The organism is Serratia sp. GW822-FHT06E05 (assembly GCF_058799445.1).
The window spans coordinates 56,777-112,445 of sequence record NZ_JBXALM010000013.1; the positions used below are offsets into that span (position 1 = coordinate 56,777).

Annotated in this window: 53 protein-coding genes (2 of these 53 cut by a window edge); 22 read left to right on the forward strand and 31 right to left on the reverse strand. The window is 56.4% G+C overall.

Features of this window, described 5'->3' with window-relative positions:
• The 4 genes in view from AC1RKC_RS22810 to rfaD are tightly spaced (at most 22 nt apart) and all read right to left on the reverse strand, a layout consistent with a single transcriptional unit that may run on beyond the window.
• Positions 1–1,155, reverse strand: partial view of a glycosyltransferase gene (locus AC1RKC_RS22810; protein WP_115060822.1) — the 5' portion only. The gene continues 9 nt to the left of window position 1, outside the view; only the first 1,155 of its 1,164 coding nucleotides appear in the window; its start codon is at positions 1,153–1,155; its stop codon lies beyond the left edge, outside the window.
• Positions 1,152–2,117: a lipopolysaccharide heptosyltransferase RfaC gene (gene rfaC, locus AC1RKC_RS22815; RefSeq protein WP_020837592.1), complete on the reverse strand. Its 966-nt coding sequence runs from the start codon at positions 2,115–2,117 to the stop codon at positions 1,152–1,154. The genes AC1RKC_RS22810 and rfaC overlap by 4 nt, the downstream gene beginning before the upstream one ends.
• A 2-nt stretch (positions 2,118–2,119) precedes the next feature.
• The gene (gene rfaF / locus AC1RKC_RS22820) at positions 2,120–3,166 is read right to left on the reverse strand and encodes an ADP-heptose--LPS heptosyltransferase RfaF (RefSeq protein WP_174574905.1); all 1,047 of its coding nucleotides are present in this window, start codon (positions 3,164–3,166) and stop codon (positions 2,120–2,122) included.
• A 22-nt stretch (positions 3,167–3,188) separates the two neighbouring features.
• The gene (rfaD, locus tag AC1RKC_RS22825; protein ID WP_020837590.1) at positions 3,189–4,118 is read right to left on the reverse strand and encodes an ADP-glyceromanno-heptose 6-epimerase; all 930 of its coding nucleotides are present in this window, start codon (positions 4,116–4,118) and stop codon (positions 3,189–3,191) included.
• Positions 4,119–4,358: 240 nt separating this feature from the next.
• Here rfaD and kbl point away from each other — a divergent pair, with 240 nt between their 5' ends.
• Both kbl and tdh read left to right on the forward strand, forming a co-directional pair.
• Positions 4,359–5,555: a glycine C-acetyltransferase gene (gene kbl / locus AC1RKC_RS22830; protein ID WP_046374879.1), complete on the forward strand. Its 1,197-nt coding sequence runs from the start codon at positions 4,359–4,361 to the stop codon at positions 5,553–5,555.
• Positions 5,556–5,564: 9 nt separating this feature from the next.
• Positions 5,565–6,590, forward strand: coding sequence for an L-threonine 3-dehydrogenase (gene tdh, locus AC1RKC_RS22835; protein WP_044554904.1), 1,026 nt, complete (start codon positions 5,565–5,567; stop codon positions 6,588–6,590).
• Positions 6,591–6,622: 32 nt separating this feature from the next.
• Here tdh and AC1RKC_RS22840 read toward each other — a convergent pair whose 3' ends face one another.
• From AC1RKC_RS22840 to gpmM, 3 genes are read right to left on the reverse strand one after another with little or no spacing between them, the layout of a single operon-like run.
• Complete coding sequence (locus AC1RKC_RS22840) at positions 6,623–7,588, reverse strand: divergent polysaccharide deacetylase family protein (protein ID WP_129983807.1); 966 nt, start codon at positions 7,586–7,588, stop codon at positions 6,623–6,625.
• 2 nt (positions 7,589–7,590) lie between these two features.
• Positions 7,591–8,925 carry a murein hydrolase activator EnvC gene (envC, locus tag AC1RKC_RS22845; protein ID WP_048762387.1) on the reverse strand — a complete coding sequence of 445 codons (1,335 nt, stop codon included), beginning with the start codon at positions 8,923–8,925 and terminating at the stop codon, positions 7,591–7,593.
• Between the two features lie 9 nt (positions 8,926–8,934).
• Positions 8,935–10,479, reverse strand: a complete 1,545-nt coding sequence (gene gpmM, locus AC1RKC_RS22850) for a 2,3-bisphosphoglycerate-independent phosphoglycerate mutase (protein ID WP_174574904.1) — start codon at positions 10,477–10,479, stop codon at positions 8,935–8,937.
• A 298-nt stretch (positions 10,480–10,777) separates the two neighbouring features.
• Between gpmM and AC1RKC_RS22855 the strand changes: the two genes are divergently transcribed.
• The 5 genes from AC1RKC_RS22855 to cysE all read left to right on the forward strand — a co-directional run bounded on the left by AC1RKC_RS22855 (position 10,778) and on the right by cysE (position 13,966).
• Positions 10,778–11,212: a rhodanese-like domain-containing protein gene (locus AC1RKC_RS22855; protein WP_020837580.1), complete on the forward strand. Its 435-nt coding sequence runs from the start codon at positions 10,778–10,780 to the stop codon at positions 11,210–11,212.
• 28 nt (positions 11,213–11,240) lie between these two features.
• A complete protein-coding gene (grxC, locus tag AC1RKC_RS22860; protein ID WP_012147490.1) occupies positions 11,241–11,489 on the forward strand; it encodes a glutaredoxin 3 in 249 nt (82 codons plus the stop codon).
• A gap of 59 nt (positions 11,490–11,548) precedes the next feature.
• Positions 11,549–12,019, forward strand: coding sequence for a protein-export chaperone SecB (gene secB, locus AC1RKC_RS22865; RefSeq protein ID WP_020837579.1), 471 nt, complete (start codon positions 11,549–11,551; stop codon positions 12,017–12,019).
• Positions 12,019–13,038, forward strand: a complete 1,020-nt coding sequence (gpsA, locus tag AC1RKC_RS22870; RefSeq protein ID WP_020837578.1) for an NAD(P)H-dependent glycerol-3-phosphate dehydrogenase — start codon at positions 12,019–12,021, stop codon at positions 13,036–13,038. Before secB ends, gpsA begins: the two co-directional genes overlap by 1 nt.
• Before the next feature lie 106 nt (positions 13,039–13,144).
• A complete protein-coding gene (cysE, locus tag AC1RKC_RS22875; protein WP_046374883.1) occupies positions 13,145–13,966 on the forward strand; it encodes a serine O-acetyltransferase in 822 nt (273 codons plus the stop codon).
• Between the two features lie 63 nt (positions 13,967–14,029).
• Here cysE and AC1RKC_RS22880 read toward each other — a convergent pair whose 3' ends face one another.
• The 5 genes from AC1RKC_RS22880 to cpxR all read right to left on the reverse strand — a co-directional run bounded on the left by AC1RKC_RS22880 (position 14,030) and on the right by cpxR (position 18,252).
• Positions 14,030–14,701: a DUF3313 domain-containing protein gene (locus tag AC1RKC_RS22880; RefSeq protein WP_020837576.1), complete on the reverse strand. Its 672-nt coding sequence runs from the start codon at positions 14,699–14,701 to the stop codon at positions 14,030–14,032.
• 133 nt (positions 14,702–14,834) lie between these two features.
• Positions 14,835–15,584 carry a CHAD domain-containing protein gene (locus AC1RKC_RS22885; RefSeq protein WP_115060816.1) on the reverse strand — a complete coding sequence of 250 codons (750 nt, stop codon included), beginning with the start codon at positions 15,582–15,584 and terminating at the stop codon, positions 14,835–14,837.
• A 62-nt stretch (positions 15,585–15,646) separates the two neighbouring features.
• A complete protein-coding gene (trmL, locus tag AC1RKC_RS22890) occupies positions 15,647–16,120 on the reverse strand; it encodes a tRNA (uridine(34)/cytosine(34)/5-carboxymethylaminomethyluridine(34)-2'-O)-methyltransferase TrmL (RefSeq protein ID WP_020837573.1) in 474 nt (157 codons plus the stop codon).
• 63 nt (positions 16,121–16,183) lie between these two features.
• On the reverse strand, positions 16,184–17,557 hold the full coding sequence (gene cpxA, locus AC1RKC_RS22895) for an envelope stress sensor histidine kinase CpxA (protein WP_020837572.1): 1,374 nt from the start codon (positions 17,555–17,557) through the stop codon (positions 16,184–16,186).
• Positions 17,554–18,252 carry an envelope stress response regulator transcription factor CpxR gene (gene cpxR / locus AC1RKC_RS22900; RefSeq protein ID WP_004953234.1) on the reverse strand — a complete coding sequence of 233 codons (699 nt, stop codon included), beginning with the start codon at positions 18,250–18,252 and terminating at the stop codon, positions 17,554–17,556. The genes cpxA and cpxR overlap by 4 nt, the downstream gene beginning before the upstream one ends.
• Positions 18,253–18,400: 148 nt before the next feature.
• On the opposite strand from cpxR, the gene cpxP reads away from it, so the two are divergent.
• The 4 genes from cpxP to AC1RKC_RS22920 all read left to right on the forward strand — a co-directional run bounded on the left by cpxP (position 18,401) and on the right by AC1RKC_RS22920 (position 22,462).
• Positions 18,401–18,895, forward strand: a complete 495-nt coding sequence (gene cpxP, locus AC1RKC_RS22905) for a cell-envelope stress modulator CpxP (RefSeq protein WP_115060815.1) — start codon at positions 18,401–18,403, stop codon at positions 18,893–18,895.
• A gap of 287 nt (positions 18,896–19,182) precedes the next feature.
• Positions 19,183–20,085 (forward strand): CDF family cation-efflux transporter FieF, encoded by a 903-nt coding sequence (fieF, locus tag AC1RKC_RS22910; RefSeq protein ID WP_020837568.1) that lies wholly within the window; start codon positions 19,183–19,185, stop codon positions 20,083–20,085.
• Between the two features lie 232 nt (positions 20,086–20,317).
• Entirely contained in the window at positions 20,318–21,280 is a 963-nt protein-coding gene (pfkA, locus tag AC1RKC_RS22915) for a 6-phosphofructokinase (protein ID WP_020837567.1), read from the forward strand.
• Positions 21,281–21,472: 192 nt separating this feature from the next.
• Positions 21,473–22,462, forward strand: a complete 990-nt coding sequence (locus AC1RKC_RS22920) for a sulfate ABC transporter substrate-binding protein (protein ID WP_493092754.1) — start codon at positions 21,473–21,475, stop codon at positions 22,460–22,462.
• 68 nt (positions 22,463–22,530) lie between these two features.
• On the opposite strand, the gene tpiA is transcribed toward AC1RKC_RS22920, so the two are convergent.
• Entirely contained in the window at positions 22,531–23,298 is a 768-nt protein-coding gene (gene tpiA, locus AC1RKC_RS22925; protein WP_041415104.1) for a triose-phosphate isomerase, read from the reverse strand.
• A 127-nt stretch (positions 23,299–23,425) separates the two neighbouring features.
• Complete coding sequence (locus AC1RKC_RS22930) at positions 23,426–24,016, reverse strand: DUF1454 family protein (RefSeq protein WP_020837562.1); 591 nt, start codon at positions 24,014–24,016, stop codon at positions 23,426–23,428.
• Positions 24,017–24,215: 199 nt separating this feature from the next.
• Between AC1RKC_RS22930 and AC1RKC_RS22935 the strand changes: the two genes are divergently transcribed.
• Positions 24,216–24,641: a DUF805 domain-containing protein gene (locus AC1RKC_RS22935; RefSeq protein WP_041415101.1), complete on the forward strand. Its 426-nt coding sequence runs from the start codon at positions 24,216–24,218 to the stop codon at positions 24,639–24,641.
• 16 nt (positions 24,642–24,657) lie between these two features.
• Here AC1RKC_RS22935 and fpr read toward each other — a convergent pair whose 3' ends face one another.
• Together fpr and AC1RKC_RS22945 are read right to left on the reverse strand one after the other, a co-directional pair.
• Positions 24,658–25,404 carry a ferredoxin--NADP(+) reductase gene (gene fpr / locus AC1RKC_RS22940; protein WP_261157797.1) on the reverse strand — a complete coding sequence of 249 codons (747 nt, stop codon included), beginning with the start codon at positions 25,402–25,404 and terminating at the stop codon, positions 24,658–24,660.
• Positions 25,405–25,407: 3 nt separating this feature from the next.
• Entirely contained in the window at positions 25,408–26,031 is a 624-nt protein-coding gene (locus tag AC1RKC_RS22945; protein ID WP_261440407.1) for a helix-turn-helix transcriptional regulator, read from the reverse strand.
• 296 nt (positions 26,032–26,327) lie between these two features.
• Here AC1RKC_RS22945 and emrD point away from each other — a divergent pair, with 296 nt between their 5' ends.
• The gene (gene emrD, locus AC1RKC_RS22950) at positions 26,328–27,512 is read left to right on the forward strand and encodes a multidrug efflux MFS transporter EmrD (protein WP_046374887.1); all 1,185 of its coding nucleotides are present in this window, start codon (positions 26,328–26,330) and stop codon (positions 27,510–27,512) included.
• Between the two features lie 238 nt (positions 27,513–27,750).
• Here the strand turns inward: emrD and glpX are convergent, their stop codons facing one another.
• From glpX to AC1RKC_RS22965, 3 genes are all read right to left on the reverse strand, one after another.
• The gene (gene glpX / locus AC1RKC_RS22955; RefSeq protein ID WP_261139945.1) at positions 27,751–28,761 is read right to left on the reverse strand and encodes a class II fructose-bisphosphatase; all 1,011 of its coding nucleotides are present in this window, start codon (positions 28,759–28,761) and stop codon (positions 27,751–27,753) included.
• A 131-nt stretch (positions 28,762–28,892) separates the two neighbouring features.
• Positions 28,893–30,401, reverse strand: a complete 1,509-nt coding sequence (glpK, locus tag AC1RKC_RS22960) for a glycerol kinase GlpK (protein WP_020837549.1) — start codon at positions 30,399–30,401, stop codon at positions 28,893–28,895.
• Positions 30,402–30,444: 43 nt separating this feature from the next.
• The gene (locus AC1RKC_RS22965; RefSeq protein WP_020837548.1) at positions 30,445–31,290 is read right to left on the reverse strand and encodes an MIP/aquaporin family protein; all 846 of its coding nucleotides are present in this window, start codon (positions 31,288–31,290) and stop codon (positions 30,445–30,447) included.
• A 539-nt stretch (positions 31,291–31,829) separates the two neighbouring features.
• Between AC1RKC_RS22965 and zapB the strand changes: the two genes are divergently transcribed.
• On the forward strand, positions 31,830–32,069 hold the full coding sequence (gene zapB / locus AC1RKC_RS22970) for a septal ring assembly protein ZapB (RefSeq protein WP_020837547.1): 240 nt from the start codon (positions 31,830–31,832) through the stop codon (positions 32,067–32,069).
• A gap of 56 nt (positions 32,070–32,125) precedes the next feature.
• On the opposite strand, the gene rraA is transcribed toward zapB, so the two are convergent.
• The 7 genes from rraA to priA form a co-directional block, all read right to left on the reverse strand.
• Positions 32,126–32,611, reverse strand: a complete 486-nt coding sequence (rraA, locus tag AC1RKC_RS22975; protein ID WP_020837546.1) for a ribonuclease E activity regulator RraA — start codon at positions 32,609–32,611, stop codon at positions 32,126–32,128.
• A gap of 80 nt (positions 32,612–32,691) precedes the next feature.
• Positions 32,692–33,609: a 1,4-dihydroxy-2-naphthoate polyprenyltransferase gene (locus tag AC1RKC_RS22980; RefSeq protein WP_020837544.1), complete on the reverse strand. Its 918-nt coding sequence runs from the start codon at positions 33,607–33,609 to the stop codon at positions 32,692–32,694.
• A gap of 91 nt (positions 33,610–33,700) precedes the next feature.
• On the reverse strand, positions 33,701–35,035 hold the full coding sequence (gene hslU / locus AC1RKC_RS22985; RefSeq protein ID WP_020837542.1) for an ATP-dependent protease ATPase subunit HslU: 1,335 nt from the start codon (positions 35,033–35,035) through the stop codon (positions 33,701–33,703).
• Between the two features lie 12 nt (positions 35,036–35,047).
• A complete protein-coding gene (gene hslV / locus AC1RKC_RS22990) occupies positions 35,048–35,578 on the reverse strand; it encodes an ATP-dependent protease subunit HslV (protein WP_012147466.1) in 531 nt (176 codons plus the stop codon).
• A 102-nt stretch (positions 35,579–35,680) separates the two neighbouring features.
• Complete coding sequence (gene ftsN / locus AC1RKC_RS22995) at positions 35,681–36,622, reverse strand: cell division protein FtsN (RefSeq protein ID WP_020837536.1); 942 nt, start codon at positions 36,620–36,622, stop codon at positions 35,681–35,683.
• Positions 36,623–36,687: 65 nt separating this feature from the next.
• Positions 36,688–37,716, reverse strand: a complete 1,029-nt coding sequence (gene cytR, locus AC1RKC_RS23000; protein WP_020837535.1) for a DNA-binding transcriptional regulator CytR — start codon at positions 37,714–37,716, stop codon at positions 36,688–36,690.
• Positions 37,717–38,004: 288 nt separating this feature from the next.
• Positions 38,005–40,200, reverse strand: coding sequence for a primosomal protein N' (gene priA / locus AC1RKC_RS23005; protein ID WP_020837534.1), 2,196 nt, complete (start codon positions 40,198–40,200; stop codon positions 38,005–38,007).
• A 199-nt stretch (positions 40,201–40,399) separates the two neighbouring features.
• Between priA and rpmE the strand changes: the two genes are divergently transcribed.
• The gene (gene rpmE / locus AC1RKC_RS23010) at positions 40,400–40,615 is read left to right on the forward strand and encodes a 50S ribosomal protein L31 (protein ID WP_012147462.1); all 216 of its coding nucleotides are present in this window, start codon (positions 40,400–40,402) and stop codon (positions 40,613–40,615) included.
• Between the two features lie 77 nt (positions 40,616–40,692).
• Here the strand turns inward: rpmE and metJ are convergent, their stop codons facing one another.
• Complete coding sequence (gene metJ / locus AC1RKC_RS23015) at positions 40,693–41,010, reverse strand: met regulon transcriptional regulator MetJ (protein WP_012147461.1); 318 nt, start codon at positions 41,008–41,010, stop codon at positions 40,693–40,695.
• Positions 41,011–41,327: 317 nt separating this feature from the next.
• On the opposite strand from metJ, the gene metB reads away from it, so the two are divergent.
• From metB to metF, 3 genes are all read left to right on the forward strand, one after another.
• The gene (metB, locus tag AC1RKC_RS23020; RefSeq protein WP_020837533.1) at positions 41,328–42,488 is read left to right on the forward strand and encodes a cystathionine gamma-synthase; all 1,161 of its coding nucleotides are present in this window, start codon (positions 41,328–41,330) and stop codon (positions 42,486–42,488) included.
• Positions 42,489–42,490: 2 nt separating this feature from the next.
• Complete coding sequence (locus AC1RKC_RS23025; RefSeq protein ID WP_020837532.1) at positions 42,491–44,926, forward strand: bifunctional aspartate kinase/homoserine dehydrogenase II; 2,436 nt, start codon at positions 42,491–42,493, stop codon at positions 44,924–44,926.
• Between the two features lie 226 nt (positions 44,927–45,152).
• Positions 45,153–46,046, forward strand: a complete 894-nt coding sequence (gene metF / locus AC1RKC_RS23030) for a methylenetetrahydrofolate reductase (protein ID WP_020837531.1) — start codon at positions 45,153–45,155, stop codon at positions 46,044–46,046.
• Between the two features lie 177 nt (positions 46,047–46,223).
• Here the strand turns inward: metF and ppc are convergent, their stop codons facing one another.
• Both ppc and argE read right to left on the reverse strand, forming a co-directional pair.
• Complete coding sequence (gene ppc / locus AC1RKC_RS23035) at positions 46,224–48,860, reverse strand: phosphoenolpyruvate carboxylase (RefSeq protein ID WP_046374890.1); 2,637 nt, start codon at positions 48,858–48,860, stop codon at positions 46,224–46,226.
• Between the two features lie 387 nt (positions 48,861–49,247).
• Positions 49,248–50,393: an acetylornithine deacetylase gene (gene argE / locus AC1RKC_RS23040; protein ID WP_020837529.1), complete on the reverse strand. Its 1,146-nt coding sequence runs from the start codon at positions 50,391–50,393 to the stop codon at positions 49,248–49,250.
• Between the two features lie 216 nt (positions 50,394–50,609).
• On the opposite strand from argE, the gene argC reads away from it, so the two are divergent.
• The 4 genes from argC (at position 50,610) to argH (ending at position 55,115) form a co-directional block, all read left to right on the forward strand.
• The gene (gene argC / locus AC1RKC_RS23045; RefSeq protein ID WP_427692580.1) at positions 50,610–51,614 is read left to right on the forward strand and encodes an N-acetyl-gamma-glutamyl-phosphate reductase; all 1,005 of its coding nucleotides are present in this window, start codon (positions 50,610–50,612) and stop codon (positions 51,612–51,614) included.
• Between the two features lie 29 nt (positions 51,615–51,643).
• Entirely contained in the window at positions 51,644–52,417 is a 774-nt protein-coding gene (gene argB / locus AC1RKC_RS23050; RefSeq protein ID WP_048762360.1) for an acetylglutamate kinase, read from the forward strand.
• A gap of 25 nt (positions 52,418–52,442) precedes the next feature.
• Entirely contained in the window at positions 52,443–53,663 is a 1,221-nt protein-coding gene (locus AC1RKC_RS23055; protein WP_020837526.1) for an argininosuccinate synthase, read from the forward strand.
• A gap of 78 nt (positions 53,664–53,741) precedes the next feature.
• Positions 53,742–55,115: an argininosuccinate lyase gene (gene argH, locus AC1RKC_RS23060; RefSeq protein WP_493092751.1), complete on the forward strand. Its 1,374-nt coding sequence runs from the start codon at positions 53,742–53,744 to the stop codon at positions 55,113–55,115.
• Between the two features lie 36 nt (positions 55,116–55,151).
• On the opposite strand, the gene AC1RKC_RS23065 is transcribed toward argH, so the two are convergent.
• Both AC1RKC_RS23065 and AC1RKC_RS23070 read right to left on the reverse strand, forming a co-directional pair.
• Entirely contained in the window at positions 55,152–55,478 is a 327-nt protein-coding gene (locus tag AC1RKC_RS23065; RefSeq protein ID WP_020837523.1) for a type II toxin-antitoxin system HicB family antitoxin, read from the reverse strand.
• On the reverse strand, positions 55,465–55,669 hold the 3' portion of the coding sequence (locus AC1RKC_RS23070; RefSeq protein WP_122080447.1) for a toxin HicA. The gene runs 56 nt beyond the window's last position; only the last 205 of its 261 coding nucleotides appear in the window; its start codon lies beyond the right edge, outside the window; the stop codon is at positions 55,465–55,467. Before AC1RKC_RS23070 ends, AC1RKC_RS23065 begins: the two co-directional genes overlap by 14 nt.

The following is a 55,669-nucleotide window of genomic DNA, read 5'->3' on the forward strand; positions in this document are numbered from 1 at the left end:
AAATGATTTCAGCGCGTCGTCAAATTCTGTTTTGAACATAGCGTAGCTGAAATGTTCAACCGGGTAACGCTGCGCATTTTGACTCATACTTTGATATGTTTCCGGCACTATCAGCTTTTCCACTGCATCTGCGCACTCAATATGTGACAGCAGTTTCGGCATGACCAAGGTATCGCTGAGCGGATCATAGACATCGTGAGGAAAATCCACCTTGATACCCGTTAGCCGTTGATGTTCTTCAATCGTTACCGAGGGGAGCAAGCCAATACCGCAGTGCCCATCTTTAATCACCTCAGGCTGGCCATCGACCTGCGGGAATATGACCGGCACGCCGAAATACAACGCTTCCATACAGGATAAGCCGAAGGGTTCGGTGATCGGCGTACTCATATAGATATGTGTGCGGTTGAAGAAATCCGCAACGTTATCCTGAAAACCGCTGAAGATGACCCGGTCGCCCAGCTCGAGCTTTTCCGCCAAGGCTTCAAATTCAGCCCTGTCGGGTCCCTTGCCTGCAATTTCCAGAGTGACATCATGCCCGCGGCGCAGCAGTTCCTGCATCATCAGTAACGACACGCTGATGCCTTTCAGGCTGACCAGGCGCGAGGCGGTGCCTATTCTGATCGGCTTGCTGAGTGGTTTCAGGCTATCGCTGATACCGGAGGGCGTTTTCAGTCGGTTGATCACCACGTGATTTGGGCAGGGCAAATTAAAGCGCAGTTCCATCACCCGTTTTGAGGCAAATGAGGCCGAGATCACCCCGTCCAGCATGGCGAGAAAACGCAAGGTTTTGTGATTCTTCGGGTAGCGCCATGAACAACCGTGATCGTAGTAAACCAGCTTACCGCGTTTCGGTTTGGCGGCCAGACCGGGTACCAGGTCCCAAACGATGACCACGTCGGCATTGGCCTTTTCGATTTTGCTTTTCAGCAGGTATTTGCGTAAAAACTGCGGGCAGCGCAGTGGCAAAGCGTTCACCAGCCGGTTGGCAAAGGTAACTTTTTGGTCAGGCATTTGCCGGCGGATCTCTTCACCGACCTCGCTACTGATGCAAATCACCTCGTTACTGCCGTCGGTAGTGTCGTTGATATACTGCAGGAACAGGCGTTCGACGCCACCCATCTTCCCTAAATTGATAACGTGCAGCTTTTTCATCCAATAACCTTTTGCAACTCGGCCCAGACTGAACCAGCGGAGAGCGTCGCCATGCTTTTTTCTGGGGAAATCAGAGAGTGTTGATTCTGACCGTAACCACCGATCAATCCTGGATCGGTGGGACCAAACAGCGTGATATTCGGCCTGTCTAGCGCGGCGGTCAGGTGGCTGAGGCCGGTATCAACCGAGACCACGCATTTCGCACCGGCCAGCACTTCGGCCACCTGCTGCAGACTGAGCTTGGGTAAAACCTCGACGTGCGGGAAACCTTCCGCCAGACGCAGTGCGCGTTGACGCTCGTGCTCTGCGCCCCACGGTAGTTTGATCTTCAAACCGGTTGGCTCAGTTAACGCAATCAGATCGCGCCAGTGTGTTTCCGGCCAGTGTTTCTCATCGCGCGTGGTAGCATGTAAAAACACCAGATACTGGCCGGCATCGGCCGGCAGATGGCTGAGAAAGCGGGCCGCAATGGCGTAATCGCCGACGCTGTCGGGTTTTTCATAGCCCAGGCTTTTGGCAAACAGCTCGCGCGTACGCTCAACGGCATGTTGCTGTTTGTCGATATCGTAGCGGTGGTTGTAGAACCAGCTGGCGAAGGGCTCACGGGCGCTTTTGCTGTCCTGACCGTGTTTGCTGCCTTTGGCGATGCGAGTGATCAGCGCGGCGCTTTTGATTAGCCCCTGGGCGTCGATCACCGCGTCGTAATTTCGCTCCTGCACCACGCGTTTAAAGTCGCAGCGTTGTTGGCGAGTTTCGCTGCCAAACCAGTTTTTACGCCAGCGGCGTATCGCCACTGGGATCACACGGTCTACCGCCGGATGCCAGGTGGGGATTTGGCTGAAGCTTTCCTCAACCACCCAATCAAAGCGAATACCGGGAATGGCCTGCATGGCGTCGGTGAGCGCAGGTAGCGTGTGGAGCACATCTCCCATGGAAGAGGTTTTTACAATCAACACCTGCATGCTTATTCCTCGCTGGCGGCAAGTAACGGCGTCAGCGCGTCCAACACCTGCTGTGGCTGAATATCGATCAGGCTCTGATGGTAACCCTGATCGGCATCGCCTTTGCGTATCTTATGGTAACCACTAATTAAGCGGATCACTTTGGCCTTGTCGGACAGCGGCGGCGTGAAGTCCGGGCTGCTCGGGCCGTACAAGGCTATCAGCGGTTTATTCAACGCCGCCGCAACGTGCATCAAACCTGAGTCGTTACTGACCACGGCCGAACAGGAGGCCAACAGGATCACCGCTTGCTCCAGCTGAGTTTCCCCAGCCAGGTTCATGCAAAAGCCGCGGGCGTCGTCATCCAGCGCAGCGCGGATCTGTTCGCCCGCCTCATTATCCTTGGCGGAACCGAACAGGGCGATTTGATAACCCTGATCGATCAGCTTCTGTGCCAGAGCGGCATAGTGATAATGCGGCCAGCGTTTGGCCGGACCGAACTCGGCGCCGGGGCAAAAGCCGATGATCGGCCGATGATCGGTCAGGTTGAAGGCGGCGGTAGTTTCGGCAATCTCTTCGTCGCTGACCTGCAGTTGCGGCCACAGTAGCGGCTGCGGCAGATCTTCTGCGCGTTGAATGCGTTGTTTGTCATAGGCTAGCGCGACATAACGCTGCACCATCAGCGGGAAGGCGACCTTGTCCAGTACGCGAATATCATTCAGCAGGCCATAGCGCATTTCCCCGCGCCAACCAACGCGCCGTGGCACCTGGGCAAAGAAGGGCACCAGCGCAGATTTGAAGGAGTTCGGCAGCACATAAGCGCGATCGTATCCGTTAGCGCGCAGGGCATGCCCGAGACGTCGACGCTCACCGAGTGCCAACGCGCCGTGGCCTAACGGCATCGACAGGGCCTGGTTGACCTCCGGCATACGCGCCAGCAATGGACGGCACCAGGCCGGCGCCATCACATCAATTTCTGCCGTCGGGTGCTCGGCCTTCAGGGTGCGGTAGAGACTTTGCGACATCATCATATCGCCAACCCATGAAGGGCCGATAACCAGTATTTTCATACCCTACGTTTGTTCCTTCAGCTTAGGCGGTGCGGTTCAACCAGGCCATGTACTCTTTCACGCCTTCGGCGACCGTTTTAAACGGTGCGTCATAGCCGGCGGCGCGCAGCTTGGTCAGGTCGGCCTGGGTAAACGCCTGATAACGACCTTTGAGTTTTTCCGGGAACGGGATGTTTTCCACTGCGCCTTTCTGATGGAAGTCGACTACCGCGTCGGCCACCGCCTGGAAGGTTTCCGCACGGCCGGTGCCGCAGTTGAAGATGCCGGAGACGCCGCTTTTCCAGAACCACAGGTTCACTGCCGCTACGTCGCCGACGTAGATGAAGTCACGCTTGAAGTTTTGGCTGCCGTCGAACAGTTTCGGGTTCTCGCCGCGGTTGATCTGGCTGTTCAGGTGGAATGCCACGCTGGCCATGCTGCCCTTGTGGCCTTCGCGCGGGCCGTAGACGTTGAAGTAACGGAAGCCGCAGATCTGCGAGTCTGCCTCCGGCAGAATTTCACGTACGTACTGGTCGAACAGGAATTTCGAGTAGCCGTAAACGTTCAGCGGCTCTTCAAACTGGCGCTCTTCGATAAACTCTTCACGACCGCCGTAGGTGGCTGCAGAAGAGGCGTACAGGAACGGAATTTCGCGATCCAGGCAGTAGTGCAGCAGATCTTTAGAGTACTGATAGTTGTTGTCCATCATGTACTTGCCGTCCCACTCGGTGGTGGACGAGCAGGCACCTTCGTGGAAAACCGCGTCGATTTCACCCAGATCGTCACCGGCCACGATATTGGCGATGAAATCTTCTTTGTCGATATAGTCGGCGATGTCGAGATCGACCAGGTTGGCGAATTTGGTGCCATCTTTCAGGTTATCTACCACCAGGATATCGCGATACCCTGTGTCATTCAGCGCTTTAATGATATTGCTGCCGATCATGCCGGCGCCACCAGTGACGATAATCATTGGGTTACCCCTGTTATTCTGCCCGGTGGGACACGGTGTCCCACGCTCAATGCCGCTTATAATAGCATTTCATGCCGCTGCAAACATCGGACGGGCTCTGAATATCCCGTGATGTCGAGCACTGCAGTACTTTGCCGTGATATCTGCTGCAATTTTCATATTCTCTCCCGCTGATTCTCGTCAGTTTGGTTACAAATCAGTAAAATATGTTGAAAACAGCCCAATCCTGGAGATAACCGAATGTCCGCGTCTTTTTATCAGCAGTTGGAACAACAACTTGAGACCACCCGTAGCGAGGGATTGTTCAAAGAAGAGCGCATTATTACTACCGCTCAGCAGGCTGATATCGCCGTAGCCGACGGCAGCCATGTGATCAATTTCTGCGCCAACAACTACCTGGGCCTGGCTAACCACCCGGCGATGATCGCGGCGGCCAAGGCCGGTATGGACAGCCATGGTTTCGGCATGGCGTCGGTGCGCTTTATTTGTGGCACCCAGGATAGCCATAAACAGCTGGAAAAAAAGCTGGCCGATTTCCTCGGGATGGAAGACGCCATCCTGTATTCCTCTTGTTTTGACGCCAACGGTGGTCTGTTCGAAACCCTGCTGGGTCCGGAAGACGCCATTATTTCTGATGCGTTGAACCATGCTTCGATCATCGACGGTGTCCGCTTGTGCAAGGCGAAGCGCTATCGCTACGCCAACAACGATATGACTGAATTGGCTGCACAGCTGAAGCAGGCCAAGGCTGATGGCGCACGGCACATCATGATCGCCACCGACGGCGTGTTCTCAATGGACGGCGTGATCGCCAACCTGAAAGGCGTGTGCGATCTGGCGGACCAATATCAGGCGTTGGTGATGGTGGATGACTCCCACGCGGTTGGTTTCGTTGGCGCCAACGGGCGTGGCACCCACGAGTATTGCGAAGTGATGGGGCGCGTCGACATCATTACCGGTACCTTAGGCAAGGCGTTGGGCGGCGCTTCCGGCGGCTATACCGCGGCGAAGAAAGAGGTGGTGGAGTGGCTGCGTCAGCGGTCGCGCCCTTATCTGTTCTCCAACTCGCTGGCGCCGGCGATTGTTGCCGCGTCGATCAAAGTATTGGAATTGCTGGAAGAGGGCGATGCACTGCGCGATCGCCTGTGGGCTAATGCGAGTCTGTTCCGTGAAAAAATGACTGCGGCGGGCTTTGAGCTGGCCGGGGCCGATCACGCCATCATCCCGGTGATGTTGGGTGAAGCAAAACTGGCGCAGGAATTCGCCAATGCGTTGCTCAAGGAAGGCATCTATGTAACAGGTTTCTTCTATCCGGTGGTGCCGAAAGGCCAGGCACGCATCCGTACCCAGATGTCTGCCGATCATACCCCGGAGCAAATTGAGCGTGCTGTTGCGGCGTTCATTCGTATCGGTAAAGATCTTGGCGTTATTGCATAAGGTAAAACCATGAAAGCATTGTCAAAACTGAAAGCGGAAGAAGGGATTTGGATGACCGATGTGCCTCAGCCGGAGCTGGGTCATAACGACATCATGATTAAAATCCGTAAAACCGCGATCTGCGGTACCGATGTTCATATCTATAACTGGGATGAATGGTCGCAGAAAACCATCCCGGTGCCTATGGTCGTCGGCCACGAATACGTGGGTGAAGTGGTTGCCATCGGCCAGGAAGTCAAAGGGTTCAACGTCGGCGACCGCGTTTCAGGCGAAGGTCATATCACCTGCGGCCATTGCCGCAACTGCCGGGGTGGCCGCACGCACCTGTGTCGCAATACCACCGGTGTGGGCGTGAACCGTCCAGGGTCGTTTGCTGAGTATCTGGTGATCCCGGCGTTCAATGCCTTCAAGATCCCGGACAATATCTCCGATGAACTGGCGTCAATCTTCGACCCGTTCGGCAATGCGGTGCACACCGCGCTGTCGTTTGATTTAGTGGGCGAAGACGTGCTGGTTTCCGGCGCCGGCCCGATTGGCATCATGGCCGCAGCGGTATGTAAGCACGTTGGCGCTCGCCATGTGGTGATTACCGACGTCAATGAATACCGTTTGGATCTGGCGCGTAAAATGGGCGTGACCCGTGCGGTGAACGTCAGCAAAGAAAACCTGAACGACGTGATGGCCGAGTTGGGCATGACCGAAGGGTTTGACGTTGGGCTGGAAATGTCCGGTGCGCCACCGGCGTTTCGTTCGTTGCTCAATGCGATGAACCACGGTGGGCGTATTGCCATGCTGGGTATTCCACCGTCGGATATGTCGATCGACTGGAATCAGGTGATCTTCAAAGGGCTGTTTATCAAAGGGATTTACGGTCGTGAGATGTTTGAAACCTGGTATAAGATGGCGGCGCTGATTCAGTCTGGTTTGGATCTGACGCCTATCATTACTCACCGTTTCTCGATCGACCAATTCCAGCAGGGCTTTGATGCCATGCGTTCCGGCCAGTCCGGGAAAGTGATTTTGAGCTGGGATTAACAGTAAAAAGGGCCGGAATTCCGGCCCTGATTTTATGCTTTAGGTTTGTCTGGCGTTGAGTCCGTCCAGCGTTGCCACTGACGTTTAATGAAGGTCACGGCCGGCGACTGGGTCACGCTTTCGCCGATCACACTCATGACCTTGCCCGCGTTGACTTTTTCCTTCGGCAACTTGACCTTACACTGCTTGATCCCGCCATTGAACGGGTTCTTCGGCTGCGGTTTCTGCGGTTTGACCGGTGGTGGAACATAGCTGCCGCCACTACCGCCGCCCTGTGGTTCGTTCAGCAGCGAGCTGGGTTTCACCAACACGATGTCGCTTGGCAGCGTAGGCAGCATCTGCTGCAGCACTTTCACCGTTGCCGGCCGCGGGTGGCCAATGGCAATAGCGGAACCGTTGCGCTGTGCCAATTCGACCGCCCGGTTGAACTGGCGGCGAATATCGGCTTCGCTGGCCGTATCGTCCAGGAACACCTTACGCTTGATCACCTTCACATGGGTGCCGGCCGCCGCTCGGGTGGCCTGGCTGTTGCCGATGGTCATGCTGTCGAGGAAATAGAGCTGATAGCTGTCGAGCGCCTGCATGACTTTCTGCATACCTGGCAGGCTGGAGGTCATGGCGCTGCCCATGTGGTTATTCATACCTACCGCATAGGGCACATTATTGACCGCATTGCGGATAATGCGCTGGATTTCTTCGCTGCTCATGGAAGGCTGCAGCGTGTCACGCTCCAGCGGTTGCTTACTGAGCGGCGCCATCGGCATATGGATCAGTACTTCCCGGCCCTGACTGTGGGCGCGGGTGGCCATTAAGCGGGCATGGGGGGCATTGGGCAGCACTGCAACGGAGATGGCCGTCGGCATTTGCAGCACCGCACCCTCTTCGTGCGGGCGATAACCCACGTCATCGATGACGATGGAGAGTTTCCCTGCCTGTGCGGCGCAGACCTGCAGCAGACAGCCAATCAAGACGGCAGTACGGATTTTGTTATAGCGCAAATCTATCTTCCCAACCACGGTAGTGGGTTAACGGCCTGACCCTGGCGACGAATTTCGAAATAGAGCGATGGCGTTCCCTGGCCTCCGCTGGTACCCACCAAGGCTATCGGTTGGCCGGCGCGCACCTGTGCCCCGACGTTAACCAGTGCACTTTGGTTGTAGCCGTACAGGCTCATGTCACCCTTACCGTGTTCGATGACGACAACCAGGCCATAGCCCTGCAGCCAGTCGGCCAGCAGCACGCGACCGTCGGCGATAGCTTTCACTTCGCTGCCTTCGGCGGCGGAGATCACCATGCCTTTCCAGCGTAGTTCACCTTGCAGCTGTTCACCGAAACCATGCAACGTGCGGCCGCGGACCGGCCATATTGCCTGCCCACCCGGTCTGCCAAGGCCGCCGGTACGGGCCATAAGTGAACGGTCGGCTTCGCTTGGCTTATAGCTGGTGCCGGTTTTCTTCGCCTGCTGTTCTTTGACGCGAACCTGCTCGCGAACCTTGGCGGCCTCACGCGCTTCGCGTTCCGCTCGGGCACGGGCTTCTCGTTCGGCCCGGGCAATCTTGTCGCGCATGCGGGTTTCGTTCTGGCGCAGTTCCACCAGACGCTGCTGATCTTTTTCCAGCGAGGCTTCCAGCGCGGTCAGCGTTTTCTTACGTGCACCGCGTGCCTGCTCCAGCTTCTGCTGCTGCGTTTGTTGTTCGCCTAGCAGCGATTTCTGTTGGCCCTGCTTGGCCACCAGCGTGGTTTTTTGCTTTGCCAGCTCGGCGCGGGTTTGCTTCAGTTCTTCAATGGTTTGCTGACGCGCGTCGTTCAGGTAGCCGAAGTAAGCCAAAATACGCTCGCTACGCTGGCTCTCTTCACCGCTGAGGATCAATTGCACGGCGCTGTGCTGGCCCTGGCGGAAGGCGGCATCGAGCTGTTTGGCGAGGATTTCCTGCTGGGTGGATTGCTGCTTTTGCAGCTTGGCGATTGAGGCATTCAGGCCGGAGATATCTTTCCCCAGTTGACTCAATGTGCTTTGGGTGTCACGCAGCAGGCGGCTGGCCTGCGCGATGGTTTTTTCTTGCTGCTTAAGCTGATCCTGCAATGAGCTGCGCTGTTGTTGCTGCTGCTTAACCGCCTTTTCTTTCTCGGCGATGCTTTGCTGGATGTCTTTGAGCTGGGATTTATTGTCTTCCGCCGCCTGGCTGGCTAACGGCAACAACAAGACGCCAGCGTAAAATACGCTGGCGCACAGGGTGGTAAACTTCCTTGGCGCGGTGCGTTCAGGCAGCGGCTGGCTGCCTGGGTTTGCGCTTCGGGTTACCCTTGATAGTGCAAAAAACGCCTTTTCCCTCATAGGGAAGGATTATTCCACGATGAACAGCGGCTTACCAGTCATCTCTTGCGGGATTTCCATTCCCATCAGCGTCAGCATGGTCGGCGCAATGTCCGAAAGCTTGCCGCCGTTGACTGCGCGGGCAGGCTTGCCGATGTAAATCAGCGGTACCGGAAGGCTGGTGTGGGCGGTGTGCGCCTGACCGGTCGCCGGATCGCGCATTTGCTCGGCATTACCGTGGTCGGCGGTGATCAGCAGTTGTCCATCGACGGCTTTCACCGCTTCGACGACCTGGGCGATGCAGCCGTCCAGCGTTTCCACCGCTTTCACTGCCGCGTCGTAAACCCCGGTATGACCCACCATATCGCCATTTGGATAATTGCAGATGATGGCGTCGTACTTGCCGCTGTTAATGGCGGTCAGCAGTTTGTCGGTCAGTTCGGCGGCGCTCATTTCTGGCTGCAGATCGTAGGTCGCGACCTTCGGTGAGTTGATCAGCACACGTTCTTCCCCGGCAAACGGCTCTTCAACGCCGCCATTATAGAAGAAGGTGACGTGGGCGTATTTTTCGGTTTCCGAAATGCGCAGCTGGGTTTTGTCGTGCTTCATTAACCATTCGCCGAAGGTGTTGTTCAACGATGCCGGTGGATAGGCGCAGGGAACTTTGATGTCGGCAGCGTATTCGGTCAGCATCACGAAATCTCCAAAGTTGATGACTTTGGCACGTGGGAAGCCGTCGAAATCCGCATTTACGAAGGCACGAACGATCTGGCGTGCGCGATCGGCGCGGAAGTTCATGAAAATCAGTGCGTCGCCGTCGTGCAGTTCGGCAGTGGCCTCCCCGGCAGTCTGGAGAACGGTCGGCTTGACGAACTCGTCGTTCTCGCCACGCTGGTAAGCGGCCTGCAGGGCAGCAACGGCGTTGTCGGCGACAAAGTCGCCCTTGGCCTGGGTCAGTAAATCATAAGCCAGTTGAACGCGATCCCAGCGGTTGTCGCGGTCCATGGCGTAGTAACGGCCGATCAGCGATGCGATACGCCCGCAGCCGAGGCTGGCAAAGGTATCGCTAAAGCGTTGCAAGGAGGGTTCAGCACTGCGAGGCGGGGTATCGCGACCGTCGAGGAAGGCATGCAGGTAAACGGCTTTGGCACCGCGTTGCGCGGCCAGTTCAATCATGGCCAGAATATGGTCTTCGTGGCTGTGCACGCCGCCCGGCGACAGCAACCCCATGATATGCACTGCTTTGCCGGCCTGCACGGCCTTGTCGACCGCCGCCGTCAGCGTTGGGTTAACGAAGAAATCGCCTTCTTTGATTTCTTTATCCAACCGGGTCAGATCCTGATAAACGATGCGCCCGGCCCCCAGGTTGACGTGCCCGACTTCCGAGTTGCCCATCTGACCGTCAGGCAGGCCGACATCCAGCCCGGATGCGGCGATAAGAGTATGCGGCTGTTGTTGCCACAGGCGATCCATCACCGGCGTTTTGGCGTTCATAATGGCGTTGTCCTGTTGCTCCTCACGGTGGCCGTAGCCGTCCAGGATCACCAGTACCATCGGTTTTTTGTTGCTCGACATTGCATTAACCTCGTTATGAATTTTAAGTTGTGAATAGCCATCAGCCCGTGCCCGGAGTGATGGCTATTCACCCTAAAAACCGGCCGATTTTACAACGCCGACGGTTAAAAAGAGCCCAGAGAGATCAAAGTTGCGGTCAACAAGGTCGGCTTTTAGGCTGTGGCGCAGTGAATTTCTCAGCGTAGCCCGCAGTTTCTGCAATAGCGCTTGCTTATTGGCTGTATTTGCTGCACTCGGCAGGTATACTCTGGAACCTTGAGTTATTTTTTCCTTAAACTGACGGGAGTTGTTACACCCCATGCTGCAAGAAATTATGCAATTCGTTAGCAAGCATCCCATACTGAGCCTGGCCTGGATCGCCCTGCTGGTTGCGGTGATCGTCATGACCTTCAAGAGCAGTTTCTCCAAGGTGAAAGAGATCACCCGTGGTGAAGCCACCCGACTGATTAATAAAGAAGATGCCGTTGTGGTGGATACCCGCAGCCGTGATGATTTCCGCAGAGGCCACTTGGCCAACGCCATTAACCTGACCGCCAGCGAAATCAAAAGCGGCAGCCTGGGCGAGCTGGAAAAACACAAGGCTCAGCCGATCATCGTGGTGTGTGCCAACGGCACCACTTCCCGCGAGCCGGCAGAAAACCTGCACAAGGCGGGCTTTGAAAACGTCACTACGCTGAAGGACGGGATTGCCGGCTGGAGCGGGGAAAACCTGCCGTTAGTGCGCGGTAAGTAATTGTTTAACGTAGTTGAGGTGGTAATCCATGGCTAACATTGATATCTACACCAAAGCGACCTGCCCGTTCTGCCATCGCGCTAAAGCGCTGCTGAACAGCAAGGGCGCCGCGTTTAACGAAATCGCCATCGATGGCGATAATGAAAAACGCGAAGCGATGATTGCGCGCAGTGGGCGCACCACCGTGCCTCAGATTTTCATCGATGGCCAACATATCGGCGGCTGCGATGATTTATATGAACTCGATGCTCGTGGTGGTCTGGATCCGCTGCTTTAAGCGGGCCGCTACCGGTTACTGAGTGTCAATAAGGACGTTTAACCAAGGGTATTACACACATGTCAGAACAAAACAGCACAGAGATGGCTTTCCAGATTCAGCGTATTTACACCAAGGATATTTCCTTCGAAGCGCCAAAAGCGCCGCAGGTTTTCCAGCAGGAATGGCAGCCAGAAGTTAAACTGGATCTAGATACCGCTTCCAGCCAGTTGGCTGACGAAGTGTATGAGGTTGTACTGCGCGTAACCGTGACGGCGTCTCTGGGCGAAGAAACTGCGTTCCTGTGTGAAGTGCAGCAGGCGGGCATCTTCTCCGTAGCGGGTATAGACGGCACGCAGCTGGCGCATTGCCTGGGTGCATACTGCCCGAACATTCTGTTCCCGTATGCGCGTGAGTGCATCACCAGCCTGGTTTCTCGCGGTACATTCCCGCAGCTGAACCTGGCACCGGTTAACTTTGACGCGCTGTTCATGAACTATCTGCAGCAGCAGGCGGAAGGCGAAGGTGCCGCACCACATCAGGATGCCTGATGAACAGCGTCAATGCTTCAATGACAGTGATCGGTGCCGGCTCGTACGGCACCGCATTAGCTATTACGCTGGCGCGTAACGGCCACTCCGTGGTGCTCTGGGGCCATAACCCCGAGCAGATTCAAAAAATGCAGCACGATCGCTGCAATCAGGCCTTTCTTCCCGACGTCACCTTCCCCGATACGCTGTTGCTTGAAGCCGATTTGGCCCGTGCGCTGGCGGCTAGCCGCGACGTGCTGGTGGTGGTGCCAAGCCATGTATTCGGTGATGTGCTACGCCAGTTGAAACCGCATTTGCGGCCGGATGCCCGTATCGTTTGGGCAACCAAAGGGCTGGAGGCAGAAACTGGTCGGCTGTTGCAGGACGTGGCGCGCGAAGCACTGGGCGAAGCCATTCCGCTGGCGGTGGTCTCCGGACCGACGTTCGCCAAAGAGCTGGCTGCAGGGCTGCCTACCGCCATTGCGTTGGCCTCTACCGATGCGCAGTTCGCCGATGACTTGCAGCAGTTGCTGCACTGCGGCAAAAGTTTCCGCGTCTACAGCAACCCCGATTTTATCGGCGTGCAGTTGGGCGGGGCGGTGAAAAACGTGATTGCCATTGGCGCTGGGATGTCAGACGGTATCGGGTTTGGTGCTAATGCCCGTACCGCATTGATTACCCGCGGCTTGACGGAAATGACACGCCTTGGCTCTGCGCTGGGTGCCGATCCCTCGACCTTCATGGGCATGGCCGGGCTGGGCGATCTGGTGTTAACCTGCACCGATAACCAATCGCGCAACCGCCGCTTCGGTATTATGCTGGGGCAGGGAAAAGGCGTGCAGGAAGCGCAGGACAGTATAGGTCAGGTGGTCGAAGGCTATCGCAATACCAAAGAGGTATTGGCGTTGGCGCAGCGGCACGGCGTTGAAATGCCGATTACCGAACAAATTTACCAGGTGCTGTACTGCCATAAAGATGCCCGCGAGGCTGCGCTAAGCCTGTTGGGGCGGACCAGAAAAGACGAAAAACACAACGCTTGACCTATAAAATAGAATGCGGGGCGGCATGCTGACCCCGGCAACTGAATTGGGCTGCCTGATTGCTTTGCGATGAGGCAGCCTGTTTTGCAAGGCGGAGAGGAACCTGATGTCGTCAGAAGAGTTAGAGCAGGTCTGGAATAGCATTAAATCAGAGGCGAGAGAGCTGGCTGAGTGTGAACCGATGCTGGCTAGCTTTTATCATGCGACGTTGCTCAAGCACGATAACCTGGGCGGTGCGCTCAGCTATATTCTGGCAAACAAGCTGGCAAATCCCATTATGCCGGCCATTGCGGTGCGTGAAGTGGTGGAAGACGCCTACTTAGCCGACCAGCAAATGATCGCTTCGGCCGCCCGTGACATCCTGGCCGTGCGCCTGCGAGACCCGGCGGTAGATAAATATTCAACGCCGCTGCTGTACCTGAAAGGTTTTCATGCGCTGCAGGCCTACCGTATCGGCCACTGGCTGTGGCTGCAGGGGCGGCAGGCGCTGGCGATTTACCTGCAGAATCAGATTTCGGTCGCTTTCGGCGTGGATATCCACCCGGCGGCCACGATTGGCTGCGGCATTATGCTTGACCACGCTACTGGTATCGTGATCGGTGAAACTGCCGTAGTAGAAAATAACGTGTCTATTCTGCAGTCGGTTACCCTTGGTGGTACCGGAAAGACCAGCGGCGACCGCCATCCGAAGATCCGTGAGGGCGTAATGATTGGCGCCGGGGCTAAAATTCTCGGCAATATCGAAGTGGGTAAAGGCGCTAAAATCGGTGCTGGCTCTGTGGTGCTGCAGTCTGTACCTGCGCATACGACCGCCGCGGGCGTGCCTGCACGCCTCGTCGGCCGGCCAGAAAGCGATACGCCGTCGATGGATATGGACCAGTACTTCAACGGTACCAATCACGGTTTTGAATACGGTGATGGGATTTAATCCGGTGAGTTGACGAATAAAATCGGGGGAGCTTTGGCTACCCCGATTTGTTTCTTCGCAGGGTTAACCCTGTTTAGGGAAGTTGGTGATGTCTTTAACCATGTCGTCGATCGCTGCTTTGACGTCTTCCGCTGTTACCGGTGAGCTGTCGTTGCTGACGGTTTTACCATAGGCTTTACGAGCAACTTCCAGCACCGTTTTGCCGGTATCCTGATCGATCAATTCACCTTCGATATACAGCGTGGTGTTTTGGGTTCTGTGACCGCTGGCCGCCATGGTGCTGGCAACCACAGCCGCGACCGGTACCACCTCATAGAATTTCATATCTTCGTTTTCTGCAGACACTGCCGTGATGGCGAGTTTAGCCACCAGCACGCGTGACCCGGCCGGACTATTGAGTACGGTAAAGCGATCTTGAAGCGCGGTTTTAATCCGCTGAGAAGCGTAAGCCTTTATTTTATTCAGCGTATCTTGGCTAACGCGCGTCGTCGGTTTTTCAGCAGGGAAATAGACTACTGGCTCAAAATACAGGCCGCGGTAGTTGGACTCTTTGTAGCTTGGGTCGATCCAGCGCAGCGTTTTGTGGCCGCTTGGTGATGTGGTTTCCTGCAATTTGCTGTAGTCAGACAGGAATCCCGAGTACTGATCCGTTTTGGTTACTTTGGACGAACAGCCCGCCAGTAACAGGCCCGCTGCCAAAACCGCCATGGCAACGCCCAAACGTTGTTTTTTCATACGATTTCCTATGATGAATGTCGATTACCCTTACAAAACATAGCTTATTATCCTCCGGGGCAGTGAATGTTTTCGGCGCTCGCCGTGCCCTGTTTCTGCATTCTTTTGACAGTATCGTGATACGCCGCTGGTTTTAGGCACTCAGCGTTCGCGAAAGTGAAAGCAGTGCCTTTTCTGCTTGCTTCCGCGTCGTCTCCAGCGCCATTTGCCACTGCGGCAACAGCGGCCAGAGATCTTGCTGGTTTTCGGCCTGCTGGCACCAGACAAAACGATCGTGCCAATCTCCGAGTGCGCTTTGTGCCGTTTTCAGGCTGGCGACGGTTTCAGGCGTGATGAGGGAGAGTTGAGAATAGGCTTCGGCAACATAACGCAGACGCTTAACCAGCAGGCGCAGTTGGTGCCGATCGTAATGTATGTCAGCCAATGCCAGGCGTAGCTGTTTTACCTGGAGGCGCAGGCGGAGGGCAACACGACGTTTGATGTGTCGGGGTTGAGTTCGGCGGAAGGTTTTTGGCCAGATATGTAGCAGAGTGGGAAAGTGGGTCAGCAACGGCTGTGACATCAGCGCGAGTTTGCGGCGGTACAGCTCGGTTTTGCGCGTATTGGCCTGCCATGCCAACTGATGCAGTTCCAGTTCGGCGATCAGCACTTCCAGATCGCGTATCGGCGTAGTGATTTTTCCCAAGTCGGCAGCAGCGCTGCTGAGGCCAGTTACGCCGGGGATACCGCGTAATGGTCGCAGCAGACTTCTGATACGCTGCAGGTTGATGCGTACGTCGTGCAAGGCCTCAACGTCTGAGGTGTGCTGCAAACGCAGCAGCGCCTGATTCAGCGCGCGCTCGAGCCTGCGTAGCTGCGCAATAATACTCTTAGCCAAAGCCATGCGATGTCCCCGGAGAGGCAACCTTTCAGTATTATCGTCTCCGCAGGAACGGTTGTCATTGATTAAGACTTAATCAGCGCGCCCGCGTAGTCCAACTGCCGCCAGGCTTCGTACACGACTACCGCGACAGCATTGGACAGGTTCATGCTGCGGCTTTGTGCCTGCATAGGGATGCGGATTTTCTGTTGTGCCGGCAAGGCGTCAAGGATCTCGGCGGGCAGACCGCGAGTTTCCGGTCCGAACAACAGGTAGTCGCCGGCCTGGTAGCTGACTGCGCTGTGTGCCGGGGTGCCTTTGGTGGTCAGGGCAAACAGACGCTGCGGATTTTCGCTGGCGATAAAGGCGGCGTAGTCGGCATGACGTCGGATACTGGCGAATTCATGGTAGTCCAGCCCCGCGCGGCGCAGGCGTTTATCATCCCACGGGAAGCCCATTGGCTCTATCAGATGCAGTTGAAAACCGGTATTGGCGCACAGACGGATGATATTGCCGGTATTGGGTGGAATTTCAGGTTCGAATAAAACGATGTTCAGCATGTAAAAAGCCCCTCATGACGAGGGGCGCAGAATAGCAAAATCTTACCGGCCTGTCTTAGGCTATCAGCGTTGGTGGAGCGGTAACCACAGCACCAGACGCAGGCCGCCGAGCGGACTGTCTTCCGCTTTCACCCAGCCACGATGCTGGTTAACCGCCGCCTCTACGATGGCCAGGCCCAGACCTGTCCCGCCGGATGCGCGATCGCGTGCTTCATCGGTTCGATAGAACGGTCGGAATATTTGCTCGCGATCTTCCGCGCTGACACCGGGACCGTCGTCGTCGACAACAATGGTGATGCCTTGGTTGTCTGCGCTGAACGCCACGGCAATATGGGTGTTCGAATAACGCAGGGCATTACGCACGATATTTTCCAGCGCGCTATCCAGCGCACCGGCGTTACCGTACAGGGTCCACGGGCCGGGAGGGGAGGTGATCTCCAGCTGTTTGCCCATTTGTTCTGCTTCGAAGCTGGCGTCGTCCAGCACGTCGGCCCACAGTTCGTTGGCCAGCAAGCGCTCACGCACCAACTCACTTTTCTGTTGCCCACGCGACAACACCAGTAAATCGTTAATCATCGAGTCCAGGCGCTGTGCTTCGGTTTCGATACGTGCCAGCTCGTGCCCTTCGCCGTGGCGACGGCGCATTAATGCCGTGGCCAGCTGCAAACGGGTTAGCGGTGTGCGCAACTCATGCGAAATATCGGATATCAGCCGTTGCTGAGCGGTCATCATGCGTTCCAACGCGCTGACCATTTGGTTAAAACTGGCGCCGGTCGCCAGGAACTCTTGTGGCCCGGCCTCCAGCTCAGGATGCTGTTTCAGGTTGCCACGTGCGACATCGTCCGCCGCATTCTTCAGCTTGCGCGCCGGTTTTGCCAGGCTCCAGGCCAGCCATAGCAGCAAGGGGGCGCTGATCAGCATAGTGACGATCAGCAGCAGCAGCGGCCGGTCGAACATCAGGTTGATAAAATCGGATTGTGGGCTGTTGGCAGGGCGGATCAGGTACAGCTGGTAGTTGTCTTCACCATCCCGCACCGAGAAAGGGCCGACCAGTTCGACACGGCCATATTTCTTCTTCTTCGGATGATCGGCGTTATCGGATTGGCCGATAAAATTGCGCACCAACTGCATTTCGTTGCGCTGCATGTTGCCAATCACCCGGCCTTCGCTGGTGACCAGCAGCAGGCGCTGCCCTGGCGGGGCCCATTTTTCAATGGCGCGGAATAAGCGCCGCCACCACATCAGATCGTTGGCCGGATCGTTTTGCAACTCGGCTTCGACGTGTTGTTCCAGCATCAGCCCCTGCCGCTGTTCGCTGTCCAGCAGCGAGGTCATTTGGCGGGAGTCTAACTTGGGCACCATCAACACCAACATCAGCACCAGAGCTAATGTGAACCAGAAAATGGCGAAGATGCGTGCCGTCAAACTGTTGATCATGTTGCAGATACCATTAAGTAACCCCGACCACGCAGCGTTTTGAACCACGGATGACCGTCTTTGCGGTTCGGCAGCTTACGTCGCAGGTTGGAGATGTGCATATCGATAGCGCGATCAAAAGGCGTCAGCCGTTTACCCAGTACTTCCTGGCTCAGCAGTTCGCGTGACACCACTTGACCAAGGTGCTGCGCCAGCAGGTACAGCAGGGTAAATTCGGTGCCGGTGAGGTCCAGCGTTTGGCCGTCGAAGCTGGCTTCCTGGCGACCCGGATTGAGCTGCAGGCCGTCTACATCCAGCGTTGGTGCGCCGGTATCGACATTCTGCTGTTGTTCGCTCCAGTTGGAACGGCGCAGAATTGCGCGGATACGTGCCACCAGTTCGCGATCGTTAAAGGGTTTTGGCAGGTAGTCATCGGCGCCCAGTTCCAGGCCCAAAACGCGGTCAAGTTCACTGCCGCGAGCGGTCAGCATGATGACCGGCGTCTGGTGATGTTGACGCAGCTCTTTCAACGTATCGATACCGTTTTTCTTCGGCATCATGATATCGAGCAGCAGCAGATCGATGGAGCTGTCCAGTAGCGACAACGCCTGTTCGCCATCGTAAGCAACCACGATGGTAAAGCCTTCCATTTCAAGCAGTTCTTTTAACAGCGAGGTCAGCTCGCGGTCGTCGTCAACTAACAGAATTTTATTCATTATGTTTTACCTCCTGACGCAAAATACGTCATCAACTGTTGGCATTCCATGACTTTACGTAGTTTTACATGCACTGACGCATGTTTGCAGGTGCAGCAGTACACTGCTCCTCGTTGATTCGCAAAGTGAGAAAGCACGAGGAGTTGAAATGCGTAAGGTGACCGCATTAGTTATGGCATCAATGCTGGCAATAGGTTCTACCGCTGCGTTCGCTGCCGACACTACATCGGAAACTGTACCGACTCCCGGAAACGATGCGACCACCAGAACACCTGGCCAACACCACATGTTTGACGGTGTCAGCCTGACTGAGCAACAGCGCCAGCAAATGCGCGATTTAATGCGCCAGGCGCGCCACGATCTGCCAGGTGTCAATGTAGCTGAAATGGAAGCCATGCATAAGCTGGTGACCGCAGACAAATTTGATGAAGCCGCCGTGTATGCCCAGGCGGAACAGATGGCCCAGCAGCAGGTTAAGCGTCAGGTCGAAATGGCCCGGGTACGCAACCAAATGTATAACCTACTGACGCCACAGCAAAAAAGCGTTTTAGACCAGAAACATCAGCAGCGCATGCAGCAGATGGAGCAACAGATTTCTGGTTTGCAGCAAACTTCTGCCCAGAAGTTAAGTACGACTGAGTAGTCCCCTGTTTTTTCCTTGCCATAGACACCATCCCTGTCTTCCCCCGCCATGATGGCGGGGTTTTTTTTATCCATCAATTACAGCTTGATAGCCCGCCAGGCAACTCTGCAAGGTTAAACCACAGAGTATGGACCATGACGACGTTTAGCGCCGGTCGCACGGATTGTTTGCATCGATATGGCGACATCCCTTCGCGATATGTACTGCGTTGGCGGCGGTTATCTGAAGGGCTTTTTTGCTCATCATTCCGTTATACTGACCCTCTGAACGTTTAACCGGGATGGGTTATGGAACCGCAATATGCGCGTTTGGTGAAATCCGCCGCGTTAGCGGCCACCGTTTTGGCCTCAACGCTGTTACTGATCAAAATTGTCGCCTGGTACCGCACCGGTTCGGTGAGCCTGTTGGCCGCGCTGGTGGATTCGCTGGTGGATATTGCCGCGTCGCTGACCAACCTGCTGGTGGTACGTTACTCGCTGCAGCCGGCCGATGAGGAACATACCTTCGGGCACGGCAAGGCCGAATCGTTGGCGGCGCTGGCACAAAGCATGTTCATTTCTGGCTCGGCGTTGTTTTTATTTCTGACCGGTTTTCAGCATCTGTACTCACCGGAAACCTTGCGTGACCCTGGCATCGGTATTGCCGTGACGATAGTGGCGTTGGTCAGCACCCTGCTGTTGGTCACCTATCAGCGTTGGGTGGTAAGAAAAACTCGCAGTCAGGCCGTCCGAGCAGATATGCTGCATTATCAGTCAGATGTCATGATGAATGGTGCTATTCTTATAGCGCTTGCGCTAAGCTGGTACGGTTTTCACCGGGCAGATGCGCTGTTTGCACTGGGAATAGGCGTCTACATTCTTTATAGCGCGCTGCGAATGGGCAATGAAGCCGTGCAATCGCTGCTGGATCGGGCATTGCCGGACGACGAGCGCCAGGCGATTATTGATGTGATCTCCTCATGGCCTGGGGTCAAAGGCGCGCACGATCTACGCACTCGCCAGTCCGGTCCGACGCGTTTTATTCAGCTGCATCTGGAGATGGACGATGCGTTACCGCTGATGCAGGCGCATATTCTGGCTGAACAGGTGGAACAGGCGCTGTTGCACCGTTTCCCGGGGGCTGATGTTCTTATCCATCAGGATCCTTGTTCTGTAGTGCCCGCGGGCCGACAGGGGCGTTGGGAGCTATAATTAATGCAGGACAACGGGAACTCGCACAGCGGATAAATAATGGCATTAGCTCCGCGTGCCATGACGCTTTTTTACCGCAATATTGCGTGACTTGAATCAATTCAGCTGGGTGTTTTTGCTATAATATCCAGCAATAAAGCCGTAAAGCTGGTTTTCTGCAGCCGGAGAGGTTTCAAGACAATCGGCGAATACAGAATTCTTAAGAAATTGCATCTACAGTTCAGAGGTAGTCATGATCAAGAAAATCGGTGTACTGACGAGTGGCGGTGATTCGCCGGGTATGAACGCTGCTATCCGCGGCGTTGTGCGTGCTGCACTTTCGGAAGGTCTGGAAGTTTTTGGTATTTACGATGGCTACCTTGGCTTGTACGAAGATCGCATGGAACAATTGGACCGCTATAGCGTGTCCGATATGATCAATCGCGGCGGCACTTTCCTCGGTTCAGCCCGCTTCCCTGAGTTCAGAGACGACAGCGTACGCGCCAAGGCAATTGAGAATCTGAAAAACCGCGGTATTGACGCGCTGGTGGTGATCGGCGGCGACGGTTCCTATATGGGCGCCAAACGCCTGACGGAGGAAGGTTTCCCTTGTATCGGCCTGCCAGGCACCATCGATAACGATGTGGCCGGTACCGACTACACCATCGGCTTCTTCACCGCGCTAGAAACCGTCGTGGAAGCTATTGACCGTCTGCGCGATACCTCATCTTCTCATCAGCGTATTTCCATCGTTGAAGTGATGGGGCGCTACTGTGGCGATCTGACCCTGGCGGCGGCGATTGCCGGTGGTTGTGAATTTATCGTATTGCCTGAAACCGAGTTCAACCGCGAAGACCTGGTCTGCGAAATCAAGGCCGGTATTGCCAAAGGCAAAAAACACGCGATTGTGGCGATCACCGAACACATCTGCGATATCGATGAGTTGGCTCGCCATATCGAACAAGAAACCAAGCGTGAAACCCGCGCGACCGTGCTGGGCCACATTCAGCGCGGCGGCTCGCCGGTAGCTTATGACCGTATTCTGGCTTCCCGCATGGGCGCTTACGCGATTGAGTTGCTGCTGCAGGGCTACGGCGGTCGTTGCGTCGGTATCCAGAACGAGAAGATGGTGCACCACGACATCATCGATGCGATCGAAAACATGAAGCGTCCGTTCAAGGGCGACTGGCTGGATACAGCGAAAAAGCTGTACTGATCCCGCATTAATTCAGCTCGAGAAGCCTCCGCACGCGGAGGCTTTTTTTATGCCCGTGGTAGTTATATTCCAGAATCGTCTAGCCCAACATTTTTTATTCTTTAATTGGCGGGAAAGTTTCTGGCAGGCTCTGATGCTAAATCAACCGATTGAGGTTGTGATTAATTTTCCTGGGAGAGCGAGTCGATGCGTATGCGTAAATGGGGTGTAGGTCTGACAATAATGCTGCTGGCGTCCGGCGCCATGGCGAAAGATATCCAACTGCTGAACGTTTCGTACGACCCGACACGCGAGTTCTATCAGGAATATAACACCACATTCGGTAAATATTGGCAGCAGCAGACCGGCGATAAAGTGACGGTACGTCAGTCACATGGTGGCTCCGGCAAGCAGGCGACCTCGGTGATTAACGGCATTGAAGCCGATGTGGTCACGCTGGCGCTGGCCTATGACGTGGATGCCATTGCCGAACGCGGACGCATCGATAAAGATTGGATCAAACGCCTGCCGGACAACTCGGCACCTTACACCTCGACCATTGTATTTCTGGTGCGTAAAGGCAACCCAAAACAAATTCACGACTGGCCAGATCTGATTAAGCCGGGCGTCTCGGTGATCACCCCGAACCCGAAAACTTCCGGGGGCGCACGCTGGAACTATCTGGCGGCCTGGGGTTACGCACTACACCAGAACAATAACGATCAGGCCAAAGCGCAGGAGTTCGTTAAAAACCTGTATAAGAATGTCGAAGTGCTGGATTCCGGCGCACGCGGTTCAACCAATACCTTCGTTGAGCGTGGTATTGGCGATGTGCTAATTGCCTGGGAAAACGAAGCTTTGCTGGCGGAGAAAGAGCTGGGTAAAGACAAGTTTGAAATTATCACCCCAAGCGAATCGATTTTGGCGGAGCCGACCGTCTCGGTGGTGGATAAAGTGGTTGATAAGCGCGGTACCCGTGATGTGGCGACGGCTTACCTGAAATATCTGTATACGCCGGAAGGACAAACCATCGCGGCGAAAAACTACTACCGTCCGCGTGACGCGGCTGTGGCGGCCAAGTTTGCCGAGCAATTCCCGAAACTGAAGCTGTTCACGGTGGATGATACCTTCGGCGGCTGGACTCAGGCACAGAAGGTACACTTCGCCACCGGCGGTGTGTTCGACGAAATCAGCAAACGCTGATGCCTTGATGACAATAATAAAAAACCCCGGCAAGCCGGGGTTTTTTATTTAGCAGCCAGAGAAAGAAATCAGGCTTTTTTAGCAGCGGCAGCGGCTTTGACGATCACAGCGAAAGCATCGGCTTTCAGTGAGGCGCCGCCAACCAGCGCGCCGTCGATGTCCGGCTGAGTGAACAGCTCGGCGGCATTTTTATCGTTCACAGAACCGCCGTACTGGATGATCACTTCTGCAGCTACAGCAGCGTCCTGTTTGGCGATGTGATCGCGGATAAATTTGTGTACTGCCTGAGCCTGCGCAGGGGTGGCGGATTTACCGGTACCGATAGCCCAGATTGGCTCATAAGCGATAACCGCGCCTTTGAAGGCTTCTGCGCCCTGAGTTTTCAGCACGGCGTCGATCTGGCGTGCACAAACTTCTTCGGTTTTACCCGCTTCGTTTTCTGCGTCGGTTTCACCGATGCACAGCACTGGGATCAGGCCGGCTTTTTTCAGCACGGCAAATTTCTCGGCGATCGCTGCATCGGTTTCTTTGTGGTAAGTACGACGCTCGGAATGGCCGATGATGATGTATTGCGCACCGATATCTTTCAGCATGTCGGCGGAAACTTCACCGGTGAATGCGCCGGACAGGTTCACGTCTACGTTTTGAGCGCCCAGAGCAATGCGGCTGCCGGCCAGTGCGTGTTTCGCCTGGTCCAGGTACATCACAGGCGGTGCGATAGCGACGCCACAGCCGTCAACGCTGCTCAGCTCATTGCGCAGAGCGGCGATCAGTTCGTTAACCATGTGAGTGCTGCCGTTAAGCTTCCAGTTACCCATAACTAATGGATGACGCATGTTTTTTCCTCCAACAAGGGAACGCGAGAGTCGAAATAACCACTGCCGGACCGGCAGTTTACCTGCCCAACAGTATAGAGATGATTAAGCGCGAAGGCTTTGCTTTTCGTCATTAAATAGCCTGCCGTTACGGCTCGGATAACGTCAGCTTAACCGGTTCAACAGCGAAAGTTACTCCTTTATCGCCGTTGTCTGCCACTACATAGCGGATCGCACCGACCTGCTGTTGGTAAAAGCGCTGGCCTTTGCCTTTTTCCAGCAGGTTGGCCACTTTACTCAGGCTTTTTTCCACCGTCAGCGTCGGTTCAAACTGGCGCATCAACGCGGCCATATAGCTGACGGCAATGGTGCGAGCGGCTTTTTCTTCGTTGCTCTGCTGTAGCGGCAGGTGGGTAATTTGCAGCGTTTTGATTTTTCCGGTGCCTTTTTCCAGCGCGGTTGAGGCATAGAGATTTTCGTTTAGCTTGCTGGCAGCGCGCGTCAACAGCGGCGTATCGTCTTCGGTCGTGGCAATAGCGCGGAATTCGCCGATCGGTAGCGTCGGGTTATCGCGGTTATATTTTTCGCGGAACTTCACCACCGTCAGATCAAACGTTGGCGCTCCGGCCAGCAGGTAGGGCGCGGTAGGCGAAGCGTTAGCGGGGGCATCCGGCGGATCGGCCCAGGCGCTGCCGATGCCCAGCAACAGGCAGGCAATGGCGATGGTTTTTCTCAGCATGGTATACACGGCATCAATGACAAAGATGGCTCCGATTAAAGCGAGAACAGAGGGGGGTGTCAAAGATCCCGCGCCATTATCGCTCGCTGACAAGAAAGCTGTGCGTTACTCCGCGTAATGCAGGGCAGAAATCTTCGCCCGGCAGCGCCTATGTTACACTGCACGGCAGAATATGGGCAGGCAAACAACGCAGGATTCAATGACAATACAACAGTGGTGTTTTTCGTTTAAGGGCCGAATTGGGCGGCGTGATTTCTGGATTTGGATGGTGCTGTGGGTAGTGCTGATGGCGGTGGCTTTTTCACTCGCCAGCAATAAGCTGGTGGATATCCAAACCATCGCCTTTTTTATCGTTGGGCTGCTGTGGCCAACGGCGGCGGTGCTGGTGAAGCGTTTGCATGACCGCAATAAAGCCGGTTGGTGGGCGTTGTTACTGATTGTGGCTTGGCTGCTGGCGGCGGGTAACTGGCAAATGCTGGCGCCGGTTTGGCAGTGGGGCGTGGGGCGTTTTATCCCGACGCTGATCATTGTGATGATGATGATCGATTTGGGCGCGTTTGTCGGCACGCCCGAGGATAATCGTTTTGGTCCGCCGGCCAAACCCGTCAAGTTCGGCGCGGATTAAAACCAGAGGCTATCAATTACCAATAGTGTTCGCTGGTGATATGGCCCGGTTTGCGGCGCAGGTGCTTGCGCATCTGGCGCTGATCTTTCAGCGTTTGCTGGGTATCGCGCACCATTTGCGGGTTACCGCACAGCATGACGTGGTCAGTTTCGGCATCGAGGGGCAAGCCTACCGCCGCTTCCAGCCGGCCATCCTCAATCAGCGCGGGTACGCGTCCCGTCAGCGAGCCGGGGATTTCTTCACGGCTGACGATGGTTTGAATGCGCAGTTTACCATTGTAACGCTGTTGCAACTGCTGCATCAGCGGCAGGTAGCTGAGGTCACGGGCAAAGCGTGCGGCATGCACCAGCACCAGGTTTTTGAAGCGCTCCAGGCCTTTGCCTTCCTGCAGAATCGACAGGTAAGGGCCGATGGCGGTACCGGTGGCCAACATCCACAGGGTGTCGCATTCCGGCACCTCGTCCAGCACGAAAAATCCGGCGGCCTCTTTGGTCACCATCACGTCCGAACCCGGCCGTAGCTGATTGAGCCGTGGGCTCAGTTTGCCTTCCGGCACGGTAACCAGGTAAAACTCCAGATTCGGATCGCTGGGGGCGTTGACGTAAGAATAGGCGCGCTGCACGCGTTCGCCGTCAACTTCCAGCGCCAGCTTGGCAAACTGCCCGGCAATAAAGGGATCTATGGGGGCGTCGACGATAATGCTGAACAGCCCGTCGGTCCATTGTTTGACTTGCGTAACCTTGCCATTAACCCAATCAGCCATACTCTAAAGCTCCAATGGTCGAATCAAATAAGCGCAATGTCGTGAGCCGGAAATAGCATGCGCAGTACGCTCTATACGATAGCCGTGGCCAAACAGGCGGTGAAACAGCTGCAGCTCCGAGTTGCACAGGCTGCTGCAGGCGGTGGCCGCTACGCCGATAGGGCAGTGGTTTTCCACCAGCAATGTGCCCTCCGGATGCTCAAGCAGTTCGGCCATATAACCATCCTGCTGCCGCAGACGCACCAGCCGGGCAAGCTTGGCTTGATGACAGGTCTCTTCCGACAGCTCTTCGGCATAGCGCTGATAAAGCTTTTCTTCGCGCTCGCCGAGTAACTGTTCCACCCCTTCAGCGCTAAACAGCGGGTGAGCGGATCCCAATAACGCCGTCGCTAACGTATCGTGGCCATCGGCAAACCGGCTATGGCCTTCATGGGTCAGTGACCAGTAGCGCGTCGGGCGGCCCACTTTGGTTCGTGCTTCCTCGTAACAAACCAGCTCACGTTTTTCCAGGGATTGCAGATGCTGACGAATGCCCATGGGGGTGATATCCAGATGCTCGGCCAGCATTTTGGCAGAGTGTGGCCCCAGGGTTTTTAACTGCAACAAAATCAGCTCTGGTGTCTTCATAATCCAAATCCCTATGGTGTTATTTTATTTCAAGATGATGAAAATAATTATCGATTAAATGCTAAAGCTAAACTACTGAAAATTTACCCTTTTTAACCCTTAAGCGGTAGACGTACAGTTTAATTTACGAGGCTGGTTGCCTTTGCTGCCACTGTGACGTGGATCAATATCTGCCTGAAACTCGCTAAAAAAATCAGATTTGTTAGCTTATGCCGCCATAGAGGGCTGCTCGCCGTTCTGGCTGAAAGTGGGGCCATACCGGGACGCTGTGACGAGTTAAAACGTTAACGAAGATAATGAGAAAAATAGAAAACTTTCACCTGCTGGTGATGCTTATCCTGTTGGTGGCCGTCGGTCAGATGGCACAAACCATTTATGTTCCTGTTATTGCTGATATCGCCAAGGATCTGTCGGTGCGCTCCGGCGCAGTGCAGCGCGTGATGGCGGCGTATCTGATGACCTACGGGTTCTCGCAGTTGATTTACGGCCCGTTGTCTGACCGCATTGGCCGCCGTCCGGTGATCCTGGCCGGGATGATGATCTTCCTGATGGGGGCCCTGGGCGCGCTGTTGTCCAACAGCCTGACGATGCTGGTTGCTGCCAGCGCCATTCAGGGGATGGGCACCGGCGTGGCGGGGGTGATGGCGCGTACCATGCCGCGCGACCTGTATGCCGGCACTTCGTTGCGGTATGCCAATAGCTTGCTGAATATGGGCATCCTGGTGAGTCCGCTGCTGGCGCCGATCATCGGCGGTGCGTTGGCGATGCTCTTTGGTTGGCGCGCCTGTTATGCCTTCCTGTTGGTATTGTGCGCCGGTGTAGCCTTCTCCATGTTCCGCTGGCTGCCGGAAACCCGGCCGCCGCAAACCGAAAAACGGCGCATGTTGGCGAGTTTCCGCAAGCTGCTGGCTGACGGCACGTTCAGTTGTTATCTGGTCATGCTGATTGGTGCGCTGGCGGGGATCGCCGTATTTGAAGCCAGCTGTGGCGTGTTGATGGGTGGCGTGCTGGGTCTGAGTGGCCTGACCGTCAGTCTGCTGTTTATTCTGCCGATCCCGGCGGCGTTCTTTGGCGCCTGGTATGCCGGTCGCGACGGTAAAACATTCCATACTCTGGTGTGGCATTCGGTTATCAGCTGCCTGTTGGCGGGTCTGATGATGTGGATCCCGGGCTGGTTTGGGGTGATGAACATCTGGACGCTGATTGTGCCGGCTGCGCTATTCTTCTTCGGCGCGGGGATGATGTTCCCGTTGGCCACCACCGGTGCGATGGAGCCGTTCCCCTATCTGGCCGGCGCGGCGGGGGCATTGGTCGGTGGTATGCAGAATATGGGGTCTGGTTTGGCGACCTGGCTTTCCGCCATGCTGCCGCAAACCGGGCAGTTCAGCCTCGGTCTGCTGATGTTTGCCATGGCGCTGCTGATATTGCTGTGCTGGTGGCCGCTGTCGAATCGAATGCAGCATCAGGGCCATACCGCATAAAACGTGTAGGGAGTTTGATGACAAAGTGGTCTGTGGACCCGAGATACTCGGGCCTAGCGCACCGAGGGGCCATTATGGGACACATCCCTGTGTCCCACCCTACGGGCCGACTGGAAGTCGTTCCCATTTGCTCCCGGCAAATGGGTCGGCGGGCAAGCCGCTACGACCCCATCGGCACGCTCTCCCTAATAACGGGCTTTGTCAGCAGTCTGAGGGCGCCAATCGGTGCCCTGTTTCATTACAGCAGGAACTCGTGCAGCGCCGGGTCTTTGCGATCCAGATAATGGGTCGAACGAATGCGGCGGATAGTGCGTGATTTACCGCGGATCAGCAGGGTTTCCGTGGTGGCCATATTTCCCTGGCGGCTGATGCCTTCCAACAGATCGCCCTTGGTGATGCCGGTTGCGGAGAAAATAACGTTGTCGTTGCGCGCCATGTCATCCAACACCAGCACTTTGCCGGCTTCGATGCCCATCGCTTTGCAGCGTGCCAACTCTTCTTCGCCAATATGGCGATTTTCGGCGCTGTCGCCTTTCACCTGATGGCGTGGCAGCAGGCGAGCCTGCATATCGCCATCCAATGCGCGGATCACCGCGGCAGAAATCACCCCTTCAGGCGCGCCGCCGATGCCGTACATCACGTCGACTTCGCTGTCCGGCATACAGGTCAGAATAGAAGCCGCCACGTCACCGTCAGGAATGGCAAATACGCGAACCCCGAGTTGTTGCATCTGGGCGATAACGCCGTCGTGACGCGGCTTGGCCAGAATGACCACGGTCAGTTGAGTCAGCGGTTTGCCCAGGCAGGCCGCCACCTTATTCAGATTTTCCGCCAGCGGCAGGTTAAGATCGATAGCGCCGTGTGCCGCCGGGCCAACCACCAGTTTTTCCATATACATGTCCGGCGCGTGCAGGAAGGTGCCGCGATCGCCGACCGCCAGCACCGCCAATGCATTGGGCTGGCCCATGGCGGTCATGCGGGTACCTTCAATCGGGTCGACCGCGATATCCACTGCATCGCCCTGACCGCTGCCGACCTGCTCGCCGATATACAGCATTGGTGCTTCATCAATTTCGCCTTCGCCGATCACGATGCGGCCATCGATATCCACTTTGTTGAGCATAATGCGCATTGCGTTGACCGCGGCGCCGTCGGCGGCATTCTTGTCGCCGCGTCCCAGCCATTTGTAGCCCGCCAGTGCGGCGGCTTCGGTAACACGGGAAAATTCGATGGCTAATTCACGTTTCATGGCAAAACCTGTCTGTGAGAAAGGAAGAAAATATCGGCAAAGTTTATCACAGCGGGCGACGGCGGGGGCGGGGCAAAAAAAACGCGCCGCCCGAAGGCAGCGCGTGATCAGGTTAACCAAGCAAAACAGCGTTAGTCGTGCTCTTCCCACGCTTGTGCGCGGGCAACCGCTTTTTTCCAGCCGCTGTAACGGAAGTTACGCTCGGTGGTTTCAATGCTTGGACGGAACTCGCGTTCGATAACCGCCTTGCTCTTCACCTCATCCAGGTCATTCCAGTAGCCGATAGCCAGGCCTGCCAGGAATGCGGCACCCAGCGCAGTCGATTCACGCACTTCAGGACGCTCGACACGGGTACCGAGGATGTCAGACTGGAACTGCATCAGGAAGTTGTTGGCGACCGCGCCACCGTCCACACGCAGCGATTGCAGACGGGTATTGGAGTCTGCCTGCATGGCATCCAGCACGTCGCGCGTCTGATACGCAATGGATTCCAGCGTTGCACGGATGATGTGGTTGCTGTTCGCGCCGCGGGTCAGGCCGAAGATCGCGCCACGGGCATACGGGTCCCAGTAAGGAGCGCCCAGGCCGGTGAAGGCCGGGACCACATACACGCCGTTGCTGTCTTTCACCTTGGTGGCGAAGTACTCGGAGTCGGCCGCATCGCTGATCAGTTTCAGTTCGTCGCGCAACCACTGGATAGAAGCACCGCCGATGAACACAGCACCTTCCAGCGCGTAATTCACTTCGCCGCGTGGGCCGCAGGCGATGGTGGTCAACAGGCCGTGGCTGGAGCGTACCGCTTCTTTGCCGGTGTTCATCAGCAGGAAGCAGCCGGTGCCGTAGGTGTTTTTCGCCATGCCCGGTTGAACGCACAGCTGGCCGTACAGCGCCGCCTGCTGGTCACCGGCGATACCGGCGATAGGAATACGCGTACCGCCTTTACCACCGATGTTGGTCTGGCCATACACTTCAGAAGAAGGACGGACTTTAGGCAGCATGGCGCGTGGGATATCCAGCGCTTCCAGCATGCGGTCATCCCAATCCAGCTCATGGATGTTGAACATCATGGTACGTGAGGCGTTGGTGTAATCGGTCACATGCACCCGCCCTTGGGTCATTTTCCATACCAGCCAGGTATCGACGGTACCGAACAGCAGCTCGCCGCGTTTGGCGCGTTCGCGGGCGCCTTCGACGTTGTCGAGGATCCATTTTACCTTGGTGCCGGAGAAGTACGGGTCAACCACCAGGCCGGTGTTGTGACGGATGTACTCTTCCAGGCCGTCACGCTTGAGCTTTTCGCAGATGTCGGCGGTGCGGCGGCATTGCCAGACGATGGCGTTGTAAATCGGTTTGCCGGTCTCTTTTTCCCAGACGATGGTGGTTTCACGCTGGTTGGTGATGCCGATACCGGCGATCTGATCGGAATTGATATCGGCTTTCGCTAGCACTTCCACCAGCGTGGAGCTCTGTGATGACCAGATCTCCATAGGATCATGCTCAACCCAGCCGGCTTTTGGGTAAATCTGCGTGAACTCGCGCTGGGATACCGCAACAATGTTGGCATCGTGGTCGAGCACTACGGCACGTGAACTGGTGGTACCCTGGTCGAGAGCGACAATGTATTTTTTTTCTACAGTCATGATCTTAGTCCTGCTGTTGTTAACCGTTTTAAAACTGTGCCAATCACGCTTTACGCTGCTGGGCCTTGGCGGCGGGTTGTTCTTCGTCTACACAAACGTCACACGGCAGATTGCGGCCAATGAGCATGCGGTAGCCGAAGGCACCCAGGCAGGCACCGATGATTGGACCAAAGATTGGCACCAGGAAGTACGGAATATCACGCGCACCGGTGAAGGCCACTTTGCCCCAGCCGGCCAGATAAGCGAACATTTTCGGACCGAAGTCACGCGCCGGGTTCAGCGCAAAGCCGGTTAATGGTCCCATAGAGGCGCCGATCACGGCAATCAGAATACCGATCAACAGCGGGGCCAGCGGGCCGCGCGGGATGCCGTTGCCGTCATCGGTCAGTGCCAGGATCAGGCACATCAGGATTGCGGTAATGACCGTTTCAACCAGGAACGCCTGGCCAACGGAAATATGCGCATTCGGGTAGGTAGAGAAGATGCCGGCCAGGGCCAGGCTTTCGTCGCTGCCGCGTACCATATGATTGGCCGCTTCGAAATCGAAGAACAGGTTGTAGTACAACCCGTAGACCAGGGCTGCTGCACAGAAGGCTCCGGCGATCTGCGCGACAATGTAAGGCAGTACTTTGCGTCCGTCAAAGCAGGCGAACAACCACAGCGCAATGGTCACGGCCGGGTTGAGGTGCGCGCCGGAGATGGCAGCGGTCAGATAGATGGCCATGGCGACGCCCAGGCCCCAAATGATACTGATTTCCCATTGGCCGAAGCTGGCGCCTGCCAGTTTCAGCGCGGCAACGCAGCCTACGCCAAAAAAGATCAACAGACCGGTGCCGAGGAACTCAGCGATGCACTGGCCTTTTAGGGTCGGACTGGTGGTTTGGCTCATAATGTTGTTGTCCTGCAAAACGGCGGTTATAGGTTTATAGGCTCGGAAGGTGTATCGATCCGTCCTAGGGGTACAGTTTTTTTCATCTCGTCCAATTATTAATTGAGGACGTGATGTAAATTTATCGTTAACGAACATAAACGAGAAATAGCGAAATCAAAATGTGTGTGCTTCGTCATAAAATTGAGCGAATTCGCGTCGTTTTGTGTTCTTTCTGCTCCATAAAACTGTGATCTGACCAGTGCTTTTATCCCCGACTGTTAACAAATCAATTTATGACCAAGAGGCTTTTTCGGTTTTTGCTGATGGTGGGGGCAGGAAAATTGCAACAGACTGCGCGATGAGCCGGATGTTGCTAGACAGCCGGGGACAGGCTACTTACAATCGTTTTTATCGAAAGAAGCGTTTTATCGAGACAGGCGCGTTATTTTCAATAAAAGCGTGTGTCACTTGGCGCGATGCATATTCGCAGCAGTTGCAACCTGAGTTGCGGCCGTTACCTATAGATGTACGCCTTGCTATCATGAGGGGACTGAAGAATGTCATTTGAAGTATTTGAGAAATTGGAATCAAAAGTTCAGCAGGCGATCGATACCATCACCCTGCTGCAGATGGAAATTGAAGAGCTGAAAGAAAAAAACAATACTCTGTCTCAGGAAGTTCAGGCTGCCTCCGGCAACCAGGAATCGCTGGTACGCGAGAACCAGCAACTGAAAGAAGAGCAGCACGTATGGCAAGACCGCCTGCGCGCGCTGTTGGGCAAAATGGAAGAAGTCTGATTCCGTATTGCACGATCGAAAAGGGCGCCTGAGGCGCCCTTTTTCATGTCGGAAGATTACTCGATATCGAGCGGGTCTTCGGACAGAATAATACCGGTGTTGTCGGCATACAGATGATCGCCGGAGAAGAAGGTCACGCCGCCAAAGTTTACGCGGATGTCGCTTTCGCCGATGCTTTCACTGGCTGCGCCGACCGGAATGGCCGCCATCGCCTGAATGCCGATGTCCAGTTCTTCCAGATCGTCCACCTGGCGTACCGCACCGTAAACCACGATGCCTTCCCATTCGTTCTGGGTAGCCAGGCGCGCCAGTTCTGCGTTGATCAGGGCACGGCGAACCGAACCACCGCCATCAATCACCAGAACACGGCCGCGACCGTTTTCTTCAAGCAGCTCGAATAACAGGCCGTTATCCTCAAAGCATTTCACCGTAGTGATTTGCCCGCCAAATGAAGTACGCCCGCCAAAATTGGAGAATAGAGGTTCAACAACGTTTACCTCTTCATGATAGATGTCGCAAAGTTCGGAAGTATCGTATTTCATAGGATTTTACGTCTGTTTGCCGCTGGAATAACCAGTATATCCCTTTATCCGCCCTGTTGGCAAAATCATCAGTTCGATGGCTAACTGAGCACCACGCCAATCGCGAACAACACATTGGCCAACAGCGCCGCTTTGACCATATGTTCCAGCATCGGGCGCATGCCTGCCGGCGTTGGATCGCGTAACACGCGCAGGCCGTGGCGCACCAGTAACGGGATAGCCAGGACAAACAGCCAGCCCCACGGACTATGCAGGTTAAGCAGCGTGAACAGCGCGAAGCAGGCTACTGCGCCGATCAGCAGCGCCACGTGGTAATAGCGTGCATTCTGTGGCCCAAGGCGTACCGCCAGCGTATTTTTGCCGTTGGCGCGGTCGCTTTCGATATCGCGCAAATTATTGATGTTCAGCACCGCGGTGGCCAGCAGGCCGCAGGCCGTGGCCGGCAACATCACGATACTGTCGAACGCATGGGTTTGCAGGTAGTAGGTGCCCGCTACGCTCAGCCAGCCGAAGAACACCAGCACCGAAATATCGCCCAGCCCCAGATAGCCATAGGGTTTGGTGCCGACGGTATAGGTAATGGCGGCGACGATAGACAGCCCGCCCAGCACCAGGAAGCCCACCACGTCGCTGGGTTGTTCGCAGGCCACGGCGATCAATGAACAGCCGGCAATCGCGATCAATACTACCGTCACCACCAGCGCGCGCTTCATTTGTGCCTGGGTGATCATGCCTTTCTGCATGCCGCGCAACGGCCCGATGCGATCTTCTTTATCGCTGCCTTTTACCGCATCGCCATAGTCGTTCGCCAGGTTGGAGAGGATTTGCAGCAGGCCAGCAGTCAGGAGTGCCAGCAGCGCCACGCCGGGTTTCAGGCTGCCTTGCCAGGCGGCAATGGCGGAACCGACGACGATCGAGGCAAAGGCCAGCGGCAGGGTGCGCGGTCGTAAACTTTCAAGCCAGGCTCTGGCCGGGGAGGTGGTAGTTGATGAGCTCATTTTTCGCTTCAGAGTTAGTGGCTGTGTCCGTTAGAAATAATTGTGGGAGGCAATGCCTCCCACAGATGACTGACTGGACATGATTGAGCGATTATAGGATAAAACGACTCAAATCTTCATCCGCTACCAGTTCATCCAGATGATTACGTACGTAATCCGCATCAATTGTAATGGATTGACCATTAATTTCACTCGCATCATAGGAAATATCTTCCATCAGACGCTCAAGCACGGTGTGCAAACGACGCGCGCCGATGTTTTCGGTGCTTTCGTTAACCTGCCATGCGGCTTCTGCGATGCGGCGGATGCCATCGGCGGTGAAGTCGATATTGACGCCTTCGGTGCCCATCAGCGCTTTGTACTGCTCGGTCAGCGACGCGCTTGGCTCGGTCAGGATGCGCTCGAAATCTTCGGTGGTCAGCGCCTGCAATTCAACGCGGATTGGCAGGCGGCCCTGCAGTTCCGGGATCAAATCTGACGGGCTGGCGGTCTGGAATGCGCCGGAGGCGATAAACAGAATGTGATCGGTTTTCACCATGCCGTGCTTGGTGGAGACGGTACAGCCTTCCACCAGCGGCAGCAGATCGCGCTGCACGCCTTCACGTGACACGTCCGGGCCGGAGCTCTGGCCACCGCGCTTACAGATTTTGTCGATCTCGTCGATAAACACGATGCCGTGCTGTTCAACCGCTTCAATCGCCTGTTCTTTCAGCTCTTCCGGGTTCACCAGTTTGGCCGCTTCTTCTTCCACCAGCAGTTTGAAGGCTTCTTTAATCTTCAGCTTGCGTGGTTTCTGCTTTTGGCCGCCGAGGTTCTGGAACATCGACTGCAGCTGGTTGGTCATCTCTTCCATGCCCGGAGGAGCCATGATCTCCACGCCCATCGGCGCGGCAGCCAGATCGATCTCGATTTCTTTATCGTCCAACTGGCCTTCACGCAGTTTCTTGCGGAATGCCTGACGTGCAGCAGAAGGCTCTTGATGCTCTTCCGCCTGGCCCCAGTTGTTCTTGGCCGGCGGGATCAGCACATCGAGGATACGCTCTTCGGCCAGCTCTTCGGCACGGGTGCGGTTCTTGTCGATTGACTGCAGGCGCACCATTTTGATCGCGGCATCGGTCAGATCGCGGATGATGGAATCCACTTCTTTACCGACGTAGCCCACTTCGGTGAACTTGGTGGCTTCAACCTTGATGAACGGCGCGTTGGCCAGCTTCGCCAGACGGCGGGCGATTTCGGTTTTACCGACGCCGGTCGGGCCGATCATCAGAATGTTCTTTGGCGTGACTTCATGGCGCAGCATCTCGTTGAGCTGCATCCGGCGCCAGCGGTTACGCAGGGCGATGGCAACGGCACGTTTGGCTTTGTTCTGGCCAATAATGTAGCTGTCCAGTTCGCTGACGATCTCGCGCGGGGTCATTTCAGACATAGTATTCGATCCTTACGCTTTGGAAGGCAATTCTTCAATGGTGTGGAAATGGTTGGTGTAAATACAGATGTCACCGGCGATGTTGAGGGATTTATCAACAATTTCGCGGGCGCTCAGCTCGGTATTTTCCAACATCGCACGAGCGGCTGCCTGGGCGTACGGACCGCCGGAGCCAATCGCAATCAAATCGTTTTCAGGCTGGATCACGTCACCGTTACCGGTGATGATCAGCGATGAGTTTTCATCCGCGACGGCCAGCAGCGCTTCGAGCTTGCGCAGCATGCGGTCGGTACGCCAGTCTTTCGCCAATTCAACGGCTGCTTTCACCAGGTGACCCTGGTGCATTTCCAGCTTGCGCTCGAACAGCTCAAATAGCGTGAAGGCATCCGCGGTGCCACCGGCAAAACCGGCAATCACTTTATCGTTATACAGGCGACGTACTTTCTTGACGTTGCCCTTCATTACCGTATTGCCCAAGGTGGCCTGGCCATCGCCACCGATCACTACCTGGCCGTTGCGGCGTACGCTTACAATTGTTGTCACGAGCAGACCCTCGTTGAAGACGGAAAGAAGCCCTCGCAGCATCTGCTTGCGCAGACACTACGAGGCATATTGAGAGTATAGATGGGGGGGGATTGACGCTTTTCAACCCCCAACGGAGAGGGGAATGCAACTTGACATGCCTACGCCCTTCAGGCGCGACAGGGTTTTGTCCGCAGCAGCCCGGCTGCTGTATGGGCCAAGAACCACGCGATTCCAGCCTCCGCCGGCGGTGATACGGCTTTCGATGCCTTCAAACGCCAGGCGCGCACGTACGGATTCTGCCTGATCGGTGGCGCGGAACGAGCCGCACTGGACCATCCACTTCTGCTTCGATTCTGGCTTGGTTTCCGTTTCCTGCTTGGCCGTTTCCTGTTTCACTTCCGGCTTCGGCTGCGGTTTTGGCTCAGGATGCTTAACCTGCGCAGGCGGCGGTGTGACCGGCTGCGGTTTGGGTTGCGGCTTAGGCTGTTGCTGCACCGGCTGTGTCGTCGCACCGTTGTTAAATGGATTACGCGGCTGAGTCACCTGCGGCTGCTGTTGGACCTGTTGCTGCTGGATTGGCTGCTGTTGCATCTGCTGTTGCTGCTGGCGGTTGTTACGCGCAGCGGCCTGTGAAGGGTCGTTATACGGCACTTCATTGAGCTGCGTCGGGCGCTGTTGCATATCCGCCTGCATTTGATCCAGCAGTTGGCGCTGCTCGGCGGTCAGCTGAGTCTTGGAGTTGGCTTCGCCGCCGGCCGTCGGTTCGGTCGGGGTTTGTACGCCAATCTGGCGATTCTCCAGCTCTTTGATATAACGCCAACGTTCTTCCGGCTTCGGCGGTAGGCCGTTGCCCGGACGATTGGTGTGCGCAGGCAGCAGCGGCACGTCATCCGGCTTGTTGTGCGTAATGAAATAGAGGCCACCGACAAATATCACCAGAAGTGCGACGGCCAGCGCCAACACGGTTTTGGAGACCTTCGGAGAACTGCGTTTTTTACGGCTGGGGGTTTTTCGCTTAGCTCCTGCTGCGCGCCCACGGCTTACATAGTCTTTTTGTGCCACTATTATTCCGCTGTGTCCTGATGAGGGGATAAGTCCGTCATGTTACTGAACCCTAAAATGTTTGACTAGCGTTTAGGGGCAGCCGTGCTGCCTCTGATAATCAATTCACTGTCCAAAAGCCGGGAGCCGCTGGCCACGTTCTGTCCGTGCAGCTGCTCCAACAGCAACAGCATTGCCTGCTGGCCAATCTGGTAGCGCGGTTGAGCCACCGTGGTTAACGGCGGATCGCAATACTGCGCCAGTTTAATGTCGTCAAAGCCGACGATGGAGAGGTCCTGCGGTACCCGCAGCCCCATTTTTTTCGCCTGCGACAGCACGCCAATCGCCATTACGTCGCTATGGCAGAAGACTGCCGTCGGTGGTTTTGGTTGCGCCATCAGCGCCGCTAGCGCCTGCGCGCCAGCTTCGTAGGTGAAATCACCTCGGGTAATATAGCTGCTTTCGACGCTAATGCCATTACGACGTAGCGCTTGAATGTAACCTTGCAGCCGATAATGGCTCAACGGCATCTGTTCAGGCCCGGCGACACAGGCGATTTGCTTGTGTCCGAGCTGATGTAAATAATGCACGGCCTCGAAGGCGGCGGTCAGGTTATCGATGTGTACCGTCGGCAGTTCCAGCTCCGGGGCAAACTCGTTGGCCATCACCATCGGCGGCAGATTGCGTTGTTCTTCCTTGCTGGCGTCGAACGGCAGGTTGGAGCCGAGCAGCAGCATGCCATCGATTTGCTTGGTGATAATCAAATTGACGAAGGTGCGTTCCTGTTGGTTTTGCTGCGCGCAGTCGCCAATCAGCACCAGATAACCCTGTTGTGCCGCGGTCTGCTCGATCCCCTGGATCACATCGGCGAAAAAGGGATCGCAAATGTCGGGGACGATCACCAGGATGGTGCGGGATTCGTTGCGTTTGATATTACGTGAGAGGGCATGAGGAGAATAGCCTACGGCCAGCACGGCCTGTTCCACTTTCTGACGCGTCGGCGTTGACACCTTTTCCGGATTCATCAACGCACGCGACACGGTTGCCGTTGAAACGCCCGCCATTTCGGCAACGTCTTTCATGGTTGCCATGGATAATTCTTTCTTGTGTTCCAACGCCTTTCTCCTTGCGTTAGCCCCATGCCAACGCGACTACTTCAGTTTGCTCACAAATTCTGGCGTGCGGTGGAGTTGTTATGATTTAGCGCCATCCGCGCTTAAACATTCGGTCACGGTAGTGCAGCGGTGACAAAATTGCCTTCACAGACATTCTAAACAGAATATGTCCTGCCTTTGTTACCTAATTTGCATAAAAAGTGTGACCTGAGGAGGTTTTTTAGCGTTCGCTCGCAATTTCAAGGGTAAACGTTTGCCTGGCAGGAACTGAATCAGACTTTTCTGGGTTCAGCTGTCTATCGGGTCGATGTCCAGCGTCCATTTCACCTTGCGTGCCTGGGGCAAGGTACCGACTAACGGCAAGGTGCTCTTCATCAACCGTTGTAACACCTGTCGTGAAGGGTGCTGCAACAGCAACTGCCAACGAAAACGGCCGCCGCGTTTTGACTGCAGCGCGGGAACCGGCCCCATCACCCACAGTGAATCGTCCTTCAGCGGGCTGGCCTCCAGCAGATTGCGCAATTGCTGCAGGAATTGCGGAGCCTGTTGGTTATCGTGATCTTCCGAACGGACAATGATGTGGCTGGTATAGGGTGGCAGGAATACGCTGTTGCGCTCTGCCAGCGTCTGTTTGGCAAAGGCGTCGTAGCCCTGTTGCAACAGAATTTGCAGCAGCGGATGTTCCGGATGATGGGTTTGCAGCAACACTTCGCCGGCTTTACCTGCCCGGCCGGCACGACCGGAAACCTGGGTATACAACTGGGCAAAACGCTCGGCGGAACGGAAGTCGGCCGAGAACAGCGCACCGTCAACGTCCAGCAAGGCCACCAGCGTGACATCCGGGAAATGGTGCCCTTTTGCCAGCATCTGGGTACCGATCAAAATACGCGCACCGCCGCGGTGAATATCCGCCAGGTGCTGTTCCAGCGAGCCCTTGCGGCTGGTGGTGTCGCGATCGATGCGGGTGATGGGCGTTTCCGGGAACAGCGGCGCCAGTTCGTTTTCCAACTGTTCGGTGCCGACGCCCACCGACACCAGGTGCGTCGAACCGCACTGCGGACACTGGTGCGGTACCGGGCGCTGGCTGTCGCAGTGGTGGCAGCGCAGTTGACGTTGGTTTTGGTGGAAGGTGTAGTAATGATCGCAGCGCTGGCATTCGGCAATCCAGCCGCATTCGTGACACAGCAACGCCGGGGCGTAGCCACGACGGTTAAGGAACAGCATCACCTGGTTACCGGCCTTCAAATGGTGCTGCATGCTTTTCAGCAACGGCTGCGACAACCCCACCTTCAGCGGCAGGCCTTTCAGATCGATCAGGTGCTGAGCCGCCGGTTTGGCGTTGCCCGCACGCTGGGTGAGTTTCAACTGGCGATATTTGCCCAATTGCACGTTATGCAACGTTTCCAGCGCCGGCGTCGCGGAGCCCATCACCATCGGGATGTTTTCCTCGCGGGCGCGAAACACCGCCAGATCGCGTGCGTGGTAGCGCCAGCCTTCCTGCTGTTTATAAGAGCTGTCGTGCTCTTCGTCGATGATGATCACGCCCAGGCGTGCAAACGGGGTAAACAGCGCCGAGCGGGTGCCGATGACAATCGCCGCTTCGCCGCTGCGGGCGCGCAACCACACCGACAGCCGTTCGCTGTCGTTAAGACCGGAGTGCAGCACCTCTACCGGCGCATTGAAGCGTTCGCGAAAGCGGGCGATGGTTTGCGGCGTCAGGCCGATTTCCGGCACCAGCACCAGCGCCTGTTTGCCGGCAGCCAGAATGTTTTCCAGCACGCTGAGATAGACCTCGGTTTTGCCGGAGCCGGTGACCCCGGCCAGCAGCCAGGCGGCGAACTGAGTATCTTCGCTGCGGATGGCGCCCACGGCGGTTGCCTGCTCGGTGTTCAATCGTAACCGTTCGCCCAGCACTTCAAAGCCGGGCCGCCAGTCTTGCGTTGCTACCGTCTGGGCCCGTAAATCGACCAGCCCCTTGGTGCGCAAGGCCTGCAAGGCGCTCTCGGTTAACGCCAGTTCATTGACCTGGTGGCGATAAACCGGGCGTTGCAGCAATGCCGCCAGCGCCTGCTGTTGTTTGGGGGCGCGCTTCAGGCTTTCCGGCGGCGTGGCGCGGCCCTGTTCGGTCGCGAACCATTGCCACAGCGGGGCCGTTTCCGCCGCTTTCCCCTGACGCAGCAGGATGGGCAGCGCGTGGAACAGCACTTCGCCGATCGGGTAATGGTAATAGTCGCTGGCCCAGCGAAGAATACGCCACAGGCTGGAGGAAAATAAGGAGGCGTCGTCGATCACGCTGTCGATCGGTTTGAGCTTATCCAGCGGCAATTCGCTGGTTTCGCTGCAGCCGGTGACGATACCGATCGCCCGCTGCTTGCCCCAGGGAACGCCTACGCGCGCGCCGACCGCAGGCTGCAGGCCTTGCGGCAGCAGATAGTCGAAGGTGCGGGCGAGGGGTACCGGCAAAGCAACGTGAACAACAGGCATTGAGGTCATCCAGAGTAAAAAAACAGTCCATCAGTTTACACGGCGCATCGGCAAATGTACGGTTCCGATTGCGTGGTACTTTTAATTCTGTATAATTTGCCGCCTTTGGTATAATTCGATACCAAATTTTATTATCAACCACGTGTGGTGTCTGGCGAAACAGGGCTGGATAGCGACACGGCCTTAACTGAGGTTTCCCATGAAACAAGGTATCCACCCAAAATACGAAGAAGTTACTGCTAACTGCTCTTGCGGTAACGTGATCAAAATCCGCTCTACCGTGGGTCACGATCTGAACCTGGACGTTTGTGGCGAATGCCACCCGTTCTACACTGGCAAGCAGCGTGACGTTGCTACCGGTGGCCGCGTTGACCGCTTCAACAAGCGTTTCAGCGTGCCAGGCGCTAAGAAATAAGATTTCTTATCGTCAGATGAAAAAGGCGCCTTCGGCGCCTTTTTTCGTTTCTACCGTCTGCTTTCGCAGACCGGCGCTTAGTATTCCCAGGTATCGGGATCCACACCCAATTCACGCATCAACAGCTTCGCGGCTTCCGGGATTTCATCGCTGCGTTCTTTGCGCAGGTCTTCGTCGTTCGGCAGCGGCTGGCCGGTAAAGGCGTGCAGAAACGCTTCACACAGCAATTCGCTGTTGGTGGCGTGTCGCAGGTTATTGACCTGGCGACGGGTCCGTTCATCGGTGAGGATTTTCAGGACCTTCAGCGGAATGGATACCGTGATCTTTTTGACTTGCTCGCTTTTTTTACCGTGTTCAGCGTAAGGGCTGACATACTCGCCGTTCCACTCAGCCATGGGACACCTTAAATTTGTCAGAAAAATTACAAAATTCTAAAAACCGGCCAATTATGCCCGATCTTCACTGTTCTCACTAAATAAATGTCAATTATACGCGACCAGGGTCACTGAATGCGGACGATCAATAGGTGTCGCCTATGCATTCCGGGTTAACATCGTATCGTCATATCAAACCGGCATAATTTTAGCGGGTATTAGGGCATTGCTCAATCTATACGCAAAGAAGTTTAGATGTCCAGATGTATTGACGTCTATCCTCGCTGCGATTAATCTTTAGGCCTCATTCATCCGAATCCCGAGAGCCGAGCGACCCTATGACGCGTAAACCTGCCACGATTGCCGTACGTAGCGGCCTGAACGATGACGAACAGTACGGCTGCGTTGTTCCGCCGATCCACCTTTCCAGCACCTATAATTTTACCGACTTCAATCAGCCTCGCGCTCATGACTACTCGCGCCGCGGTAACCCGACGCGTGACGTGGTCCAGCGTGCGCTGGCGGAACTGGAAGGCGGTGCCGGTGCGGTGATGACCAGCAGCGGGATGTCGGCGATCCATCTGGTGACCACCGTATTGCTGCAGCCCGGCGATCTGCTGGTGGCGCCGCATGATTGCTACGGCGGCAGCTACCGGTTGTTCGATAGCCTCAGTAAGCGTGGCGCTTACCGCGTGCTGTTTGTCGATCAGGGGAATGAAGAGGCGCTGCAGCAGGCATTGGCGCAAAAGCCCAAGCTGGTGCTGATTGAAAGTCCAAGTAACCCGCTGCTGCGCGTGGTGGATATTGCGGCGATATGCGATGCAGCGCACGCAGTGGGGGCCTTGACGGTGGTGGACAACACCTTCCTCAGCCCGGCGCTGCAGCAGCCCATCGGGCTGGGTGCCGATCTGGTGGTGCATTCCTGCACCAAATATCTTAACGGCCATTCCGACGTGGTCGCCGGTGCGGTGATCGCCAAAGATAAAGATCTGGCGGTGGAGCTGGCGTGGTGGGCCAATAATATCGGCGTGACCGGCGGCGCGTTCGACAGCTATTTGTTGCTGCGCGGCATGCGTACCCTGTCGCCGCGTATCAAGGCGGCGCAACAAAACGCCGAAGCTATTGTCAGTTATTTACAGCAGCAACCCTTGGTGAAAAAGCTGTATCATCCTTCTCTGCCACAGAACCCTGGGCACGAGATTGCACGTCGTCAGCAACGCGGTTTTGGCGCGATGCTCAGCTTTGAACTGGACGGTGATGAAGCGCTATTGCGCCGTTTTCTGTCTGCCCTTGAGCTGTTTACTCTGGCAGAATCGTTGGGCGGCGTAGAAAGCCTGATCTCGCATGCAGCGACCATGACCCATGCAGGTATGGCGGCAGAAGCCCGTGCGGCGGCCGGTATTTCCGAGAGCCTGCTGCGTATCTCCGTGGGTATTGAAGACAGTGAAGATTTGATTGCCGATCTGGAACGTGCCTTCCAGGCGGCGGCAACGAGGTAAGCATGAATGCAATTGCGGTAGCAGGGCCGGTGAGCGGGCGTCAACTGCACAAGTTTGGCGGCAGCAGCCTGGCGGACGTGAAGTGTTATCTGCGGGTGGCCGGGATCATGGCCGAATACAGCCAGCCAGGCGACATGATGGTGGTGTCGGCTGCCGGCAGCACCACCAACCAACTGATTAGCTGGCTGAAGCTTAGTCAGAGCGATCGCCTTTCTGCGCATCAGGTTCAGCAGACGCTGCGTCGTTATCACAGCGATTTGATTAGCGGTCTGTTACCGCCGGAAACCGCTGAACCCTTGATCGCCGAGTTTATTCAGGATCTGGAGCGTCTGGCCGTGTTGCTGGACGAAAAGCTCGACGACGTCATCTATGCCGAGGTGGTTGGCCACGGCGAGATCTGGTCGGCGCGCCTGATGGCGGCGGTACTGAACAAGCTGGATATGCAGGCGGCCTGGTTGGACGCGCGCGATTTCCTGCGGGCGGAACGTGCTGCCCAGCCGCAGGTTGATGAAGGCCGTTCTTATCCTCTGCTGCAACAATTGCTGGCACAGCATCCGGGCAAACGCCTGGTGGTGACCGGTTTTATTTCACGTAATGACGCCGGTGAAACCGTGCTGTTAGGGCGTAACGGCAGTGACTATTCCGCCACGCAGGTCGGTGCGTTGGCCGGTGCGGAGCGCGTGACCATCTGGAGCGACGTGGCTGGGGTCTACAGCGCCGATCCCCGCAAGGTGAAAGACGCCTGCCTGCTGCCGCTGCTGCGCCTGGACGAAGCCAGTGAACTGGCGCGTTTGGCGGCTCCGGTGCTGCACACCCGTACTTTGCAGCCGGTATCCGGCAGCGATATCGATCTTCAACTGCGTTGCAGTTATCAGCCGGAACAGGGTTCAACGCGTATCGAACGCGTGCTGGCCTCGGGCACCGGTGCGAAGATCGTCACCAGCCATGACGACGTGTGTTTGATTGAGCTGCAGGTTGCCAGTCAGCATGATTTTAAACTGGCACAGCAAGAGTTGGATTTGGTGCTTAAGCGCGCGCAGATCAAACCGCTGGCGGTAGGGGTTCATCCGGACCGCAGTCTGGTTCAGCTGTGCTACACCTCCGAAGTGGTGAACAGCGTCCTGCACACGCTGCAAAACGCGGGGCTGCCGGGTGAGCTGCAACTGCGCGAAGGCTTGGCGCTGGTAGCGCTGGTAGGTGCCGGCGTTTGTAAAAACCCGCTGCACAGCCATCGCTTCTATCAGCAACTGAAAGACCAGCCGGTAGAGTTTATCTGGCAGGCTGAAGACGGCATCAGCATGGTGGCGGTGCTGCGTCAGGGGCCAACCGCGCTGCTGATTCAGGGCCTGCATCAGACCCTGTTCCGCGCTGAAAAACGTATTGGTCTGGTGCTGTTCGGCAAAGGCAATATCGGCGCACGCTGGCTGGAGTTGTTTGCCCGCGAGCAGAAAAACATCTCCGCCCGCAGCGGCTTCGAATTCAGCCTGGCGGGCGTGGTGGACAGTCGCCGCAGCCTGCTCAATTACGACGGGCTGGACGCCAGCCGCGTATTGGCCTTCTTCGAGGACGAAGCGCAGGAACTGGACGAGGAGTCGTTGTTCTTGTGGATGCGCGCGCACCCGTTTGACGATCTGGTGGTGCTGGACGTGACCGCCAGTGAAAATCTGGCCGAGCAGTATCTGGACTTCGCCAGCTACGGTTTCCATGTGATCAGCGCCAACAAACTGGCGGGAGCGTCGTGCAGCGCCAACTATCGCCAAATTCGTGATGCCTTTGCCAAGACCGGCCGTCACTGGCTGTATAACGCTACCGTCGGTGCCGGTCTGCCGGTCAACCATACGGTACGCGATCTGCGCGACAGTGGTGACAGCATTCTGGCCATTAGCGGCATCTTCTCCGGTACGCTGTCCTGGCTGTTCCTGCAGTTCGACGGCACGGTGCCGTTCACCGACCTGGTGGATCAGGCCTGGCAACAGGGGCTGACAGAACCGGATCCCCGCGTCGATCTCTCCGGTCAGGATGTGATGCGTAAGCTGGTGATCCTGGCACGCGAAGCGGGCTACGACATTGAGCCGAATCAGGTGCGGGTGGAGTCGCTGGTGCCTGCGGGCGCAGAGCTTGGCTCCGTGGATCAGTTCTTTGAAAATGGTGATGCGTTGAACCAACAGATGCTGCAGCGCTTTGAGGCCGCCAGTGAAATGGGGCTGGTGCTGCGCCATGTAGCGCGTTTCGATGCCAACGGCAAGGCGCGGGTCGGTGTTGAAGCGGTCCGCCCTGAGCACCCGCTGGCGTCGCTGCTACCTTGCGATAACGTATTCGCTATCGAAAGCCGCTGGTATCGTGACAATCCGCTGGTGATCCGTGGACCCGGGGCCGGGCGCGACGTCACTGCCGGCGCGATCCAGTCAGACCTTAACCGTTTGGCGCAGCTGCTTTAATTTTCTTGTGGGCGCGCATCCGTCGCGCCCCTCGTTTTTCCTGCCATAATTCTCTGTGTTGCGAACATGAAATTCCTTCTCTTAACGGGTGAGGATTAATCATCGTATTCCCCTCACTTTCCTGTTGACTCTTTAGCCAACATGCGGCATTTTCTATCTAGACGTCTAAACGTATAGACGCTTATCAAAACAAGCAGAACAGCGATCGATAAGAGGCGGGCAGGGTATGAGTTTTTTCCACGCAAACCAGCGGGAAGCGCTGAATCAGAGTCTGGCGGAGTTAAACGGCCAGATTAACGTATCATTTGAATTCTTCCCGCCGCGCACCAGCGAGATGGAAGACACCCTGTGGCAATCCATTGACCGCCTGAGCAGCCTGAAGCCAAAATTTGTTTCCGTGACCTATGGCGCTAACTCCGGCGAGCGCGATCGCACCCACAGCATCATCAAAGGGATTAAGGATCGCACCGGTCTGGATGCGGCCCCACACCTGACCTGCATCGACGCCAGCCCGGCTCAGCTGCGTGAGATTGCGACCGATTACTGGAACAGCGGCATCCGGCATATAGTGGCACTGCGTGGCGACTTGCCACCGGGCAGCGGCAAGCCGGACATGTACGCGACCGATTTGGTGGCCTTGCTGAAGGAGGTCGGCGATTTCGATATCTCGGTTGCCGCTTACCCTGAAGTGCATCCGGAAGCGAAAAGCCCGCAGGCGGACCTGATTAACCTGAAACGTAAAATCGATGCCGGCGCCAACCGGGCGATTACCCAGTTCTTTTTCGATGTGGAAAGCTACCTGCGCTTCCGCGATCGTTGCGTCGCTACCGGCATTGATGTGGAAATCGTCCCGGGCATTCTGCCGGTATCCAACTTCAAGCAGCTGCAGCGTTTTGCCACCATGACCAACGTACGCGTACCGAGCTGGATGACCAGCATGTTTGAAGGGCTGGATGACGACGCGGAAACCCGCAAAATGGTCGGCGCCAATATCGCAATGGATATGGTGAAGATCCTCAGCCGCGAAGGGGTAAAGGATTTCCACTTCTATACGCTCAACCGTGCAGAGATGAGCTACGCCATTTGCCATACGCTGGGTGTGCGTCCGGTCGCGGCCTGATTCACTCTATTCATCATCATCGGGAAGGGCGCTGGGTCAATGCAGCGCCCTTTTTGTTGGGCGCAATTTCTTCCAATACCGCTACCGCTGCTGGGCAACCCGTCGAGATGCAGCATCCGTCAGCGAGGGATAAAAAAAAGGCCCCTGCAAGCAGGAGCCGTGCTTTTGGCGCTTAACCTAGCCGGTATTGCGCATCCCGGCGGCAACGCCGGCAATGGTGACCATCAGCGCCTGCTCAACGCGGGCGTCCGGGTGCTCCTGCTGGCGCGAACGGTGCAGCAGCTCAGCCTGCAGGACGTTCAACGGGTCGGTGTACACGTTACGCAGCGCAATGGATTCGGCGATCCACGGCAGGTCTTCCATCAGGTGCGCGTCATTGGCGATGGTCAGCACCACCTTGATGTCGCTTTCCAACTGATCGCGCAGCTGCTGGCCCAGTGGCCACAGCGATTTGTCCACCAGGCGTTGGTCGTAATATTCCGCCAGCCACAGGTCGGCCTTGGCGAACACCATTTCCAGCATCGCAATACGGGTGGAGAAGAACGGCCAGTCGCGGCACATGGCTTCCAGCTGATCCTGCTTGCCGGCTTTTACCGCTTCCTGCAAACCGGCACCGGCGCCCAGCCAGGCCGGTAACATCAGACGGTTCTGCGTCCAGGCGAAGATCCACGGAATGGCGCGCAGGCTCTCTACGCCGCCGTTTGGCTTGCGCTTGGCAGGGCGGGAGCCCAGCGGCAGTTTGCCCAGCTCCAGTTCCGGCGTGGCGGCGCGGAAATAAGGCACAAAATCCGGGTTTTCGCGCACGTAGCCACGGTACATTTTGCATGAGGTGTCTGACAGCTCATCCATCAGCGTACGCCACTCTTTTTTCGGCTCTGGCGGCGGCAGCAGGTTGGCTTCCAGGATGGCACCGGCATACAGCGCCAGGCTGCTGATGGTGACTTCCGGCAGACCGAATTTGAAGCGGATCATCTCGCCTTGCTCGGTCACGCGCAGGCCGCCTTTCAGGCTGCCCGGCGGTTGCGACAGCAGTGCCGCATGCGCAGGTGCGCCGCCGCGGCCAATCGAACCGCCACGGCCGTGGAACAGAGTCAGCGCTACGCCGGCCTTTTCGCAGGTTTTGATCAGTGCGTCTTGAGCGCGGTATTGCGCCCAGGAGGCGGCCATCACCCCGGCGTCTTTCGCCGAGTCGGAATAGCCGATCATCACCATCTGTTTGCCCTGGATAAAGCCGCGATACCAGTCAATATTCAGCAACTGGGTCATCACGTCGTCGGCGTTATTCAGGTCGTCGAGAGTTTCGAACAGCGGCGCGACCGGCAGCGGGAACGGACAACCGGCTTCTTTCAGCAGCAGGTGAACCGCCAGCACGTCCGAAGGCGTGCGCGCCATGGAGATCACGTAGGCGGCAATCGAGCCTTCTGGCGCCTCGGCGATCACCCGGCAGGTTTCCAGCACTTCCTGGGTGTCGGCGCTCGGTTCCCACTTCAACGGCACCAGCGGGCGTTTGGAATTCAGTTCACGGATCAGGAACGCCTGCTTGTCGGCTTCTGACCAGCTTTCGTAGTCGCCAAGGCCCAGGTAGCGGGTCAGTTCGGCGATGGCTTCGGTGTGGCGGGTGCTTTCCTGGCGAACGTCGATGCGTACCAGCGGCACACCAAAGCAGCGCACGCGACGCAGGGTATCCAGTAATTGGCCGTTGGCGATGATGCTCATGCCGCAGGCCTGCAGCGACTGGTAACAGGCGAACAGCGGTTCCCACAGCTGTTCGTTATTCACCAGCAGATCGTGCGGCTTCAGTACGCGCTCGCCTTTCAGGCGGCCTTCCAGATAAGCCTGAGAGCTCATCAACTGGCTGCGTAGCTGCTTCATGATTTCGCGGTACGGCTCTTGAACCTCGTCACCACCGGCCCGGGCGCGCAGTTCCGGAGTACATTCGGTCATCGACAGTTCGGACACCAGCACCTGAATATCGCGGGTGAACAGATCGCAGGCTTTCCAGCGGCTCAGCAGCAGCACGTGGCGGGTGATCTCGGCCGTGACGTTCGGGTTGCCGTCGCGGTCACCGCCCATCCAGGACGTGAAACGCACCGGCACCGCTTCCGCCGGCAGGCTGTAATCGATGGAGTTTTCCAACTGTTCGTTGAATTCGCGCAGGAAGGCAGGCACTCCTTCCCACAGGCTGTTTTCCACCACCGCAAAGCCCCACTTGGCTTCGTCAACCGGGGACGGACGGTGTTTGCGGATCTCGTCGGTATGCCACGATTGAGCCACCAACTGACGCAGGCGGCGCATGATCTTGTTGCGCTCGTAGTCGGCCAGATCGTTATGGTCGAGCTGGCTGAGGCAGGTGTTCACCTCTACCAGTTTGTGGATCAGGGTGCGGCGGGTGATTTCCGTCGGGTGCGCAGTCAGCACCAGCTCGATAGAAAGTTGAGACACCGCATTCTGCAGCTCTTTGGTGCTGAGCTTTTTGTCTTTCAGTCGGGTGAACAGTTGAGCCAGCGCTTCCGGGTTGCTGGCGGCTTCACCGTTGGGTGAAATGCTGTGGTACTGCTCGGCGGTATTGGTCAGATTGAGAAACTGACTGAAGGCGCGTGCGACCGGCAGCAACTCGTCGTTGGACAGGTTTTGCAAGGTGGAAAGCAGCTCCTGGCGGTGCGCTTCATTGCCTGCACGTGAAGATTTGGAAAGCTTACGGATAGTTTCAACGCGATCGAGAATATGCTCGCCCAGCGCTTCTTTGATGGTATCGCCGAGCAATTTGCCGAGCATACTGACATTACTTCGCATTGCCGAATATTGTTCGTTCATATAACCCCTGACCCAGTTCTGTATTTACCCTTCATCTTTCAAGCCACAGCGGTGTTGGCTTCGCGCTCTCACCCCGTTCACTTGGTTGATCCAAGCTCCCGGGGATTCAAGCGTTCGCCGCCTAGCTGCAACTTGAAATCTATTGGGTAGATGATTTTTATCTTGTAAGTAAATTTCACGTGTCAGGCGAAGAGCGCCTGTTTCATCTCGCCACGTTCCTGTCCAATCGTCAATTGACACTATTTTTAGCAAAAAAACATCAAAATCGGCGCATTTTCTGAAATTTAATTACGGCACGCCGGTTATCAGTCTGGCTTATTTCATTGGTTTAATACGTATTTTGAGGTAGGGGGAATGATAAATCATAACCCCTACTTTGTATCAGGTTTATTGACGGCAGAAATGATTGACCAGTTGGCCCAGCAGTTTGCGCGTGGGTTCGATAAAGCCGGTATCGATGTATTCATCCGGCTGATGCGCCTGGTCGATAGAGCCGGGGCCCAGCACCAGGGTCGGACAGACCTGCTGGACGAACGGCGCCTCGGTGCAATAGTTGACCACCTGTGTACGGGTGCCCAGCAGTTTCTCAATCACCGCCACCATCTGATGATCGGTCGGACACTCGTAGCCCGGTACCGAGGCATGCAGTTCTTCAATGCTCAGGCGGCCCGGCCAGCGTTGGCTGATGGGTTCCAGCGTTTGGTGCATCAGTTCGTTGATATTGTCGAGCGTCATGCCCGGCAGCGGACGGATATCCAGATGCAGTTCACAGCAGGCGCAGATGCGGTTAGCGGCATCGCCGCCGCTGATATGGCCGAAGTTCATGGTGGGATAAGGCACGGCGAATGCCGGGTTGTTGTAGCGCTCCTGCAGCGTTTTACGCAGCTCCATCAAACGGCCGATGGTGTCATGCATCAGATCGATGGCGTTCACGCCGCGCGCCGGGTCGCTCGAATGGCCGGATTGGCCGACAATGCGAATGGCGTTGGCCATATGGCCTTTGTGCGCACGCACCGGCTGCAATGAGGTCGGTTCGCCGATAATCGCGAAGTCAGGGCGGATGCTGGTCGAGGCGGCGAAGTAACGTGCGCCGGCCATCGTCGTTTCTTCATCTGCGGTGGCCAAAATGTACAGCGGCTTGGTCAGCTGGCTGGCATCGATGTCACGCACCGCATCCAAAATAAAGGCAAAGAAGCCCTTCATGTCGGCGGTACCCAGTCCATACAGCTTATTGTCGTGCTCGGTCAGGGTGAAAGGATCGCGTGTCCAACGGCCTTCATCATAAGGCACGGTATCGGTGTGGCCCGCCAGCAGCAGGCCGCCACTGCCTTCGCCAATGCTTGCCAGCAGGTTGAATTTGTTGCGGCTGTCCGGCACCGGCTGCACGTCGACGCGGAAACCCAAATCGGCAAACCAGCCGGCCAGCAAGTTGATTAACGCTTCATTACTCTGATCGAGGGCACCATCGGTGGCGCTGATCGACGGAGTGGCGATCAACGCCCGGTACAGCTCAATAAATGGAGGTAATTTCATCTTCACTGTTGACAGCCTTTGGTTAGGTTGGTATCAATATTCATGCAGTTATTGTGAATAAAAATACAGTAAGCTGGAGCGTAAGGGAACCCGATTCCCGGATGATTATAAAAACATCAACGCTCGACCTCGTGGGTGAACGGCAAAACAACGCTGGTGAGCCTGGAAACCTGAGTCGAATACGACCAAACGCAAGTCAAGAAGGTGAAAGGCCCCATGTTGAATACGCTGATTGTCGGTGCCAGCGGTTATGCCGGAGCGGAGCTCACGGCGTACCTTAATCGTCACCCACACATGAACATAACCGCTTTAGCGGTTTCAGCGCAAAGTGCAGATGCAGGAAAAATGCTTTCCGATTTGCACCCTCAGTTAAAAGGCATCGTCGATCTGCCGTTGCAACCACTGGTTGACGTTGCGAAAGCGGCTGAAGGTATCGACGTGGTGTTTTTGGCCACGGCGCATGAGGTCAGCCACGATATCGCGCCGGCGTTCCTGGCCGCCGGTTGCGTGGTGTTCGATCTTTCCGGTGCATTCCGCGTAAAAGATACCGCTTTCTACAGCCAGTACTACGGTTTTGAACATCAGCATGCCGAGCTGCTGGAGCAGGCGGTATATGGCCTGGCGGAGTGGCAGAGCGACGAAATCAAACGGGCGCAGCTGATAGCCGTGCCAGGCTGTTACCCAACGGCAGCGCAGCTGGCACTGAAACCGCTGATCGACCAAGGTTTGCTGAACCTCGACCAGTGGCCGGTCATCAACGCCACCAGCGGCGTTAGCGGCGCGGGCCGCAAGGCCAGCGTCACCACCAGCTTCTGTGAGGTGAGCCTGCAGCCGTATGGGATTTTCAACCACCGTCATCATCCGGAAATCGTCGCGCATCTAGGGGCTCCGGTCATTTTTACGCCACATTTGGGTAATTTCCCGCGTGGTATTCTCGAAACCATCACCTGTCGCCTTAAAGCCGGCGTGACCGCGCAGGACGTGGCCGCCGTTTATCACGCTGCCTATGACGACAAACCGCTGGTGCGGCTGTACGACAAAGGCGTGCCGGCGCTGAAGTCAGTGGTTGGGTTGCCGTTTTGCGATATCGGCTTTGCCGTGCAGGGCGAACACCTGATTGCCGTGGCGGTGGAAGACAACCTGTTGAAAGGCGCAGCCGCTCAGGCGGTGCAATGCCTGAATATCCGTTTTGGGTTCCCGGAAACCCAGTCATTACTTTAATAAATCACCAGCGTGGGATGTAAACAGCGATGAACCCGTTAATTATCAAGTTAGGTGGCGTGTTATTAGACAGTGAAGAAGCGCTGGAGCGTTTGTTTACCGCGCTGGACAGCTACCGCCAGCAGCATCAGCGCCCACTGGTTATCGTCCACGGCGGCGGTTGCGTGGTGGATGAACTGATGAAGCAGCTTTCCCTGCCGGTGGTGAAGAAAAATGGGCTGCGGGTCACCCCGGCCGATCAGATCGACATTATCACCGGCGCACTGGCCGGTACGGCCAACAAAACCTTGCTGGCATGGGCGATCAAACACCAGATTAATGCCGTAGGCCTGAGCCTGGCGGACGGCGGCAGCGTCACCGTCACCCCGCTCGATCCGGCGCTTGGCCACGTAGGCAACGCGCAGCCGGGGTCGCCGGCGTTGCTCAATACCCTGCTGGATGCCGGCTACCTGCCGGTGATCAGCTCTATCGGTATTACCGCCGATGGGAAGTTAATGAATGTCAACGCCGATCAGGCGGCGACCGCGTTGGCCGCCACGCTGGGTGCGGATCTGATCCTGCTGTCGGATGTCAGTGGCATCCTCGACGGAAAAGGGCAGCGCATCGCAGAAATGACGGCGCAAAAAGCGGAACAACTGATTGCCCAGGGCATCATCACTGATGGTATGGTGGTGAAGGTGAATGCGGCGCTCGATGCGGCCCGCACCCTCGGTCGCCCGGTAGATATCGCCAGTTGGCGCCATGCCGATCAGCTTCCTGCACTGTTTAACGGCGTGTCGATTGGCACCCGGATCCTCGCTTAAATTTAGAATTAAAAAGGAAAAGACCATGCAAAACCAAGGCATCAAAAAAATCGTTCTGGCGTACTCTGGCGGCCTGGATACTTCGGCCATCATTCCCTGGCTGAAAGAAAACTACGGCGGCTGCGAAGTGGTGGCGTTCGTGGCAGATATCGGCCAGGAGCGCAGCGATCTGGAAGGCGTGGAGCAAAAAGCCCTGCAATCCGGTGCCTCTGAGTGTCACGTTGTTGATCTGCGTGAAGAATTCATCAGTGATTATGTTTACCCCGTGCTGCAAACCGGTGCCCTGTATGAAGGCAGCTACCTGCTGGGGACCTCAATGGCCCGTCCGATCATCGCCAAGGCGCAGGTTGAGCTGGCGTTGAAGGTCGGTGCTGACGCACTGTGCCACGGCGCAACCGGTAAAGGTAACGACCAGGTGCGTTTCGAAACCACCTATACCGCACTGGCGCCGCACCTGAAAGTGGTAGCCCCTTGGCGCGAGTGGAACCTGCGTTCCCGTGAAGCGCTGCTGGACTACCTGAAAGAGCGCAACATCCCGACCACGGCGTCGCTGGAAAAAATCTACAGCCGTGACGAAAACGCCTGGCATATCTCTACCGAAGGCGGCGTGCTGGAAAGCCCGTGGAATGCACCGAATAAAGACTGCTGGGTCTGGACCGTCGATCCGCAGGAAGCTCCGGATCAGCCAGAGCAGGTGACTGTCACCGTCGAGAAAGGTCGGGTAGTGGCGGTAAACGGCGAAGCGTTGAGCCCGTACAAATGCCTGGAAACCCTGAACGTGCTGGGCGCCAAACATGGTGTGGGCCGTATCGATATCGTGGAAAACCGTTTGGTGGGTATCAAATCCCGCGGTTGCTACGAAACCCCGGGCGGCACCATCATGGTGGCGGCACTGCGTGGCGTTGAGCAGCTGGTTCTGGATCGCGATAGCTTCAAATGGCGTGAGCAGCTGGGCCTGGAAATGGCTTACGTAGTGTACGATGGCCGTTGGTTCGCGCCGCTGCGTCGTTCACTGCAAGCATCTGCTGAGGCACTGGCCGAAGAAGTGAACGGCGAAGTGGTGCTGCAGCTGTACAAAGGCCAGGTAACGGCAATTCAGAAGAAATCTGCCAATAGCCTGTACTCTGAAGAGTTCGCCACCTTTGGCGAAGACGAAGTTTACGATCACAGCCATGCCGGTGGCTTTATCCGCCTGTTCTCGCTCTCTTCACGCATCCGTGCGCTGAACGAGAAAAAGAACAAGTAACTTTATTGATTATTCGGCGTGACTTGATAAGGGCGCAGCGTGCTGTGCCCTTATTCGCATAAAATTCAGGAGTAAGGTATGGCACTTTGGGGCGGACGGTTCAGTCAGGCGGCAGATCAGCGGTTCAAGCAGTTAAATGATTCTTTGCGCTTCGATTATCGCCTGGCGGAACAGGACATCGTAGGGTCAGTGGCCTGGTCGAAAGCGCTGGTGACCGTCAACGTATTGACGGCGACCGAGCAGCAACTGCTGGAACAGGCGTTGAGCGTGCTGTTGGAAGAGGTACAGGCCGATCCGCAGGCGATTGTCAGCAGCGATGCGGAAGATATTCACAGCTGGGTGGAGCAAAAGCTGATCGACAAGGTCGGCGATCTCGGTAAAAAGCTGCACACCGGCCGTAGCCGTAACGATCAGGTCGCGACCGATCTGAAATTGTGGTGCAAACACCAAATTGGTGAACTGCATCAGGCCATCGTGCAACTGCAACAGGCGCTGGTGGAAACCGCCGAAGCCAACCAGGATGCGGTGATGCCGGGTTATACCCACCTGCAGCGTGCGCAGCCGGTGACCTTCGCGCACTGGTGTCTGGCCTATGTTGAAATGCTGGCGCGTGATGAAAGCCGCCTGCAGGATACGCTGAAACGCCTGGACGTCAGCCCGCTGGGCAGTGGCGCACTGGCCGGCACTGCGTACCCGATCGACCGTGAGCAATTGGCCGGTTGGCTGGGCTTTGCGTCGGCAACCCGTAATAGCCTGGACAGCGTTTCGGATCGTGACCACGTGCTTGAACTGTTGTCTAACGCCTCCATCAGCATGGTTCATCTGTCGCGCTTTGCCGAAGACCTGATCTTCTTCAACAGCGGCGAAGCGGCCTTTGTCGATCTGTCCGACCGCGTGACTTCCGGCTCCTCGCTGATGCCGCAGAAGAAAAACCCGGATGCGCTGGAGCTGATCCGCGGTAAATGCGGGCGTGTACAGGGCGCATTGACGGGCATGATGATGACGCTGAAAGGCCTGCCGCTGGCGTACAACAAAGATATGCAGGAAGACAAGGAAGGGCTGTTCGACGCGTTGGATACCTGGATGGACTGTCTGCAGATGGCGGCGCTGGTGCTGGATGGCATCCAGGTGAAACGTCCGCGTTGTAAGGAAGCGGCAGAGCAGGGCTACGCCAACTCGACCGAACTGGCGGATTATCTGGTCGCCAAAGGCGTGCCATTCCGTGAGGCGCACCATATCGTCGGTGAGGCGGTCGTAGAGGCGATCCGCCAGGGTAAGGCGTTGGAAGCCCTGCCGTTGGCTGATTTGCAGAAATTCAGCGCGGTGATTGGCGACGACGTATACCCAATTCTGGCACTTCAATCATGCCTGGATAAACGTTCCGCCAAGGGGGGCGTATCTCCTCAACAGGTCGCCAGTGCGATCGCCGCAGCGAAACAGCGTTTGGCTTGAGTGGCGTAAGGGCAGCCCGGTGCTGCCCTTTATCGATTATCCCGCCAGCCGTGCGCAAAGATAGCGGTTCAGGCTGACACCTTCCTCTATAGCGTTGATCGCCAGACGTCGATGTTGTTCCGGTGTCATACGCAATACCAGTTTGCCGCTGAAAACTCTCTCGGCCAGCGCCTGTGGCGGTGTTTCACCCTGTGCCAACAGGTCATTGATCACCTCGCTAACCAGTTTTTCAATACCTTCAAGAGCTGCGGTACGCGTTGCGGCCAGCCACGACAGGGAAGGGAATTCTGTGCAGAGGCCGACATATTCGTTGTCCTCTTCCGACCAGGTGATGCGATAAGTGTAATGCTCATGCTTTTCCATGTTCATCCTCCATTTTGACCAATGCGGCAATGACCTGTTTAACCTGATATACCTTTGCCGTGCCTCCATTTCCGCGTTGTATATTAATCCGGGGATCGCCTTGCCAGGGCATGCGGTAAACGTGATGACTGCCGCCGTTCAAACGCGGTGGGCCGAACCAGCGCGTACAAATTGTTACCAACTCAGTGAAT

What these genes read in the sequence shown, in the direction of transcription:
- hslU (WP_020837542.1), bottom strand. Translation starts at nt 35,035, where the DNA reads ATGTCTGAAATGACCCCGCGCGAGATCGTCAGCGAACTGGACAGCTAC.
- emrD (WP_046374887.1), top strand. Translation starts at nt 26,328, where the DNA reads ATGAGAAAAATAGAAAACTTTCACCTGCTGGTGATGCTTATCCTGTTG.
- secB (WP_020837579.1), top strand. Translation starts at nt 11,549, where the DNA reads ATGTCAGAACAAAACAGCACAGAGATGGCTTTCCAGATTCAGCGTATT.
- zapB (WP_020837547.1), top strand. Translation starts at nt 31,830, where the DNA reads ATGTCATTTGAAGTATTTGAGAAATTGGAATCAAAAGTTCAGCAGGCG.
- priA (WP_020837534.1), bottom strand. Translation starts at nt 40,200, where the DNA reads ATGCCTGTTGTTCACGTTGCTTTGCCGGTACCCCTCGCCCGCACCTTC.
- glpK (WP_020837549.1), bottom strand. Translation starts at nt 30,401, where the DNA reads ATGACTGTAGAAAAAAAATACATTGTCGCTCTCGACCAGGGTACCACC.
- AC1RKC_RS23025 (WP_020837532.1), top strand. Translation starts at nt 42,491, where the DNA reads ATGAATGCAATTGCGGTAGCAGGGCCGGTGAGCGGGCGTCAACTGCAC.
- argC (WP_427692580.1), top strand. Translation starts at nt 50,610, where the DNA reads ATGTTGAATACGCTGATTGTCGGTGCCAGCGGTTATGCCGGAGCGGAG.
- AC1RKC_RS22930 (WP_020837562.1), bottom strand. Translation starts at nt 24,016, where the DNA reads ATGCTGAGAAAAACCATCGCCATTGCCTGCCTGTTGCTGGGCATCGGC.
- argH (WP_493092751.1), top strand. Translation starts at nt 53,742, where the DNA reads ATGGCACTTTGGGGCGGACGGTTCAGTCAGGCGGCAGATCAGCGGTTC.
- rfaC (WP_020837592.1), bottom strand. Translation starts at nt 2,117, where the DNA reads ATGCAGGTGTTGATTGTAAAAACCTCTTCCATGGGAGATGTGCTCCAC.
- tdh (WP_044554904.1), top strand. Translation starts at nt 5,565, where the DNA reads ATGAAAGCATTGTCAAAACTGAAAGCGGAAGAAGGGATTTGGATGACC.
- AC1RKC_RS22885 (WP_115060816.1), bottom strand. Translation starts at nt 15,584, where the DNA reads ATGGCTTTGGCTAAGAGTATTATTGCGCAGCTACGCAGGCTCGAGCGC.
- cpxA (WP_020837572.1), bottom strand. Translation starts at nt 17,557, where the DNA reads ATGATCAACAGTTTGACGGCACGCATCTTCGCCATTTTCTGGTTCACA.
- glpX (WP_261139945.1), bottom strand. Translation starts at nt 28,761, where the DNA reads ATGAAACGTGAATTAGCCATCGAATTTTCCCGTGTTACCGAAGCCGCC.
- AC1RKC_RS22945 (WP_261440407.1), bottom strand. Translation starts at nt 26,031, where the DNA reads ATGAAGACACCAGAGCTGATTTTGTTGCAGTTAAAAACCCTGGGGCCA.
- metF (WP_020837531.1), top strand. Translation starts at nt 45,153, where the DNA reads ATGAGTTTTTTCCACGCAAACCAGCGGGAAGCGCTGAATCAGAGTCTG.
- rpmE (WP_012147462.1), top strand. Translation starts at nt 40,400, where the DNA reads ATGAAACAAGGTATCCACCCAAAATACGAAGAAGTTACTGCTAACTGC.
- AC1RKC_RS22935 (WP_041415101.1), top strand. Translation starts at nt 24,216, where the DNA reads ATGACAATACAACAGTGGTGTTTTTCGTTTAAGGGCCGAATTGGGCGG.
- AC1RKC_RS23065 (WP_020837523.1), bottom strand. Translation starts at nt 55,478, where the DNA reads ATGGAAAAGCATGAGCATTACACTTATCGCATCACCTGGTCGGAAGAG.
- rraA (WP_020837546.1), bottom strand. Translation starts at nt 32,611, where the DNA reads ATGAAATACGATACTTCCGAACTTTGCGACATCTATCATGAAGAGGTA.
- argE (WP_020837529.1), bottom strand. Translation starts at nt 50,393, where the DNA reads ATGAAATTACCTCCATTTATTGAGCTGTACCGGGCGTTGATCGCCACT.
- kbl (WP_046374879.1), top strand. Translation starts at nt 4,359, where the DNA reads ATGTCCGCGTCTTTTTATCAGCAGTTGGAACAACAACTTGAGACCACC.
- AC1RKC_RS22965 (WP_020837548.1), bottom strand. Translation starts at nt 31,290, where the DNA reads ATGAGCCAAACCACCAGTCCGACCCTAAAAGGCCAGTGCATCGCTGAG.
- rfaD (WP_020837590.1), bottom strand. Translation starts at nt 4,118, where the DNA reads ATGATTATCGTCACTGGTGGCGCCGGCATGATCGGCAGCAATATCATT.
- envC (WP_048762387.1), bottom strand. Translation starts at nt 8,925, where the DNA reads ATGAGGGAAAAGGCGTTTTTTGCACTATCAAGGGTAACCCGAAGCGCA.
- rfaF (WP_174574905.1), bottom strand. Translation starts at nt 3,166, where the DNA reads ATGAAAATACTGGTTATCGGCCCTTCATGGGTTGGCGATATGATGATG.
- AC1RKC_RS22880 (WP_020837576.1), bottom strand. Translation starts at nt 14,701, where the DNA reads ATGAAAAAACAACGTTTGGGCGTTGCCATGGCGGTTTTGGCAGCGGGC.
- AC1RKC_RS22920 (WP_493092754.1), top strand. Translation starts at nt 21,473, where the DNA reads ATGCGTAAATGGGGTGTAGGTCTGACAATAATGCTGCTGGCGTCCGGC.
- cpxP (WP_115060815.1), top strand. Translation starts at nt 18,401, where the DNA reads ATGCGTAAGGTGACCGCATTAGTTATGGCATCAATGCTGGCAATAGGT.
- metJ (WP_012147461.1), bottom strand. Translation starts at nt 41,010, where the DNA reads ATGGCTGAGTGGAACGGCGAGTATGTCAGCCCTTACGCTGAACACGGT.
- AC1RKC_RS22980 (WP_020837544.1), bottom strand. Translation starts at nt 33,609, where the DNA reads ATGAGCTCATCAACTACCACCTCCCCGGCCAGAGCCTGGCTTGAAAGT.
- ppc (WP_046374890.1), bottom strand. Translation starts at nt 48,860, where the DNA reads ATGAACGAACAATATTCGGCAATGCGAAGTAATGTCAGTATGCTCGGC.
- tpiA (WP_041415104.1), bottom strand. Translation starts at nt 23,298, where the DNA reads ATGCGTCATCCATTAGTTATGGGTAACTGGAAGCTTAACGGCAGCACT.
- AC1RKC_RS23055 (WP_020837526.1), top strand. Translation starts at nt 52,443, where the DNA reads ATGCAAAACCAAGGCATCAAAAAAATCGTTCTGGCGTACTCTGGCGGC.
- fpr (WP_261157797.1), bottom strand. Translation starts at nt 25,404, where the DNA reads ATGGCTGATTGGGTTAATGGCAAGGTTACGCAAGTCAAACAATGGACC.
- trmL (WP_020837573.1), bottom strand. Translation starts at nt 16,120, where the DNA reads ATGCTGAACATCGTTTTATTCGAACCTGAAATTCCACCCAATACCGGC.
- cpxR (WP_004953234.1), bottom strand. Translation starts at nt 18,252, where the DNA reads ATGAATAAAATTCTGTTAGTTGACGACGACCGCGAGCTGACCTCGCTG.
- fieF (WP_020837568.1), top strand. Translation starts at nt 19,183, where the DNA reads ATGGAACCGCAATATGCGCGTTTGGTGAAATCCGCCGCGTTAGCGGCC.
- argB (WP_048762360.1), top strand. Translation starts at nt 51,644, where the DNA reads ATGAACCCGTTAATTATCAAGTTAGGTGGCGTGTTATTAGACAGTGAA.
- gpsA (WP_020837578.1), top strand. Translation starts at nt 12,019, where the DNA reads ATGAACAGCGTCAATGCTTCAATGACAGTGATCGGTGCCGGCTCGTAC.
- metB (WP_020837533.1), top strand. Translation starts at nt 41,328, where the DNA reads ATGACGCGTAAACCTGCCACGATTGCCGTACGTAGCGGCCTGAACGAT.
- AC1RKC_RS22855 (WP_020837580.1), top strand. Translation starts at nt 10,778, where the DNA reads ATGCTGCAAGAAATTATGCAATTCGTTAGCAAGCATCCCATACTGAGC.
- gpmM (WP_174574904.1), bottom strand. Translation starts at nt 10,479, where the DNA reads ATGTCGAGCAACAAAAAACCGATGGTACTGGTGATCCTGGACGGCTAC.
- pfkA (WP_020837567.1), top strand. Translation starts at nt 20,318, where the DNA reads ATGATCAAGAAAATCGGTGTACTGACGAGTGGCGGTGATTCGCCGGGT.
- cysE (WP_046374883.1), top strand. Translation starts at nt 13,145, where the DNA reads ATGTCGTCAGAAGAGTTAGAGCAGGTCTGGAATAGCATTAAATCAGAG.
- grxC (WP_012147490.1), top strand. Translation starts at nt 11,241, where the DNA reads ATGGCTAACATTGATATCTACACCAAAGCGACCTGCCCGTTCTGCCAT.